Origin of the sequence: Streptomyces sp. AA1529 (genome assembly GCF_000280905.1) — a bacterium.
In the GTDB taxonomy this organism is placed as follows: Bacteria; Actinomycetota; Actinomycetes; order Streptomycetales; family Streptomycetaceae; genus Streptomyces.
Genome location: NZ_ALAP01000092.1, coordinates 228,814 through 284,914 on the forward strand (window position 1 = coordinate 228,814; position 56,101 = coordinate 284,914).

Here is a 56,101-nt window from a genome sequence, read left to right on the forward strand (position 1 = left end):
CCGAGTGGCGATAGCGGTACCGGGGGTCGGCGAGGAACTGCCCGATCGTCAGCCCCGCGAGGGCCAGCACGGGATCCCCCGTCATGGCCCGCCGCACCGGCACACCGGCCAGGGTGCTTCTGATCTGCGCCTGCCGGCCCTCCGCGGTCGCGGCGGTGACCAGGAACCAGCCGACCAGCGCCAGCCACAGCCCGTCGAAGGCACGCGCCGTGAGGAACAGCAGGACTCCCCCGACGACGAGCAGCCACCCGAAGGCGCGCCCCACCAGGGTTGCCCGGACGGCCGCCCGCAGCCGGTCCCCGCTGCGACGCCACAGCAGGGCGCGGAGCAGGCGCCCACCGTCCAGGGGGGCGGCGGGGATGGTGTTGAAGAGGGCGAGCAGCACGTTGATGACCGCCAGCCAGGCAGCCGCCTCCACCAGGAGCCGCGGGGCGCCCAGGAGGTGGACGAGCCAGGAGCCGAGCCCGAAGCCCACCCCGAGCAGCAGGCTGACCAAGGGGCCGACTCCGGCGATCCGCAGTTCCGCGCCCGGCTCGGACGCCTCGGACTTCAACCGGGCCAGCCCGCCGAGCAGCCACAGCGTGATGTCCTCGACGAGCACTCCGTTGCGTCGGGCGACGATCGCGTGCGCGAGTTCGTGCGCCAGCAGCGAGCCGAAGAACAGCAGCGCGGTGCCCAGTCCGGTCACCCAGTACAGCGCTTCCGCGCGCCCGGGCTCGACCTGCGGAAAGCGGCTCCGGGCCAGCACCCATGTGATGAGGGCGAAGATGAGCAGGACGCTCCAGTGGACGCCGATCCGCACTCCGGCGATCCGCCCCAGTGGGAACGTTGCACGCACGGTCGTCTCCCTGCCTCGGGGTGACCGGTGCGATGTCCGAGTCACCTGGGTGGCACGTGCCCCGCCTTACCGGTCCCGCGTGGCGCGCCCGGCGGCCACCGGAGGTCGCCCGACGGGCGCCGCACGGGGGATCCCGCCGAGGCGTCGCCTGCCCGGAGTGTGCGGCGGCGCTGCCGGCTCAGTGCGGCGAGGTACCGCTGCCGGTCCCGGAAGCCGTGTACGCCTCGTTGACCGCGGAGAAGGCCCGGGCGCCGTAGATGGTTGCGGGACCCCCGTTCATCAGGAAGGTGACGCCGATGGCCTCGGCGGCTTCTTTCGGGGTCGCTCCCTGCTGCACGGCCGCATGGGCGTGTGCGGCGATGCATCCGTCGCACTGCTTGCTCACCGCCAGCGCGAGGGCGATGAGCTCCTTGGTCTTCGCATCGAGTACGCCCGCCCGCAAGGCCGCGTCGTGCAGTTCCTTGTAGCCCTGGTAGACCCCGGGGATGGCGTGCCGCAGCTCTCTGGTGAGCGGGCGTAGCTCTTCCCGTACGGCTTCGCCGAAACTGCTGCTCATCAGGTGCTCCCTCTCCTGCTGGTGGGTGCAGCTTCGAGTGTGCGGCCCTGCGCGGTACCCGGCGCGGGAGACTGGTCCGTCCGGGTGTATCCGGCCGCGAGGCCACGTCCGCCACCCCCTGTCCGGCACCGTCCGGGCCGGGCCCCCGGCACTCGGCTCCGGACGGGCCGCGTGGGGGGATGCGGGGCTTATCGGGAGGAGGCGGCGTCTACGGGTTCGGCCGCTGCTCCGGCGCGGTCGGTGATCTCGATGCGCTGTGCAGCCCCTTCCCTGCCTTGGGGACGTTCACCGTGACGATGCCGTCCGCCGGCTCCGCGCCGGTGTGCTCGGCGTCGGAGTCGCGCGGCAGCGTCGTGCGATGGTCGGGGCCTCCGATGCGGCGCGTGTGCCTGCGCACCGTTCCGCTCCGTTCCCGCTCCCGGACATCGCCGGGGACATCGGGCTCCCCGACGGAGACCTCCACGGTGATCTGGTCCTCGTGGACGCCGACCGGGTCGCTCCTCCGCCACCGGTCACCTGGGCTGCCCGACCGTCGGACGGGACTCCGCACGGGGGATCTGCATGCCTTCGACGTCGTGTTCGGCGATGTTCAGCAGCCGCTGGGCGAGGTCCCGCATGGCTCTGCCCGCCGCCAGCTCGTCACCGATCTCCGGCACGTCCGTGTCCGCCGGGTGGCAGTGGGCCGTGCCGCGGCCGGTGACCTGCGCGACACCGGTGTCCAGCGTCGCGTGCGCCTTCGTCGCCCCCTCGTCGTCCTCGAAGAGGTCGAGGCGGACCTTCCATTCCATGGTGTGTGACATCGTGCTCTCCTCACCCGGGTACGGACCGGTGCGGCACCCGGTGCGTGATGTGCCGAGCAGGCAGGCACGCCAGCGCCTGCTGCTGGACGCCGGCACAGGGCGCCGAGGCGTTCGCGCGTGCCGCTCGCCCTCCGCGGAGCCGCGGGGTGCGCGGCGGGCTCCGACCGTGACGGCGGTCTGCCGCTTCCCGAGCTGTCCGACGGAGCGCCGGCGTTCCGCTCCCCCGCCACTCGATTCCCTTGTCAGGACCGGCAGCGCCTCCGGTCGCGGCCCGAGGATCGCAGCTGCGTCCTGCCGCCGATCCGTGTGCGGCGGAGTGTCGGTGCACCCGGGCCGTCCGAGCCACCTCATCCCCCGCATCTTCCACTCTCCTACGCGGAGGAAGCAGCCGCCATACGAAGCCGACACACCCTTCCCGGTGACTGAGCGTGGCACCCGCACACCGGCGCGTGGCGCTTCTGACCTGCCGGTCCGCCGGGGACGGGACCGGCATCGGTGCCCCGGCTGTTCCTCCGAACGGCGGATGCCGGTGGCCCGCTGCCCGGGCCTCTGCTCACCTGGAACAGGCGGTTGACGCATCCAGGGCCGATGGCCGCCGCACGACACGGCGCCAGAAGGCGACCGGAGGCGACTGGAGGCAGGGCGATGCACAACGGCGGGCTGCGGCCGGGCGCCGCAGCCGGAGAGCGCGGAGGGCCGCACAGGACTTGCGCGGATGCTCCCGCGACCGGCGGGAGGGTGCGCCGCTGCCCCCGCGGACCGTCCAGGCCCGGGGCCGTCTGCCGGGAGGACGGGCGGCGAGGACGCGGGGCCGGGTCCGAGGGCCGCAACGCGGCTGCCGGTACCGGGAGCCGTCCCTCCCCCAGCACCCCGCGTACCACCCCGCGTACCGTTTCCCGCCGGGCGCCGCTGCCGGGGGGATCGCGCGGGCCGGCCGTTCCGGCCGGGTGGCGGACCGGTGGCTGAGGCGTCGTCATGCAGCGTGCCGCAGCCTCGGGGACCGAGCAGTCGCAGCTCCCCGTGGAGGTCGACCCGCGGGAACCGCTGGCGCGCCTCCGCCAGGATCTGAGGACCGGTCCGGAGGGGCTCTCGCGGCGTGAGGCGGAGAGACGCACCGCCGTGTACGGCCCCAACGAGGTCCGCCGGGAGCATCGCGGACAACTGCGGCGGGAGCTGGCACGGCAACTGGTGCATCCGCTCGCGCTGCTGCTGTGGGGAGCCGCGGGACTGGCCTTCGTCGCCGGTACCCGGGTGCTGGGCGTGGCGATCGTCGCCGTCGTCCTCCTCAATGCCGGGTTCGCGCTGCTGCAGGAGCGGCAGGCGGAACGCGCTGTCGAAGCGCTGGCCGACTACCTGCCGGCACATTCCCGGGTGCTGCGGGACGGCCGGGAGCAGACCGTCGAGTCGACCCAGCTCGTTCCCGGAGATCTGATCCTGCTGGACGAGGGCGACAAGGTTCCCGCCGATGTGCGGCTGGTGGAGGGGGCCGTGGAGATCGACCTGTCGATGCTGACAGGCGAGTCCGCCCCGGTGGAGCGGGCCGCGGGGCAGGCAGCGGCCGACGCGCCGACCCTGCGCGAGCCGAATCTGGCCTTCAGCGGCACCACCTGCGTCGAGGGGCAGGCGAAAGCCATCGTCTTCGCGACCGGCCGGCACACCGAACTGGGCCGGATCGCCGCACTCAGCCAGCGCACCCGGCGCGAGGGCAGTCCGCTGGAACTCCAGGTCAAGCGGGTGGCCTGGCTGATCGCCGCGGTAGCCGTCGGCATGGGTGCGGTCTTCCTGCTGATCGGGACGGCGTCGGGCCTCCCGGTCCGGGACGCGCTGACGTTCGCGATCGGCCTGCTGGTCGCGAACGTCCCCGAGGGGCTGCTGCCGACCATCACCCTGGCGCTCGCCCTGGGAGTGCGGCTGCTGGCCCGGCAGGGCGCGGTCGTCAAACGCCTCAGCGCGGTCGAGACGCTGGGGTCGACGCATGTGATCTGCACCGACAAGACCGGGACCCTCACCCGCAATCGGATGCGCCTGCGGACGGTGTGGACACCGCTCGGCGGGGAGCGCGATGTCGAGCAGCCGGGCCCGGGCGACGACGTGGGCAGGCTCGCGGAGGCGATGGCCGAGTGCACGACCGTCACCCGCGGCGGGGACGGGGCGTTCAGCGGCGACCCCACGGAGGTCGCACTGGTCGAGGGGGCCGCGCGCCTGGGCCGGGATCCCGACCCCGGCGCACGGGACCTGCGCAGACGGGCCCTGTTCCGCTTCGACCCGCGGCTGCGGATGATGTCGGTCGTCAGCGACCTGCGGGACACTCCGACGGTCAGTGTCAAGGGCGCTCCGGAAGCGCTGCTGCCCCTCCTGGGCCGCACCGCCGACGCCGACGCGGTGCGCGCGGCCGTGGACGCCATGGCGCGGGAGGGGCTGCGCGTCCTCGCCGTCGCCACGCGGAGCCAGGCGAGTGCGGATGTGCCGGCGCGGCGCGAGGATGTCGAGTGCGACCTGGAGCTGCTGGGTCTGGTCGGTCTCCACGACCCGCCGCGCCCCGAGGTGGCCGGCGCGGTGCGCCGCTGCCATCAGGCCGGGCTTCGGGTGCACGTCGTCACCGGGGACAACGGCGCCACCGCCGCCGCCGTGGCGCGCGAGGTGGGCATCGGCGACCCCGAGTTGAGGGTCCTGGCGGATGCCGAGTCGGTGGGCGAACAGCGGCTGGACGAACTCCTCGCCTCCCCCGCCGAAGTGGTCTTCGCCCGGGCCTCCCCGGAGACGAAGCTGCGGGTGGCGGACGCGCTGCGCGACCAGGGCCAGATCGTGGCGATGACCGGCGACGGGGTCAACGACGCGCCCGCACTGCACCGGGCGCACATCGGGGTCGCGATGGGCCTGTCCGGCACCGACGTCGCCAGGGAAGCCGCCACGATGGTGCTCACGGACGACAACTTCGCCACCATCGTCAAAGCGGTGGAATCCGGACGCCGGGTCTACGACAACGTCCGCAAGTTCATCCTCTACATCTTCGCGCACGCCGTCCCGGAGATCGTGCCGTTCCTGGTGTACGCGCTCAGCGGAGGCACGATCCCGCTGCCTCTGACGGTCCTGCAGATCCTCGCGATCGACCTGGGCACCGAGACGCTGCCCGCACTGGCGCTGGGCCGGGAACCGGCCGAGCCCGGGCTGATGACCAGACCGCCCAGGCGCTCCGGACGGGGTTCCGGGGTGATCACCAAGGACATGCTGTTCCGGGCGTGGGCCTTTCTGGGACTGCTCTCCACCGTGCTGGTGATGGGCGCCTACTTCTCCGTACTGTGGCGCGCCGGGTGGACACCCGGTGCCTCCACCGCCGAGGGCAGTGCACTGCACCAGGACTATCTGACGGCCACCACCGCCACCTTCGCGGGCATCGTCATGTGCCAGGTCGGCACGGCGATGGCGGCCCGGACCGACCGGGCGTCCCTGCGCGAGGTCGGGTGGGCGTCCAATCCGCTGCTGCTGGCCGGCATCGTCTTCGAACTCGCCTTCACCGCAGTGCTGATCTGGGTGCCGCCCTTCCAGCGTGTCTTCGGCACCGCCCCGCTGCCCTGGGACGTGGTGGCGCTGCTGCTGACGTTCCCCGTACTGGTCTGGGGCGCCGACGAGCTCAGACGTTCGCTGCGGCGCCGCCGCGAACCGGTCCGGGGCGCCGCCGCCGGTCCGGCCGACCAGGGGTGACCGGGATCCGCGGGGGCCGGGGGAGGGAGAACCGACGGCGGCCTGCGCCGCGGCGAGAGGAGCGCCGGGAGGCCGCAGAGGGGGTTCCGGGCCGCCGTGCGGGCGCTGCTTCCGGTTGCCGGGCCCCGGGTGGTGCGGGACCGTGCGAGGAAGCGAACGTGATGTCGTCCCGGAGCCAGGGCGGTGCTTTCCCGTGCGGTTGCCGCAGACAGTAGTCGGAACGGACGGTTCGCCTCCGGCCGCGGTCGCGGTGGAGCATGCCGCCCGGGAGGCCGCATGCCGCGGAACCCGGCTGCGGATCGTGCACTCCGTCGACTGGGTACCGCCTCCCGGAATCGCCACCGCGCTGGACGAAGCCGGCCGGCGGGCGCTGCGGGAGAGCGGTGAGCACGTGCTCTCCGAGGCAGAGGCGCGGGCCCGGTCCGTCGCGCCGGACATCGATGTCCGCACCACGCTGGCCGGCGGTGATCCGCGGCCGGTGCTCGCGGAACTGTCCCGGGACGCGCTGATGACCGTCGTCGGCAGCAGCGGGAGCAGCGGCATCACCAGCGGCCTGCTCGGGTCCGTCTCCAGGCATCTGGCGACCCGGGCCGAGGGACCCGTGCTGGTGGTCCGGGAGACTCCGGCGCCCGGCGGACCCGTCGTCGTGGGTGTCGACGGCTCCTCCCCGGCGGAGGCCGCGACAGCTTTCGCCTTCGCCGAGGCCGCGGCCTGCGGCGGGCCCCTGGTGGCTCTGCACGCCTGGTCGGAGTGGAGCGTGCCGCCCGTGCCGCCACACGATCCGGCGCTGCGGTACGCGAAGGCCCCCGGAGAACTGCAGGCCGGGGAGGAACGTCTGCTGGCGGAGTTGCTGTCCGGGTGGGGCGAACGCTGTCCGGACGTGGCCGTCGAGCGCCGCGCGGTACGCGAACGACCGCGGCAGGCGCTGATCGAGGCGAGCCGTACGGCCCGGTTGCTCGTGGTCGGCAGCAGAGGCGAAGGGGGTTTCGCGGGACTGCGCCTGGGTTCGGTCAGCATGGCCGTCCTCCATCACGCGCACTGCTCGGTCGCTGTGGTGCGCGGACGGAGGGACGACTCTCAGTAGTCGGCGGGGTCGGCCGCGGTCCGGGTCTGTCGGAGGAGTGCCGTGCCGAGGGGGGTGGGACTGTGGAGTGCGGTGTTGCGGTACCGCACGGTGCGGATCAGCCCGGCGGTGCGCAGCACGGTCGCGTGCTCGCTGGCGCTGGGTGGTGCTGTCCCACTGCGCGCGGCCAGTTCCTTGGTGGAGCAGCCCGGGTGCTCCGCGATGGCACGCAGCACGGCGGCCCTGGTCCGGCCGAGGAGGGAGTCGACCGGTGAGCGGTGGTCCCGGGACGGAGGCTGCCGCGCGGGAGGGACGAACAGCGGGGTCGAGGGGGAGGCCTGCGAGTGGCTGAGGGGGTATCTCAGTACCGGTTGCGGCTCGGCGTCGATGTCGATGGCGGGCCCGTCGGCGAAGAGTGAGGGGACCAGAAGCATCCCGCGGCCCCCGAGGTGGAGGTCGCCGTCGTACCCGGAGACCATCCTGAACTCCAGTACGGGCGGGTTCCAGCGCACCCGCCGCGGCTCCACCGCGGTGAGGAGCGCTTCCACTCCTCCCGTGAGGACCTGTCGCATCCGCACGGCCCGGTCGTCCGCGACCGCCGCGGCGAGGTGCCCCCAGTACGGGGACAGCAGCACGGTCCAGACATGGTCCAGGCCGTCGCAGAGCCGCTGCAGCAGCTCCGTGTCGTCGGCCAGGTGCCGCGCCCATGACGGTGGTGCCTGCCACTCCGCCACATGGGCCAGGTCACCGCGCACCCGTGAGCGGGGAGTCGAGCGCACCTGCTCCAGCAGCTCCTCGGGGCTGCCCGCCTCGGCGGTGGTCAGGAACGTGGGGGCCCAGCCGCCGGGCGGCACGAGGTCGAGGACCATCCGGGCCTCGGGCCTCAAAGCGGCGCATGCGCTGCGCCGCCACGCCCCGAAGCGCACCGGGTGGCTGCGGCTCTGCAGGGTGCGTATGGCGGCGCTCAACTCCAGCAGCGGCGCAGGCCGCTCCACCCGGGTGCGCGCCAGATCCTCGACGGTGAAATGGATGCGGTAGACCACGCTCGCGCTCCTGCCCCCACGCGCTCGGTACGCCGGTGTACCGCAATCCTCCCGGTACGCCCTTCTTCGGTCCAGGCCGAATCACGTCGCGAAAGCCTCCCGGCACGCCCAGAGTTGGCGTCGAACCGAAGGAGGAGCAGAAATGCGAAAGCGTACATCGACCGCTGCGCTGGGCACGGTGCTGGTGCTGGGCGGGATCGCCGCAGGGACGGCACCGGCACAGGCGGCGACGTCCGGCGCCGCTCTGACCGGAACGGCACCTGTCTGCATCCACCGCAGCGTCTCCAACGACCCGGGCGGGGGCGTCTCCGGCTATCTGCGGAACACCTGCGGAAAGACGATGCGGGTCAAGGTCGTCGTGAAGTACTGGCGCGACACCTCCTGCATGACCATCAGGAACAACACGAGCAAGTACGTGCACACCGTCGGCGGTCGATACGACCGGACCGTGACCTGCTGACGCCGGCCCTGTTCACCCCACGTCGACAAAGGACATCATGAGACGGATCCTGACGACCCTCATCGCAGCGGCGGGCCTCATCGTCGCGGTACCGGGTTCGGCGAACGCAGCCGACGAGTGGTACACCTCGAGCACGTATCCGGGCAGCAAGGGGTACGGCTACGTGGGCTCCGCCAGCAGTACGGTCAGTGGCGTGTACCAGCACCTGTCGATGTACCGGACCAACAACTACGTCGCCCTGTGGACCGGCATCGGGGACGAAGCGACCGACGGATACTGCGCGGGGCAGGAGATCGCCTACCAGATCTACACGAACGGGACCTGGTCGGGCTACCGCTACCGGATGGCCCCGGTCCACGACTGCACGACCAACGGGGCGGACAACTCAGGCGGATACTTCTACAGCAGGTACAAGACGCGCAATGTCCACTCGCGCGCCTGCCACGTCGACTCCAGCGGCCGGAAGATCCACTGCGAGAGCAAGTGGCACGGCCCGATCTGATCCGCTGCCTCCGCGCAGCGACGGGCCCCGCTCACCACGAGCGGGGCCTTGCGGCGGTTACGTGTCGACGGACTGCTGCCGCGCACGGTCGCCCGCACCGAGAAAGCCCCTGAGACGGAGCCCGACGGGCCCGAAACCGTCCTGCGGACCGTGCTCGGGAGGACGAGGGCCGAGGGGCCCGGACGGAGGAGCGGCGTCAGCTCGGCGAGAACTTCGCGACGTACTCGTCGAAGGGCTCGATGCCGACTTCGGCGCGGAGTTCGTCCACGCGCTCCGGCTCCGCACAGGGCCACGGAACCGGCGCCCCGTCCCGCACACCGGCGATCTGGGTTCCGCAGATCTGCTTGCCGCCCTCGTTGACCAGCGTGCGGTCACGCAGGAACGCGAGTTCGCGCGGGCCGGCCGAACCTGCGGACACCGCTGCCTGCAGCAGTTTCAGGGCGCGGCGCCGGATGTCGAGCTGCCGGTCGGCGTGCTGGGCGATCAGCCACGCCGCGCGGGCGGCATCCTCGCCGACCAGCTCCGCCGTCGGCCAGCCGTACTCCTCCATGATCTCGCCGAGTCGGTCACCGTGCCGCGCGGTCAGCCTCCGCCACGCCAACTGCTCGGCGGGGTCGTCGCTGTTCGCATGGACCGAGGTCCGTTGATCGACAGCGGCCATGGCCGTGAGTTCCTCTGCCAGCGCGGCAATGTCGTGTGCCACTCTCGACTCCCCGTCCGGGTGGGTGCGTTGTGTTTGTCACCCGGAACCCCAGGGCGCACGACGGCCGCGGAGATCATTCCGGAGGACGGTGACAGCCGCCGTCCCGGACCGCGACAATGAGGGTGTTCCCGAAAGCAGGACGTTTCCCGGACCGCCGAGTCCGGTCGCCGTCAGCCTTCCGGAACTCTGGACGCCGTCCGGCCGTTCCCCTGCAGGGATCAGCGGGCTCCCGGCGCCGTCGCGGGTGTTGCGGAGCAGGGCCTCCGGATCGGATGCGCTGCTGCAGAACGATCGACGCTCCGACCCGTGCCAGGCGCCGCCGTCCCCGCCGTCCCCGCCGTGGTGCCGACGCGACGGCGCGGTGGCGCGGTGGCGCAGCATCCGTCCGGCGGCAGGGCGGTCGGCAGCGGTCGTAGGATTTCCGGGTGCGCGGACGCCGGTGGCCGGCAGCGACGTCCCGGGTGCCGATCGTGTCCCGTACGGTGGCTAGCGCCCACCGGCGATGCGGAGGTCTCGCCGTCGAGGCCGCACCCCGCGGCGACGCTCGTGGCGGTCCGCTCGCATCCGGCGGGAGGGGCCCGGTGCACCTCCGGCGGAGACGCCCGGTGGAGCCCGGCTCGCCCCGGTCCGGATGATCGCAGCGCACGTGCCCGCCGGTTCGTGTCCCTGCCGCCGCGGTCGGCACACGTTGCCGCGCGTGGCGCCGGACGGCGGCACGGCGCGAAGGCGTGCCGTGCACAAGCCCGGTATTGGAACGAAGCGAAGGTCCCAGGAGGTCCCGTGGCCGACTCAGCCGCCCCGAATCCGCCGCTCACCCAGGCGCGGTCCCTGCGACCCGTCGCTTTCGGCGCCGATCCCACCGGTGAGCGCTTGGCCCGGATCCGCCGCTCACCGCACTTCGCGGACGGGGTGTTCCAGAACCCCGACAATCCCGAGGGCCCCCGGGCCCGTCCTTCCGGCTCCAGGCTCGACTTCGCGAAGAGGTACTTCCAGAAGGAAGCGCGCAGGCGACGCCGGCCCGCCGGGCCCATACCCCTGCACCCCACCACGGCGGAGGACCTCGCTCGTCCGCCGGCCGGCGGACTGCGGCTCACCTGGATGGGCCACTCCAGCGTGCTCGCCGAGATCGACGGCCGACGGGTGTTGTTCGACCCGGTGTGGGGGCGGCGCTGCTCCCCGTTCTCGTTCGCGGGTCCGAAGCGGCTGCACGACGTCCCGCTGCCGCTGACCTCGCTCGGCACGGTGGACGTGGTCGTCATCTCCCACGACCACTACGACCACCTCGACCTGCCCACGATCCGCGCGCTGGCCTCGACGGACACGGTCTTCGCGGTACCGCTCGGCGTGGGTGCGCATCTGGAGCGCTGGGGCGTTCCGAGCGACCGGCTGCGCGAGCTGGACTGGTGGGAGTCGACGCGTGTGGGGGATCTGCGGCTGACCGCGACCCCGGCCCGGCACTTCTGCGGCCGGGGACTGCGCAATCAGCAGCACACCCTCTGGGCCTCCTGGGTGGCCGAGGGTCCCTCCGGGCACCGGGTGTTCCACAGCGGTGACACCGGCTACTTCCCCGGGTTCCGGGACATCGGCGCGGAGCACGGCCCCTTCGACGCGACCATGATCCAGATCGGGGCGTACAGCGAGTACTGGCCCGACATCCACATGACGCCGGCCGAGGGCGTGCGAGCCCATCTGGATCTGCAAGGGGGGAATCCGCACGGAGTGATGCTGCCGATCCACTGGGCGACCTTCACTCTGGCGCCGCACCCGTGGGACGAGCCCGGGGAAGGCACGCTCGCTGCCTGCGCGGAGGCCGGCGCCCGGGCCGCTCTCCCCCTTCCGGGGGAGCCGTTCGAGCCCACCGCGGACGAGGTCCCCTCAGCGCCGTGGTGGCGCACCGTCGCCCGGGCCCCCGTCCCCGGCTCCCCGGCGGCGGAGGCACAGGCAGGGGCACCGGCGGAGGCGCCGGATGCCGCGGCTCCGCAGGGGAGCGAGCCGTCCGGGAAGGCGGCCGAGTCCGCGGGGTGAGAGGCCGTACCCGCCGACCGGCTCCGTCGGCGCCGGCATCCGCGGGATCCGTCGGGCCGGTCTAGCGTTCGGCCGGCTGCGGGGTCGTCGGGACGGTGCCGGGGCGCAGCCCGGATCCGGTTCGTCCACCTGCGGAGGGACCGGCGCGCTGCCCCGGGGAAGGCGCCGCGCTGCGGTCGCACACCTGCCCGGCGAAACACCCCTCTCGTGCTAGTTTGTCCCATTCGATCACGTGATCGGCGAGGCGTGCGCCACCGGTCCGACCCCGGTCACCCCCGGTCCGGTGGCGCGGTCCGGTAGCGGCCCGGTGGCGATCCGCACCACGGTACCGATACTGACGGAGAGCGACAGTCGAGGACGGGCGGCGAGCCATGAGCGCCATCGAAGAGACGGTTGAAGTCCGGGTTCCGGTGCACACCGCCTACAACCAGTGGACCCAGTTCGCCGACTTCCCCCGGTTCATGTCGTCGGTGCGGGAGGTCGAGCAGGTCAAGCCCAACCTCACCCACTGGGTCGTCGGGGTCGGGCCGCTGCGCGGACGGTTCCAGGCGGAGGTCGTGGAGCAGCGGCCGGACGCGTATCTGGCCTGGCGGAGCACGGGACGCGGACACACGCACAGTGGTGAGGTGTGCTTCCGCTCCACTGCGGCGGACCGCAGCACGGTCACGGTACGGATGCGGATGCACCCGCCCGGATTCGCCTTCCGCCTCGCGGCCGCGTCCGGGCTGCTGCGCGGCGCGGTCCACCGCGAACTGGGCCGTTTCAAGGAGTTCATCGAGGCGGTCGGCGAGGAGTCCGGCGCCTGGCGCGGCACCATCGGCGACGGCCGGGTGAGTCCGGGCGAGCCGGAACCTCCCCGGAGCCGGGTGCCGCACTGGCCCGTCGGCTGATCGGGAACGGAATCGGCAGCGGAAGCGAGGGGCGAACCAGATGCACGAGCCACCCGAGGAAGAGCCCGAGGAGCAGCTGTCGGTGACGCCGCCCAAGGAGTGGGCGGCCGGGGTGCCCGCGGTCGCGCACGCGATCGAGTACTCCCTCCAGCAGACCTCGCCCCGCCGGGCCGGGCAGACGCTGCTGACCATGAACCAGGTGGACGGCATCGACTGCCCCGGCTGCGCCTGGGCCGACCCCTCCCCCGGCCACCGGCACCGGAACGAGTACTGCGAGAACGGCGCCAAGCACATCAACGACGAGGCGACCTCGCGGCGCATCACGGCCGACTTCTTCCGCAGGCACCCGGTCTCGGAGCTGGCCCACCGCTCGGACCTGTGGTTGAACCAGCAGGGCCGGCTGACCGAACCGATGGTCAAACGGCCGGACTCGGACCACTACGAACCGGTCAGCTGGCACGAGGCGCTGGGGCTGATCGCCGCCGAGCTGAAGTCGCTGGACTCCCCCGACGAGGCGGTGTTCTACACCTCGGGCCGGGTCAGCAACGAAGCGGCGTTCGTGCTGCAGCTCTTCGCCAGAGCGTTCGGGACGAACAACCTGCCCGACTGCAGCAACATGTGCCACGAGTCCAGCGGCTTCGCGCTGCACGAGACGCTGGGCACCGGCAAGGGCACCGTGACCCTGCACGACCTCCACCACGCGGACCTGATCTTCCTGGTGGGGCAGAATCCCGGAACCAACCATCCGCGCCAGCTCTCCGCCCTGGAGGAGGCCAAACGCAACGGCGCACGCATCGTCGCGGTGAACCCGCTGCCCGAAGCCGGGCTGCTGCGGTTCAAGAACCCGCAGCAGCCCGGCGGGGTCCTCGGCCGGGGCATCCGGATCGCCGACCGCTTCCTGCAGATCCGCACCGGTGGCGACCTCGCGCTGTTCCAGGGACTGAACAGGCTGCTGGTCGAGGCCGAGGAGGCGGCGCCCGGCACCGTGCTCGACCAGGACTTCATCGGCTCCCACACCAGCGGCTTCGAGGACTTCGCACGGCATGTGCGCGAGATCGGCTGGGACGACGTCCGCACCGCCACCGGACTCACGCGCGAGGAGATCGAAGCGGTCCGGGACGAGGTGCTGCGCAGCAAGCGGGTGATCGTCTGCTGGGCCATGGGGGTCACACAGCAGAAGCACGGGGTTCCGACCATCAGGGAGATCGTGAACTTCCTGCTGCTGCGCGGGAACCTGGGCAGAGCGGGTTCGGGGGCCTGCCCGGTACGCGGTCACAGCAACGTCCAGGGCGACCGCACCATGGGCATCTGGGAGCAGATGCCGGACGCGTTCCTGGACGCGCTGCAGCAGGAGTTCGGCTTCGCGCCCCCTCGTGCGCACGGGCTGGACTCGGTGAACTCGATCAGGGCCATGCGGGACGGGCGGATCAAGCTCTTCCTGGGCGTCGCGGGCAACTTCGTGCAGGCCGCTCCGGACACCTCGGTCACCGAGGAAGCGATGCGCAAGTGCCGGCTGACCGCTCACATCTCCACCAAGCTGAACAGATCCCACGCGATGTGCGGCCGGACCGCGCTCATCCTGCCGACCCTGGGGCGCACGGAGCGGGATCTGCAGTCGGGCGGCGAGCAGTTCGTCACCGTGGAGAACTCCATGAGCGAGGTGCACACCTCCCGCGGACGGCTGCGGCCGGCCTCGACGCTGCTGCTCAGCGAAGTCGCCATCCTCTGCCGGCTCGCCCGCGCCACTCTCGGCGACGACCCGGACATTCCCTGGCAGCAGTTCGAAGCGGACTACGGCACCCTTCGTGAACGGATCGCCCGCGTGGTGCCGGGGCTGCACGAGTTCAACCGGCGGGTGATCCGCCCCGGCGGCATCAGGCTGCCCAACCCGGTCAACGAGGGTGTCTTCCGCACCTCGACGGGCAAAGCCCTCTTCAGCCGCAACACCTGGCAGATGCCGCTGGCGCCCGAGGGGCATCTGCTGCTGCAGACCCTGCGCTCCCACGACCAGTGGAACACCATTCCCTACACGGCGGACGACCGCTACCGGGGGATCCACGGAAGCCGGCAGGTCGTGCTCGTCAATCCGGAGGACGTGGCCGGGCTCGGCCTCACCGCGGGGCAGCGGGTCGACCTGGTCAGCGTGTGGGCAAACGGCGAGGAGCGCCGGGCCGCGGGCTTCGAGGTGGTGCCCTATCCGAGCGCCCGGGGCTGCGCGGCCGCCTACTACCCGGAGACCAACGTCCTGGTACCGCTGGACAGCGTGGCCGAGGGCAGCAACCAGCCGACGTCGAAGGCGCTGGTCGTCCGACTGGAGCCGGTCGGCGCCACCTGACCGGGCCGGCATCCGGAAGCCGTCCGGCCGGGCGCGCAATCCGGCCAGGGTCCGCGCTCCACGGCTAGCATCCGCAGCCCACCGTGCGTAACTTCTCTGCACACCAGGCGTCACATGTCGTGCGGTGCCGTGGAGCTCTTGCGGGATGAGGGCTCGCGCAGGGCAGTCGCGGCCACGACCTGGGCTGTTACGGGGCTGGGGACTCGGGGGAGCTCAGCGCCGGGCAGCGAGGCCCCGAGCCGGCAGCACGCCGGCTCGGGGCCCTGCTCGTACGTGTTCCGCTCCGCGCCCTGTGCCGCGCCGCAAGGAGGACCTGTGCCCTACACGACCGTCAACCGCGTCGAGTTGTTCCACGAGGACCGCGGGTCCGGGCAGCCGCTGATCCTGCTGCACGGCTGGGGCACGAACGGTCAGGTGTGGAGCGCGCAGGCCGAGGAGTTCGCCGGCGCGTACCGGGTCGTCGTACCGGACTGGCGCGGGTGCGGGCGTTCGGCGCGGCCGGGCGGCGGGGACACGATCGCGGGCCACGCGCAGGACGTCCTGGCGCTGGCGGAGGCGCTGGAGCTGGACCGTCCGGTACTGGTGGGCGTCTCGGCCGGCGCCGCGATCGTGCTCGAGGCGGCGCGGCGGGCGCCGTCGTCCGTACGCGGGGTGGTCGCCGTGGACGGCCCCGGGTACTGGCCGGCGGAGCGGAAGGCGGAGCTGCTCGTCGAGCTGCGCCGGATGCTGCGTACGGACCGGGCGGCGACGGTCCGGCAATGGGTGGTGGACTGGTACGGCCCGCTGGCGGACCCGGCACTGCCGGAGTGGACGGTGCAGCAGATCCTGGCCGCCTCGGACTCCATCGACGAGATCCTCTCGGACGCGGTGCGGCACAATCCCCGGGAGACGATCGGCGAGTTGGAGGTTCCCGCGTTCTTCGTCCACGGGCGGCTCGACGCCGAGATCCCCGCCGAGGTGTCCGAGACACTCGCGGAACTCGCCCCGCACGGCGAGGCGCACATCATGGCGGAGTCGGGCCACATGCCGCACGTGGAGCAGCCCGCGGAGTTCAACGCGCTGCTGCACTCCATACTCGGGCGTCTCGCGGCGCCAGATGCGGCGCGGGACGCCCTGCAGGACTGACGGCTTCGACACCGCCGGAGCGACCAGCAGGGCCCCGAACCGGAGAACCGGCTCGGGGCCCTGCCGTACTGCGCCGGGTCCCCCGAACCCCGGACGCGGTACGGCTCCAGGACTTGGCCGATACTGATCTGTGTGGACTCCACTGCATCATTCGGCATTTGACTCCTGGGATGCAGAACGTTACTCACTGTGGAAAAGGCAGGCTAGCCGCGGAACGCGGTCCCTGGCCGGATAACGCGACGGTGAGTGAGGAAGCTCCATGAACGCGCCCGCTGCCGATGACAGCCGGATGCGGACGCTGGTCCGCAGTGATGATCTGGACGAGACACGCGAGATGATCAGCACCGCGTACAGCCCCTACGACCTGCGCGTTCTCAACAAACCGCAGGACTTCTCCGCGTGGTACGCGGAGGGCGGCTTCCCCGGGGTCACTCTCTCCGCGTTGAGCTACGGCACGGAGACGCTCGTGGCGCCCGAGCCGCTGACGACGTATCTGCTGATCTGCCAGGTGCACGCGGGCCGGGTGCGGGTGGAGTCGCCGGGGCGTGAGGAGCAGTTCGTCGACACCGGGGAGACCTACATCCTCGACCCGCACCGGAGGTTCAAGGTCTTCTGGGGCGCCGGGGCCCGGATGACCACGCTCCGGCTCTCCCGGGAGGCGGTGGACCGGGCGGCGGGCGAGGCGCTGGGGCACGAGGAGCCGGTCCGGGCCCGGTTCGCGCTGGGCGGCGCGGTCTCCGCTGCGGCGGCGGAGAGTTGGTCGGGAGTGTCCGCGGCGGTGCACCGGGAGGTGATGACCGGCGGTGTGGCCCGCAGCAACCCGCTCGTCGCGGAACAGCTCGCCCGGACGGCTGCCGCGACTCTGATGGCGACCCATCGTCTGCTGCCGGCCTCGGAACCGGTGCGGCACGTCGGGAACGTCGCCCACCCGGCCGTGCGCAGGGCGATCCAGCTCATGGAGGAGCGCAGCGACCAACCGCTGTCCCTGTCGGACCTCGCGGTGGCGGCCAGGCTCAGCCCCCGTGCCCTGCAGGAGGCGTTCCAGCGCTACGTGGGCCGGACACCACTGGCCCATCTGCGGGAGATCCGTCTGGAGCGCGCCCATCAGGATCTGCTCGCGGCCGACTCCGACGGCCCGGTCACGGTGGCGGAGATCGCCTTCCGTTGGGGCTTCTCCAACCTGGGCCGGTTCGCGGACTGGTACCGGCGCCGCTACGGGCACGCCCCGTCCCTCACGCTGCGCGCGTGACCAGCGGCGCCCGTGAGCGGGCGCGGGGCGGGGCGCGGGTGCGGCGGGACGGCGCGCCCACGGCTGGCGCAAAAGCACCGTAGCGGAAACTGCGTCCGAAAACGGGCCTGTCCAAGGCGTGCGCCGCCCTCTTTCATACCGGTCGGGGGGAGCGACCCGGAGCACAGGGGCCCCGGCTCCCTCCTGTCCCCCGAAACCGCACACGACGCAAGGGATGCCCATGTCGCGAAGATCCCTCAGGACCGCAGCGGTGGCTGCGGCGTTATCCGCCGGCGTGTTCTCCGCACAGCCCGCCCAGGGCGCCTCCACGGCCCTCGCCGACCCGCCCGACGACCGGATCGTCATCGACGTCGCCACCGTCAACGGTTCCGGCTGCCGCGAAGGAACCGCCAAGGTGGCGGTCGCCGAGGACAACACGGCCTTCACCGTCACCTACAGCGACTACCTGGCCGAGGTGGGGCCGGACTCGAAGCCCACCGACCGCCGCAAGAACTGCCAGCTGAACCTGGTCGTGCACGTGCCGCAGGGCTTCACCTACGCGATCGTCTCCGCGGACTACCGCGGCTACGCCTATCTGCAGCCCGGCGCGACCGGGCTGCAGAAGGCGTCGTACTACTTCCAGGGCTCCCCCGACACCGCGGCCACGAGCCACCCCTTCACCGGCCCGCAGGACGCCAACTGGCAGGCCACCGACTCCACGGACTGGGGGCAGGTGGTGTGGAAGCCCTGCGGTGAGCAGCGCAACTTCAACATCAACACCGAGGTGCGGGTAGATGTCGGCAGCTCCGATCCGACCACGACGAGCTTCATGACGATGGACTCCACCGACGGGGACATCAACACGACCTACCACTTCGCCTGGAAGCAGTGCCCGACCTCCTGAGCGCCCCGGGCAGCCGCTGACCGCCGAGGCCGGCACCGGTCAGCCGGTGCCGCGCCCAACCGGAGAGCGGGCCGTCCGGGACCCTCGGCCCGCCCCTTCGCCGCCGCGCAGCCGGGTGGCGGGGTGGCGGGGTGGCGGGGTTCCTGACGGCACGCCCCTTGCGTCCCGTCCGGCGGGGGCATAACCGGGCGCTAACAGAAAAATGCTATTACCCGAACTCCTCGAATTCCGGAAACCTGAAACCGGTACTTCCCTGGACGCCACGCGCGGGACATCGCGCGTCTTCGGAAACGAGGAACCTTGCGCATCACCAGATTACTCCCCACGCTCATAGCCGCCCTGCTGGCCACTCTCAGCCTCGGCACCGCCGCGGTGGCCCAGGACCACTCCCCCACCGGCCCGGCCGCCACCCGTGCCGCGTCCGCGGCCGGCACCCAGGACGACCGCCCCCAGCCCATCATCGGCGGCGGATACGCGCAGAGCGGGCCGTGGGCCGCCCGGCTGTTCTCCGGCGGAAGACAGACCTGCAGCTCGACGATCATCGCCCCCACCTGGATCCTCACCGCCAAGCACTGCGTCAGCGGCGGCCGGTTGTCCTTCCGCATCGGCAGCCTGGACCAGACGAGCGGCGGCACCACCGCCAACGGCGTCCAGGTCTCCACCCACCCCTCCGCCGACCTGGCACTGGTCCGCCTCGACCGGTCCGTCCAGGCGACCTACGCCCGACTCGGCCAGCCGGGCTCGGTGTCGGTCGGCCAGACCGTGCAGGTGTACGGGTGGGGCGCCACGTCCCGCTGCGGCCAGGAGATCAACTGCCAGTCCCGCTACCTGAAGTACGCGAACGTCGTGGTGACCGGCGGCTGCCAGGACGCCTACTACGGCTCGGCGATCTGCGCCCGGCGCGGTGACGGCATCACGGCGGGCGGCGACTCGGGCGGCCCGATGATGGCGAACGGCGCGCAGGTCGGCGTCGCCTCCACCAGCGACCGGCAGTCGAACACGGCGTACACCAACGTCACGCGGTACCGCTCCTGGATCCGGTCCGTCGCGGGCGTCTGAGCGGCCGGGACCGACCGGTGCGGCCGCCGGTTCCCCGTGCCGGACCACGCGCGGGGAACCGGCGGCAGAGCACCCGGGGACGGAACACGGCGTCCGCTGCGGTCAGGGACGGCCCGCCGCGGGGGGACCGGCGGTCATCATGGAGACCAGAGCCCCGGGGCTGTCCGGGCCGAAGAGCAGGTCGAGCCCGGCTGCGGACTCGGCGGCCCGCTCCGCGCTGCGCGGGAAGAGAGCCTCCTCGTAGACGGTGAGGGCCTTCTCCCGGTCGCCGGGGTGGGCGGCGAGGGCCTGTGCGAGCTCGGCGCCGTCCAGCATCGCGAGGTTGGCTCCCTCGCCCGCGAACGGGGACATCAGATGGGCGGCGTCGCCCAGCAGCGTGACGCCCGGCACCCGCTCCCAGCTGTGGCCTACGGGCAGCGCGTGGATCCGGCGCGGGACCAGGCGGCCGTCGGCCTCGGCGAGCAGCGCGCGCAGACTCGGGTGCCAGTCGGCGAAGCACTCCAGGACCGCCTCCTTGGCGGCCTGCGTGTCGGTGAAGTCGATGCTGTCGAGCCAGGATTCACGGGCCCGCACGGCGACATACACGTGCAGGCTGCCGTCGGGCTCCCGGTGCGCGAGGAAAGCCCGGCCGTCCTCCGGCGCGAAGAACATCCCCCCGCCCAGCAGCGCCGCCGCCGCGGGGTGGCGGACGTCGGCCTCGAACAGGTCGAGTTCGACGAAGGAGACACCGGTGTAGGCGGGCAGGGCGGGCGAGAGCAGCCGGCGGACCCGCGACCAGGCGCCGTCGGCACCGACCAGCAGGTCCGTCGTGACGGCACCGCCGTCGGCGAACGTCACCTCGTGGCGGCCGTCGTCCAGTGAACGGACGGTGTCGGCCTTGGCGTTCCAGCGGACGGTGCCCGCCGGCAGCGCGCCGAGCAGCAGGTCCCGCAGCCGGCCGCGGTCCACCTCGGGGCGGGCGCCGGTCCCGTCGTCCTCCTCGGCCAAGCGGAGGGCGGCGTCCTTGCCGACGATGCGCAGCTCCTGGCCGCCCGGATGGATGATGCGTTGGAACCCGGCGGTCAGACCGGCTGCCTCCAGGGCGACCTGTCCGTTCTCCTCGTGGATGTCGAGCATGCCCCCCTGCGCGCGGGCGTGCGGAGAGGCGTCGAGATCGAAGACGGCCGCCTCGATGCCGTGTACATGCAGGACGCGGGCGAGCACGAGTCCGCCGAGGCCGGCGCCGACGACGACTACGGGGTGATGCAGAGACATGGGAGTCACCTCACGGGTGGTGAGAACTGGGCCCCGGCCGGAGTCAGGCACGGGGAGTGTGGCGGATGCCGTCCAGAAGCACGCGGAAGGCCCATCCGAGCCGCTCCTCGGGAGTGCCGGTGAACAGCTCGGCGCCGAGAGCGGCGAGCCGCGGATGGGTGGTGCCCGAGATGTCGGCCAGTGCGGTACCGGCCGCCTGCGGCCATGCGGCTGCTCCGGCTCTCTCGGCCTCGTCCCGGGTGGCGTGCTCCGCGGCTGTGGCGGTGGCGGTCTGCAGCAGGAGATCGACTCCCCAGGCCGCCCGGTCGTCGGGGACGCCGCCCTCGTGGAGCAGCCTCAGCAGCGTCTCCAGCAGGGCGAGGTAGTGCGGCCCGGACGGCTGGACGGCGAGGGCGGCGCGGGCCAACTGCGGATGCGCGAAGAGGACGCGCGTGCAGGAGCCCAGGACGGCCACGGCGCGCTCCTGCCAGTCGCCGCCGGGCACGGCGGGATCGAGGTCGACCTCGGCCAGCAGCCCGTCCAGCACGGCCGCGTGCAGTGCGGCGGTGTTGTGCACATAGACGTAGAGCGAGGCGGGCCCGGTGTCGAGCTCCCGCGCCAGCCGTCGCATCGTCACCCGCTGCAGGCCTTCGGCGCGCATCAGCGCGACGGCGGTGGCGACGATGCCCTCTCTGCTGAGAGCGGGCTTGGCGGGCCGCTCCCGGCGGCTGCGGGGCGCGGCGGAGTGCTGTGCGGTCACTCCCACAGTATGACGAACATGTTCGTCACGAACAAGTTCGCCCCTCTGTCGCCGGGAACAGGCCGCCACGCGGCGCGGAGCCGACCGCCCGGTGGCATGTCGCTGCGGCCGGAGGGGGGAATCGGACATGCCCCCCGCACGGCCGCCCCGCCCCGATGGTCACGGCACGGCGCCGCCCCGCGCGGGAGCCACCGCGCCCACCGCGACACGGCGCGCTCACGGCTCCGCGCGCCAGACGAGGGTGTAGCGCCAGAAGAGGCGGCGGCGCAGGTGCACGCCGGGCAGGATGCGGCGGGCCTCCCGGGCGATCTCGGCGAAATCCTGCTCCGGCGGGCGGGCCGGGGCCGTCATCGAGAGCGGAGGCGGCGCAGTGCGCCCCCTGTTGCGGCACCAGCCCGCGGCGACGTTCAGCGGAACCGAGGCTGCGCCGAGTGCGTGGTCGCCGGCGCTCCGCGCCCGGGCGCAGCCGACGACCACCAGCGTGCCCCCGGGCGCCAGCCGGCGGCGGAACGCGCGGAGTGCCTCGCCGAGCGGCAGGTGGTGGAGGACCGCGACGCAGGTGAGGACGTCGTACGGTCCGGCGGGAAGCCCGGCGGGTGCGTCCGCGACCGCGAAGGCCACCGGAGCCGCCGCGGGGGTCGCCGCCGCTGCCCGGGCGGTGAGCACCGGGTCGGCGTCGACGGCGTGCACCTCCCGGGCGCGCGTCGCCAGCAGCCTGGCCAGGTCGCCGCTGCCGGAACCGACGTCCAGGGCGCGGTCGAAGCGCCGGGGGATTCGGCGCAGGATCCAGCGGTGGTAGTGCGCGTTGTGGTCCCAGGGGTGCGCCGCGTTGAAGCGGTCCAGTGCGGCCAGGATCCGGTGCGGCAGGGGCGTCATGGAGCAAGTCCACCACCTCGCCGGGCGGGTGGGCCCGGTCTCCGCCCGTCAGCGCGAGCGGGAGCGGGAGCGGGACCGAGGCCGGATGCCGCGGCGGACCCGGGCCGGAGCCGGTGCCGGGTCCGGGGGTGCGGACGGCCTGCGGTGCGCCCCGTACCGGAGGGCGCACCGCGCCTGCGGCTCAGGCCGGCGCCGGCACCTGGTCCTTCGGGGTCTGCTCGCCTTCGTCCGCGCCCCCGGCCGCCCGCACCGCCGGGATGACGGCGGCGATCACGGCGGCGACGAGGGCGACTCCGCAGCCGATCAGCAGACCGGTACGGAATCCGGTCTCCGAGGCGAGTCGGTGGCCGCCCATGGTGATGGTCAACTGCGCGAGCACCACACCGATCACGGCCGAGCCGATGGTGGTGCCGAGTGAGCGCATCAGCGTGTTGAACCCGTTGGCGGCGGCCGTCTCGGAGAGCGGTACCGAACTCATGATGAGGGCGGGCATGGCACCGTAGGCGAGGCCGACCCCGCTGTTGATCACGATGCCGACGACCATCAGCCCCCAGGCGGAGTCCATCAGCGCCAGGGACAGTCCGTACCCGGTGGAGATCACCAGGGCGCCGCAGACGAGGGCGAGTTTGGGACCACGCGCGTTGATCAGCTTCCCGCCGAGCGGCGAGACGATCATCATCATCACGCCGCCCGGGGCCATCCACAAGCCGGTGGCCAGCATCGACTGCCCCAGGCCGTACCCGGTGATCTCGGGGAACTGCAGGAGCTGGGGCGCGATCAGCATGAAGGCGTACATGCCGACGCCGACCAGGATCGACGCGACGTTGGTGAGCAGCACCCGCGGCCGGGCGGTGGTGCGCAGGTCGATCAGTGGATCCCGGGTGCGCAGCTCCCAGACCCCCCAGGCGGCGAGGGCCGCTGCGGCGACGATGAACAGGCCCAGCGTGGTTCCCGAACTCCAGCCCCAGTCGGCACCCTTGGAGATCGCCAGCAGCAGGCACACCAGGCCGACGGCGAGACCGAGTGCGCCGGGTGCGTCGAAGCGCTGCCCCTTGGCGCCGGCCGGGACATCCGGGACCAGGAACCAGATCAGTGTGCCGATCAGCAGAGCGAGCACGGCCGAGCCCCAGAACAGGGCCCGCCAGTCGGCGTACTCGGCCACTGCCGCGGCGACCGGCAGCCCGATGGCACCGCCGATCCCCATGGAGGCGCTGACCAGGGCGATGGAGCCGCTGAGTTTCTCGGCCGGCACCACGTCGCGCAGCAGCGCGATCCCCAGCGGCACCATGCCCATGCCCATGCCCTGCAGTCCCCGGCCGACGATCATCGGGAGGACGGAGGAGGAGAGGGCGCACACCACCGAGCCGGCCACGAGCGGAACGGCGCAGATCAGCAGCATCCGGCGTTTGCCGATGAGATCGCCGAGGCGGCCGGAGACCGGCACGCACACGCCCGCGACCAGCAGCGTGACGGTGATCACCCATGCCGCGTCGCCGGGTGTGGTGTGCAGGATCCGCGGCAGTTCGGCGATGAGGGGGGTCACCAGGGTCTGCATGACCGCGGCGACGGTGCCGGCCAGCGCGAGCGTGGCGACGACGCCGCCAGTGCGGGAGGTCGGCTGGGGACCGTCCATGACGGGACTCCTCTGCGGGTTCGGGGTTCCACCGGTACGGAGCGGTGGCGCACGGTCGGATTGGATGTGCATCATACATATGATGTGCATCAGCCATATCGCATGCGCCATGCACCCTGCGTGATACACAGGACCACTGGAGGCACGCTCGGCCGCCCGGCGCGCGGCCCCCGAGGGAGGCACATGGACGAGGCCACGCGCCAGGTCGAGTACGAGCAGATGCTGCTCAGCCGCTACCTCCACCTGCACAAGTCCAAGGGGCGGCGCAAGGACAGCACACTCGACCGCAGCGCCTACATCCTGCTCAGCCGGATCCGGATGCAGGGGCCGATGTCCATCGGCCAGCTCTGCGACGCCTTCGGCCTCGACGCCTCCACCCTCAACCGACAGACGGCCGCCGCCGTGCGCGCCGGACTCCTGGAGCGCATCCCCGACCCGGACGGCGGCATGGCCCGCAAGTTCCGCACCACCGCCGAAGGCGAGCAGCGGCTGGACGAGGAGCGCGAAGGCACCGTGCGCAGCCTGGAGCGGATCATGGCCGACTGGGACGACGCGGACATCGCCGCCTTCGCCGCCTACCTCAAACGCTTCAACACCGACATCGAACGCCTGGACGGCCGCCCCTGGCCCCGGCCGTAGCGCGGCCGCGCACGCGGCGCACCACCCGCCCGGGGCACCGGGCGGCACCGGCATCCGACCCTGGCCGTACCGAGGTGTCCGCCTGCGGTCCGCCCGGCGGCAGTGCCGTACGGCCGTGGGACCGGGGGGAGTTCGTCCTGCGGCCGGACTCCGGGGGCAGGACACCCGGAAGCATCGGCAGGGTCGGCCCGGACATCTTCCAGGAACCCGGGCACCCGGCATCATCATGTCCGCTGAACATCTCCCGGCCGCGTCCCCGACGGCGCAGGAGCGGTGCCCACGCGACGACGGTCCGGGGGGGGGCACGGTGCCGGGTGTCCCGGTGTGGGCTCGCCGTGCCGCGGTCGCCGTGGTGTGGGTCGCGCTCCCCTCGGGACGGCTCCCGGCGGCGCGGCGGAACGGTTCCCGGCGCTCCGGGCAGCCCCGGGACCGCATCCGGTTCGGCGCTATGCGACCGGGGGTTCGGAATCCGCCGGCTCCCGCGGCGGGTGGGGCGCGGGCTCCTGCTTCAGGGCCCGCGCCTCGCTCCGGAGGATCCGCAGGGACGTGCCGAGTGAACGCGCGGCGCCCGGCAGCCGTTTGGATCCGAAGACGAGCATCGCCACGAGTACCACGACCATCAGGTGCCACGGCTCCAGACCGTTGCGCAGCATCCGCCCCGCCTCCATCCTTCGTCACTTGCTACATTGCGCAACTGTACAACCCTGGAAGCGGTGCGGCCGTCTTCGCTGTCACAGAACGCCGCACGGACGAGGAGCGCGCATGTCGGACCGCCACGCGGGGAAGCCCGCGCACCACAACGGAGGCCGGACGGACCGCCGTCGGCGGCGCACCGGCAGAGCCCGGACGGCCGGACTGCTGACGCTCTCGCTGCTGGTACTGGCCGCCGCCGGAACCGGCTGGTTCCTGCTGCGGCTGAACAGCAACATCTCCACGTTCGATACGGACGGGCTGAGCAGGGAACGCCCGGCGGCCGGGGCCGGCGGCCAGAACGTCCTGGTGATCGGCTCGGACGCGCGCACCGACGGGAACGACCGGCTGGGCGGGGGCCGCAAGGACGACACGGGGCGCTCCGACACCGCGTTCCTGCTGCACGTCTTCCGGGACAGCGAGCACGCGGTGGCCGTCTCCTTCCCCCGGGACACGCTGGTGGAGATCCCCCCGTGCAAACTGCCCGACGGCAGCTGGACAGCGGCCCGCCGCAACACCATGTTCAACGCGGCGTTCTCCGTCGGAGGCAGCCGCGAGGGCAACCCGGCCTGCACCCAGAACACGGTCGAGAAGCTGACCGGGCTGCGCGTGGACCACACCGTCGTCGTCGACTTCCAGGGGTTCTCCGCGATGACCGAGGCGGTCGGCGGGGTGCCGGTGTGCGTGCCCGAAGACCTCTACCAGGGCGATCTGAACCCCAACCGGGGCTCCCGCGGCGCACGCGTCTTCCGGGCCGGCGAGCAGACCGTGTCCGGGCAGCGGGCCCTGGACTACGTCCGCATCCGGCACGGGATAGGCGACGGCTCCGACATCGGCCGGATCAAACGCCAGCAGGCATTCGTCGGCTCGCTGGTCAAGAAGATCAAGGAGAAGGGATTCGGCCCCACGACCCTGCTGCCGCTCGCCGACGCCGCCACCGAGTCCCTGACCGTGGACGAGGGCCTGGGAACCGCAAAGAAGATGGTCGACTTCGCGATGTCCCTCAAGGACATCGACCTGGAGAACACCGAGTTCGTCACCATCCCCTGGCGCTACCAGGGCAACCGCGTCGCCGTCCGCCACCCCCAGGCCGAAAGGCTGTGGGCTGATCTGAGGGCCGACCGGCCCCGGAAGGGGAGCGGCGCTCCCGAAGCGTCCCACGGGCCCGGCACGCCGAGTCCGTCGGCTCCGGCACCCCGGACGCCGGTCTCCGGCACCGGTATCAGCGTCTCCGTCCGCAACGGCACCACCACCCCCGGGCTGGCGGCTGCCGCCGCCGCGGAGCTGCGCGCCCACCACTTCACCGTGACCGGCGTCGGCAACGCGGAGGAGCGCGACCGCACCACCACCGTGCTCACCTACGGCCCCGGCGCCCGGTCGGACGCCGCGAAGCTCGCGCGGGTCCTTCCCGGTGCCCGCCTGGAGCCCGGTGATCCGCCCGGGCTGCGCGTGACGCTCGGCGCCGACTACCGGCCCCCGTCCTCGTCCGGCACCCCGGACCCGGACCCCGGGTCCGGGCGGGGCGAAGCGGAGGAGACCGGCCGCTCGGCCGCCGACGACCCCTGCTCCGACCTCTCCTACGGCTGAACCGCCCCGGCCGGCGGATCCGCGCCGGGGAACCGGCACCGGGGCCCGGCGCGGCCGGGCGAGTCGCTCCCGGCCGGGAAACTCCGCGGGCCGGGGCGGGACTCCGGCGGCCGCGGGGAACTAGGCTGCGGTCGCATGCTGTTCCGTGAGCCGAGACCAGGACGACCGGTGGACGGCACCACGAAGGTCGCACGGTGGCTGCTGGTGCTCTTCCTCGCACCGGTCTGCTGGGGCCTGTTCCAGCTGGCCGGAGCCCTGCCCTCCGCGCAGACGCCGAGATGCCCGGGCACCGTCCTGGACGAGGACGGCGAGGAACTCCCGCAGACGCAGCTGCGTCCCGGGCAGACCTGCCACACCCAGGACGGGCTGCGTCCGACGGGCAGCAGGACGTTCGAGGAGGCCGAGAACCTGCGAGCACAGAAGCAGCGGGAACTGCTCGCGGAGGGCGCGCTGTTCACCTTCTACGGAGCAGGCGGACTGGCGCTGGTACTCGGCCGCCTCGGACCCCCCTGGCGCCGGCCGGAGAGGGGGCAGCACACCCGGTCCGAGACCGACGGCGACACGGGCTGAACCGTCCGGCGGCGCCGATGCCCGGGAGGCGTCCGCGCTACCCGGCAGCGCGGCCGCCCCGCCGCCGGGCGGCGACCAGCGCGGCTCCGTACAGCGCGAGGACCAGGGCGAGCAGTGCGTACGACGCGGCGGTCAGTGCGGTGACCATGCCCAGCGCAGGCCCCAGCGGGGTGAGCGGCAGCACGATACCGACGACCGCGAGGACGGCGGCGGCCAGTTGCACGGGACCGGCCGGTCGCCACCGGCCGATACCGCGGCCGCTGCGCAGCAGCACCATCACCATCGCCTGGGTCAGCAGGTTCTCGGTGAACCACCCGGCGTGGAAGAGCCCCTGGCCCGCTTCGGTCGCCGCCTCCGCCACGGTCCAGGCCAGCACCCCGAAGGTGGCCAGGTCCGCCGCGGCGTTCAGCAGACCGAAGCCGGTGATGAACCGGAGGAGCGCCCCGGGACGCAGCGCGGCGGGCCGGCGCAGTTCGGCAGGCTCCCGGCGGTCGAAGGCGAAGGCGAGCTGCGCGGCGTCGAAGAACAGGTTCTGGACGAGGACCTGCGCGGGCAGCATCGGGACGAACGGGAACAGCAGAGCCGCGGCGAGCATCGCCACGGCGTTGCCCAGATTGGAGGAGAGCGCCACCCGCAGATAGGAGGTGAGGGTGACGCTGCTGTGCCGCCCCGCGGTGACGGCGGGCTCCACCGTGGCGAACGACTGCTCGCCCAGCACCACGTCGGCACTCTCCCGGACGGTGGGCACCGCATCGCGCGGGCACAGTCCCACATCGGCGGAGCGCAGCGCTGCGAGGTCGTTCACACCGTCGCCGAGAAAGCCGGTGGTGTGCCCGGCCGCGCGCAGGGCGGCGACCACCCGGGCCTTGTGCCGCGGAGTGCACCGGGCGAAGACGGTGACGTGCCCGACCGCCTCGGCGAGCGCACGGTCCTCCAGCCGGTCGATGCGGTCGGCCGTCAGCACGCCCTCCGCGCCGGGCTCCAGGCCGAGTTCGCGGCAGACGCGGGCCGCTGTGCCGGGGTGGTCACCGGTGAGGATCTTGACGCCGACGCCCTGGTCCCGCAGGCCCCGCAGTGCCTCGGGGGCATCGGGGGCGAGGGCGTCGCGCAGGGCGACCAGCCCGCGGAAGGAGAGCCCGCGTTCGTCCGCGGAACTGTACGCGTGCGCGCCCGCTCGGGAAGGGCGCTCGGCGGTGGCCACGGCCAGCAGCCGCAGGCCGTCGGCGGCGTGGCGCGCCGCCGATCTGCGCAGTTCCTCACGTTCGGGCTCGGCCAGCACACAACGCTCCAGTACCGCCTCGACGGCGCCCTTGACGACGAGGATGTGCGTTCCCGGACGGTCGGACGCGCGGAGCACCGCGGTCGACAGCCGGCGGACCGGGTCGAACGGCAGCACCGCCACTCCCTCGTACTCCTCCTCCAGGCAGGGGAGGCCGTAGCGCTCGGTGGCGGCGTGCAGGATGGCATCGTCCAGGGCGTCGGCCACCGGGGTCTCGGCGAGCTGGAGCGTCCACAGCGAGTTGCGGGCCGCCCAGCGCAGCACCGCCGCGTCCGGCGCACCGGCCCGATCCACCGCACGGTCGAGGACCGGACGGTCCTGGGTGAGGGTGCCGGTCTTGTCGAGGCAGAGCACGTCCATGGCGCCCAGGTCGTGCAGTGCGGGCAGCCGCCGGACGATCACCTCGCGCTCCCGGGCGAGCGAGGCCGCGCCGCGGGCGAGCACCGCGCCGACCACGACCGGGAGCATCTCGGGAGTGAGGCTGACGGCGACCGCTATGGCGAACGGCAGGATCGCCACGCCCCGGCCGCTGACGGCCGCGTCGGCAGCCAGCACGACCGGGGGTGTCAGCAGCATGAACCGGACCAGGATCCAGGCGGTGCCGTGCAGCGCCCGGTCGAAGGCGCTCTGCCGCGGACGGGTGTGCTGGTGCCCGGCGGCCAGTCCGGTCTCCGCGCCGGTGGCGAGCACCACCGCGCGCCCTCCTCCCGCGAGCACGGTACTGCCCTGGAAGCACAGATGCGGCTCGCCGAAGAGGGCGGTGCCGGTGTCCGGCTCCCCGGACGAGGGCGCGGCACCGGGTTGTCCCGTGCTGGTCCCGCCGCTTCCGGCGGACGCCTGGCGCTTGCCGAGCGGCCCCGACTCCCCGGTCAGCTGCGCCTGCCCGACGACCAGGCCGGTGGAGCTCAGCAGCAGCACGTCCGCGGGCACGAGGTCGCCGGGCCCGAGCCGGATGACGTCTCCGGGTACCAGGTCGGCGACCGGCAGCTCCCTTTCGTCCGGGCGGGCGGCGTAGGTGTCGCGGCGGCGCAGCACGGTGACGGTTCCGGCGACGAGCACACGCAGCCCGGCGACCGAGCGGTCGGCCCGCAGTTCCCCTCCCGCACGCAGCACGCAGCTGACCGTCACCAGGGCCAGGATCACGCACGCGGTCCCCACGGAACCGATCGCGGCCGAGACCAGCCCCAGCAGCAGCAGAACGGCGGTGAAAGGTTCACGCACCCGTTGGACGAGGCGCCGCGCCAGGGAGGGGGTGTGCCAGGCAGGCGGCGTGTTCTCCCCGTGCCGGGCCAGGCGTTCCTCGGCTTCCGCCTCGGTCAGTCCGCGCGGGCCGGTCTCCAGGTGCCGCAGTGCCGTGAGCGGTGCCTGCGCCGCGAGTGCGGTGCCGGCACCCGGCTGCGGGAGCGCCGCCCCCTCCGTGCGGTGGCCGGGTCCCGGAGGCTCAGGCACCGGACTCATACGACCGCAGTCCGTTCACCGGCGCACCCCGGCCGAGGGCCAACTGCCGGACCATCTCGTGCACCACGGTGACGACGGCCGGGTCGTCGACCAGATACACCTGCCGCCGCCCTTCCCGCCGGGACCGCACCAGTCCGGCCAGCTTCAGCTTGGCCAGGTGCTGGCTGACGGCCGGCAGCGTCCCGCCCACCCGTTCGGCGAGGTGGGAGACATCGCACTCGCCCTGGGACAGCGCCCAGACGATGTGCACCCGGGACGGCGAGGCCAACAGGCCGAAGGCGGTGGCGGCCTGCGTCAGCAACTCGGCGGAGGGGTCCTGCCCACCGCCTGCCTCCCGTGCCACCGCTCTCCTCCCGTCCACGCCGTGTCCCCCGTCCGGGCAGCCCGGACCCGCGGAGCACCACAGTGTAGAGCGCGTGCGGGCGGCAGCGATGCCGCGGCGAGCCGGGCGGCGCGCGACGGCAGCCGGGGGCGGTCGTCCGAGAGCCGCAGGCGGTCTGCAACGGTTCGACGGCGACCCGGTGAAACCGTCACCACGCACACGGTGACGGCGCATCCTTGCCTGGACGCCGGGCCGCACTCGGCCGTCGGCGGACCCCAGGAGCCAGAAGGGAAAGAGCCGATGCCCATACCCGTGTGCTCGCTGATCATGAACGAGAACCAGAGAGTCGCTTCCGACGGGGCCTACCACGTGGTGCGCTTCCCGTTCGGCGGAGGCGAGTCCTACGACGCCGAGGGCATGCACCAGGTACGGCAACCGGACGGCTACGACGTCTCCGACTGGCGCGCCGACGACCGATCCGGACTGATCTGGCCCGCCGTCGACGGATGGGGCGTCGTCACCGTCATGATCCAGTGGGAGCCCGGCGACTACAGCGAACTGCGCGACCAGGTCGTACGCGACCCGCTCGGCCTCACCGACGACCCGGTGGACACCACGGCCACGGACCACCGGCGCCCCTCCCCCGGCATGCAGTGCTTCACCAAGCACCATGAGCTCTTCGTGCACCCGGACGTCCCGCTGGCCATCCGCGTCGCCCACAACGACTCCCGGTCCCGGGACCTGGTGCACGCGCAGTTCAAGCTGGCGATCCACACCTGAGCTCCCCGCGCCCGGCCGGAGAACGACCACCGGCCCGGCCGCTCCGCACGTGCGGGGAGCGGGTGGGAGGTGTGTTCCTCCCACCCGCTCCCTGGTGGTTCTGCGGTGTGGTGTGTTGCGGGGTGTGTGTCAGTAGGCGGAGTCGACGTTGTCCATGCTGCCGTAGCGGTCGGCGGCGTAGTTGCAGGCGGCGGCGATGTTGGCGACGGGGTCGGTGAGGTCGTCGGGGGTGCCCTTGACGTGGTACTGGTCGAAGGTGGGCTGGATGACCTGGAGGAGTCCCTTGGAGGGGATGCCCTTCTGGGCGTTGATGTCCCAGTCGTTGACAGCGTTGGGGTCGCCTGCGGACTCGCGGATGATGTTGCGTTTGATGCCGTCGTAGCTGCCGGGGATGTCGTGCTTGGCCATGACGGCGCGTGCCTCGCGGATCCAGCCGTCCAGGTTGTCGGCGTACTCGGCCTTCGCGCCGCTCTTGCCGCTGCCCTTGGCGGCCTTGGCGGCCTTGTCCGCACTCTGCTTGGCGTGGTGGGCCTGGGTGGTCAGGTGCTGGGCGGTGGCGGCGGCCCGGTGGCCGGCCGGGCCGGCGGTGTCGGGGGTGTCGGGGGTGGCGGCGTGGGCGGTGCCGGTCAGGGCGGTGGCGGCGATACCGGCCGCGCCCAGGGCGGTCAGGCCGCCGACGGCCAGCCGGCGGGTGGGGCGGACGGTACTCAGAGCGGTGAGGGTGGTGCGCATGGGGGAGCGGAACCTTTCGCGGGGGGACGTGGCGCCGCACCCGGCACGGGGCTGCCGGTGGTCTGGCTGCGGCGTGGGGCCCACCGTGCGGGAGGCACCCCCCACCCCGGCAACCATGTGACCTACGACCCCGCCTCGTCCCCCGCACCCGCACCCGCACGCCACCCCCACCCCCACCCCGAACCCGGCATACCGGACATACGATGCCGGTTCGTACGTGACGTGGACCCTATGGGCGGCCTCACACCACCCACCCCGCAAAACCCCCGCCCCCGCACCCCCAGTACTCACCCCCACGCACACCGCAACCGGCCGGGAAACCACCGGGATCGCACGTCAAGCTGTCCGGGAGTCCGCCGTGTCCACTCGTCCGGCCAGCTCCAGAAGTTCGTCGACCGGGTCGCCCCGGAGGGCGGCACGGGCCGCCGCAGTCAGCCGAGCGCGGGCAGGGCCCGGAAACGCCAGCTCGTGCGCGCTGTGCGCCGGTTCGGCCGCACCGGCGGCGTACCGGGAGAGTCCGGCCTGCGCCATGGCCCGCACACCCGCTTCGGCATGTCCTGGCAGCGGACGATGGCCGACGACCGGCAGGCCCGCCGCGAGCGCTTGGGCGGCCGTCTGGCCCGCGGCGTTGTCGAGCAGCACATGGGTCGCCGCCATCAGGCCCGGCAGGTCGGTCACCCAGCCGAGCGGCAGCAGGCCGGGATGGCGGGTCGCGCGGTGCCGCAGCCGCGCGTCGTTCCCGCACAGCAGCACCGGGACACAGCCGTGGTCCGCGAGTTGCCGCGCGGTCTCCATCAGCCGGGTGCCGACGCCCCAGGCGCCCGTGGACATCAGTACGGCGGGCCGCTCCGCGGAGAGCGGGCGGGTGTGCTGCGCCGCCGCTGCCACATGCCGGTCCAGCAGGGCCCGCCAGCGGCCCTCGACGTCCCGGGCCCGGAAGAAGCGGGCGGGCACCACCGGTCCCGTGCTCCGCGCGGGGCCTCCCAGCGCGGAACGCACCTGGGCGGCGGCGGCCTCGGTGACGCACAGGTGGAGATCGTTCCCCGGGTGCAGCCAGCCGCGGTGGACGGCGAAGTCGACCACGACGACCGCGGCGGGCACCGCCAGCGCCCCCCTGGCCCGCAACCGCCCGGTCACCTGAGCGCTCAGATGGAAGGTGGGCACGACGACATCGGGGCGCAGCTCCGCGACGGTTCTCAGGAGCGGGCGCTCGGCGAGTGCCGCCAGCGGTGCGCTGCTGGGGCGGGCCCGGGCGCGGCGGCCGTGGCGAGGAAGCTCGCGTACACCGCGCCGTAGAGCTTCGGTGCGTGCCGCACGGTGCCCCGGTAGCCGGTCCGCAGCGCCCGGCCGCTGCCTGCCGGGAGCATGCCGAGGATGTCGCGTACGACCGCCGGGTGCCCGCGGGCCCGCAGCCGGTGCGCCAGTTCGTGCGCGACCGCGTCGTGGCCCGCGCCCATGCTGGCACTCAGCAGCAGGAAGCGGTGCGGCATGGGGCTCCAGGGTCGTCGGCGGGGCGGACCGGCGCGGTCCCGGACCCGCTCGGCCCGGGACAGCGCGCCGGGGCTCTGCGGGCGGCCGGACACGTCCGCAGCCCCTCGGCACGTCCGTAGACCCAGTGTGCTGTCCGCTCGTCGGCGGCGGCGTAGCGACACTCAGCCGTTCCGGCCCGGCGCCGCCGTCCCCCCGGCCTCCGCCGGGCGGCACGGCCCGTCGGCGCGGGGAGCCGAACAGGTGGTTCGGCGGACCCGGGCAGGGCTCCGGGCGGCTGCCGAGCGCGGTTGCCAGCATGCTGGAGCCGGGGCCGGTTGCGCCCCGGTACATGTTCCCGGCCCCGTCGGGGCCCGTACTGCTCACCGGAGGCGTCCGTGTTCGACAGGCTCGGCAGATCCGACGGCCGTCCGACGGATCCGCCGCTCCGGGCCCCTTCGCTGCGGCACCGCTACCGGCGGCATCCGGCCGGCCGGCTGTCGGTGCCCGCCCGCGCCCGGCCGCTCGGGCGCGCACCGTCCGGCACGGAGGCGGACAGCCGGGCGCACCGTCCGGTGGCCCTGGTGACCGGGGCGTCCTCGGGTATCGGCGCGGCCGTGGCCGAGGAACTCGCCGCCGACGGCTCCTGGCGGCTGCTGCTCAACGGCCGGGACGGGGGACGGCTGGAGCAGGTGGCGACCCGGACCGGCGGAGTGCCACTGGCGGCGGATCTGGCCGACGCGCGGTCCCGCACGCAGCTGGCCGAGGAGGCCCTGGTGCACAGCGGCAGGGTGGACGCGCTGGTGGCGGGTGCGGGCATCGGCTGGGCGGGGTCGTTCGCCGCGATGCCCCCGGAGGACATCGACGAGGTGCTGGCGCTGAACCTGAACGCGACGCTGCACCTGGTGCGGCTCCTGCTGCCCGGCATGGTGGACCGGCGCTGCGGACAGGTGGTGCTGATCGGTTCCATGGCGGGCAGTGTCGGGGTGCGGGGCGAGGCGGTGTACTCGGCGACGAAGGCCGGGCTCGCCGCGTTCGCCGACAGTCTGCGCTACGAGTTGGCTCCGAGCGGGGTGGGGGTCTCGATGGTGCTGCCCGGAGTGGTGGACACACCGTTCTTCCAGCGCCGCGGCGCCCCCTATCGGCGCGACCGGCCGCGGCCGGTACCCGCGGCGCGGGTGGCCGAGGCGGTGTGCCGGGCACTGCGCACGGGCCGCCCCAACGCGTATGTGCCGTCCTGGATGGCCATGCCCGCGTGGCTGCACGGGACGGCCCCGGGGGTGTTCCGCAGCCTGGCCCAGCGCTTCGGCTAGGCGCCCGCGTGCTGTGGACAGCTCTCTCGATCCTGCTGGCGGTACTCGCCGCCATGGGGAACGCGGCCGCTTCGGTGCTCCAGCGGCGGGCGGCGGCGGTGGAGCGGCCGGGCCCGTCCGGGCGGCGGTTGTCGTGGCTGCCGGGACTGCTGCGCCGTCCGGTGTGGCTGTGGGGGGCGGGAACACTGGTGCTGTCGGCGGTGTGCCAGGCGGGTGCGCTGGCGACGGGGCCGCTGGCGGTGGTGCAGCCGGTGATGACGACGGAGCTGCTGTTCACCCTGATGCTGGGCGGCCTGGTGTTCCGGCAGCGGCCCGGCGGGCGGGCATGGGTGGCCTTCGCGGCGATGGTGGTGGGGCTGGCGGCGTTCCTGTGGCTGGTGTGGCCTTCTGGCGGGGCGGCCGCTGTGCCCTCCGGCCGCTGGATGGTGATGGCGCCGCTGGTCGTCGCGCTGGTGGTGGTGCTGGTCGTGGTGGCCTTCCGGCTGCCCTCCGCGCCGCGGGCGACCGTACTGGGCTCGGCCACCGCCGTGCTGTTCGGGGTGACGGCCGCGCTGATGAAGGACGCCATCTCCTATCTGGCGGACGACGGACCGGTGGCGCTGCTGACCGCGTGGCAGACCTACGGGGTGGCCGTCGCGGGCGGAGCGGGGTTCCTGCTGCTGCAGATGACACTGCACGCGGGGACGCTGGTCGCCTCGCAGCCCGCGCTCACGCTGGGGGACGCGTTCTTCAGTGTGGTGCTGGGCGCCGCCCTGTTCGACGAGCGGCTGTCGCTCGGCTGGCGGGTGCTGCCGGAGCTGGCCGCGCTCGCGCTGATCAGTGCGGGAAGTGTGCAACTGGCCCGGTCGCCTGCGGTGGCGGGCACCTCCGGGAAGGAGATCTGGTGAACCGGCCGCGCCTGCTGACCGCGCTGGCGGCCGCGCCGGCAGCCGTCGCGGCCGCGAACATCGTGCCGGCCGCCACCTGGCTGCCGCCGGTGCGGGCCGCGTTCCGCCCGGAGCTGGACGGGCGCGGCCGGGCCGACCACATCGCGCTGACCTTCGACGACGGACCGGACCCCCGTTCCACCCCGGCCTTCCTGCGGGAGCTGGACCGGCTGGGGCTGCGGGCGACGTTCTTCCTCCAGGGCGCCGCCGTACTGCGCCACCCCGCTCTCGTACGGTGCATGGCCGCCGAGGGCCACGAGCTGGCGGTGCACTGCTGGGAGCACCAGCCCCCCTGGTTCCCGCGCCCGGCCGCCGACCGCCATGACCTGGAGCGGGCGCTGGCCGCCGTGCGGGAGACCGCCGGGACGGAGCCGCTGTGGTACCGGCCCCCCTACGGGGTGCTCACCGCGACCCGTTGGTGGGCCGCCCGGCGGCTGGGACTGCGGCCGGTGCTGTGGACCGCCTGGGGACGCGACTGGCAGGCGGGTGCCGGACCCGACAGCGTCCTCACCGCGCTGCGCGCGCGCCTGAGCGGCGGGGCGACCGTCCTCCTGCACGACAGCGACCGCAACAGCGCTCCCGGCTCCTGGCGGGTCACGCTGGCGGCCCTGCCCAGGCTGGTCGCCCTCTGCCGGGCCGCCTCCTGGCGTATCGGTCCGCTGGCGGAACACGGGCCGGTGGCGGTGACCGCGAGGAGGGCCGGGGGGACGGCCGGGGCGGAGCGGTCGCCGCTCACGGACTGACGGGCCCGCACCGCCGATCGGGGACACCGGGCCTCCGGCCCGGTGCCGGGGAGCGCGGCGGACGGTGCCACGGGTCAGCGGTCCTGCGCCGCCGCGAGGGCGTGGACCACGTCGGCCGACGCCGGGTAGAGCGCACGGTAGAGGGCGTAGAACTCCTCGTACCTGCCGGTGGTTCCGGAGTGCGGTGCGACGGTCCCGCGAACGGGGTTCCAGGTGTCGGCGGAGGCGTCGGTCACCAGTTGCGCGGCGAGCAGCGCGCCGCCGTAGCAGGCTCCGACGGAGGTGGTCCGCAACTCCTGGGACCTGCCGGTGACATCGGAGACGATCCGGGTCCACAGCCCGCCCTGGGTGCCGCCGCCGACGGCGACGATCCGGCGGATGTCCCCGCCCGCCCGCTCGATGGCCTCGATGTTGTGCCGGACGGCGTAGGCGGTCGCCTCGAGCGCGGCACGGTAGAGGTCGCCACGGGTGTGGCTCAGCGTCAGGCCGGCGAGGACGCCGCGGGCGTGCGGATCCATGACGGGGGTGCGCTCGCCGGCGAAGTAGGGCAGCATCAGCAGCCCGTTCGCGCCGGGAGGCGAGGCTTCGGCGAGCCGCAGCAGCTCCGCGTAGTCCGGGGTGCCGAACAGCTCCCGGAGCCAGCCGGTGACGGCACCGGAGGTGGCCGTGCCGCCGGCCAGACTGCGGGTGCCGGGCAGGGCTCCGACGGTGCTCCACAGCGCCGGGTCGGTGAGCAGGCCGGGCACGGTGTGGATGAGGAACATGGTGGTGCCGTACATCAGCATCAGGTCGCCGGGCCGGTGGGCGCCCACGCTCAGTGCCTCGGCCCAGGCGTCCACGGTGCCGGTGACGACGGGGATGCCCGGGGGCAGTCCGGTGCGGCGGGCGGCCTCGTCCGTGACGGCGCCCGCGGCCTCACCGGACCAGCGCAGCGGAGGCAGTTCGAGTCCGGGGGCGACGCGGTCGGCCCAGGGCGCGTACCACTGGTGCGCGACGGTGTCGTAGAGCGGGGTCGTCTGGCTCGCCGTGTGGTGGTCGAGCACGTAGCTGCCGGTCAGCTTGCGCACGAGCCAGGAACTGGAGGTGTAGAACCTCCTGGCGCGCGCGTACAGCTCCGGTTCCTCGTCCGCGATCCAGGCGATCTTGGCGCCGGCTGCCTGGCTGCTCAGGTCGGAGCCGCAGCGGCGCCGGATCTCCTCGGTGCCCAACTCCGCTCCGAGGCGGGCGATCTGGTCGACGGAGCGGGTGTCGACGCCGTAGAGGATCGCGGGGCGGAGGGGCACGTCGTCGGCATCGGTGAGCAGGACGCAGGGGCCCATGCCGCTGACTCCGACGGCGACGGGCCGGGCGTCGGCCGCGCCGGTCAGCTCCCGGGAGAGGGAGGCCAGTTCGTCCCACCAGACACCGGCGTCCATCTCCACCCGCCCCGGAGCCGGCCGGTCGACGGTGTGCTCGCGCACGGCGGAGGCCAGCAGCGTGCCGTCCAGCCCCACCAGTACGCCCTTGCTGCTGGAGGTGCCGATGTCCACACCCAGGACTGCGTTGAGCGCCATGGCGGCAGGCTTCCAGGGATCACCGGCAGGGTCAACGTTTTCCCTGCTCAGCGAAGCGTGACCGGTCGGGCGCGGCGGCCGGCGGGTTGGCGCGGCGGGTGACCCGCCGCGCGGGCGGCGGCACGGAGGAGGCCGGGCCGCGGCAGGTTCGGCCGATGCCGGGGACGGGCACCATGTCCCGGATGACGGCATTCCGCAGTTAGTTGACCAAGTGTCAAGGTATGCGCAGTTTTCCGGCCGTACGGCGGGGGAGGCAGCAGGCGAACCATTCGAAGGGCACCGCCCTCGGCCAAGGAGCACCACATGACACCGGTCACCGTACGGCCCCCCAGGGCCGCGGCCAGGCTCGCCGCTCTCACGCTCGCGGCGCTGACGCTGCTGTCCCTGCCCTCGGCTGCCACCGTGGCCGCCGTCGGCGCCGCCACCCCGCCGGGCCTGAGCTGCCACACCGGCAAGCACCACAACGACGAGTACACCGGCTACGCCCTGTGCAGGAACAACGGCAGGGCGACGCGGACCTTCTGGGTCCATCTGGTCTGCGGCTGGAGCCCTGACATCGACGGCGAACATGTCACGCTGCGGCCGGGGCAGTCCGGCCAGTCCACCGCACACTGCAGCGCCCTGGGCAGCGGCATCGGGCGGATCGAGGTGCGCCCCTGACCCCGGCGGTCAGTCGCGCCCCGGCTCCCGGGCGGCCCCCCGGACCGACGCCGCGAACCGGTGGGCCAGCTTCCGCCACACCGGCGTCGAGGTGACGGCGTCCTCGCTCGCCCGGCGGTGGAGCTCCGCGCGATCGAGGCCGCGCTCGGCACGGCCCGCCAGCTCCCAGGACAGGATCCGGTCGGGCGAGGTCTCCGGGTGGAACTGGACTCCCCAGGCCCGCTCCCCCACCCGGAACGCCTGGTAGGGGCAGCGCTCGCTCCGCGCGAGCCAGGCGGCGCCGGGCGGGAGCGCCGTGATGGCATCCACATGCCGCTCGACCGCCGTCACCGGGGAGGGCAGGTCGTGGAAGAGCGGATCGCTCCGCGCCTCGGCCCGCAGGGTGAGCGGGGTGCTGCCGATCTCGGGCTCACCGTGCTCCGCTGCGACCTCTCCCCCGGCGACGTGGGCCAGCATCTGCCCTCCGAGGCAGATGCCGAACACCGGCGCCCCCGTGTCGAGCGCCTCGGCCACCAGGGCGCGGGTGGGCGCCAGCCACGGGGCACGTGCGTCGTCGTCGGGCAAAAATCCGCCGCCGAGCACCACCAGGGCACCGCCCGCAAGCCGCGAGGGGAGCGGCGCCCCTTCGTGGGCCGGGACGGTCCGGACGGCGACGCCCGCTTCGGCGAGCCAGTCGCCGAACCGTCCCGGCCCGCCCTGCGGGGTGTTCTGCACCACCCATGCTGTCGCCGCCACCGCGCCCGCCTTCCGTTCGAAATCCGCACCGGCCGCCGCGTTCCGGTCCTGACCCGGACCCGGGTACCGGCCGGCCCGGCTTCCGCGCCATGGTGACACGGCCCCGCGGCCCGGTCACCGGCACTCCGTACGCCGGTCACTGCCGGGCGGCGGACTCCGCCGCGCCGTACATGCGGGGTGACCGCACGAGCGAGGGCCGGACAGGGTGCGTGCCCTGTCCGGCCCTCGCTCCGTGCACGGCGCCTTGCGCATTGCTCCGGTCGCCGGCGCGGCCGTTTCAGATACGGCCGCGGGTCCATCGCGTCACGGGGCCCGCGCTGCTGCGGGCGGTCCTCCGCCCCAGCGCGAACGCCCCCGCCAGCAGGGCGAGGAGGCCGCCGGCCGTGCCGGCGGTGAGGTTCCTGCGCTCCTTGACAGCAGTCGCACCGGCGGCAGCGGCCGCGCCGGCCTTGGCCCCCGCGGACACCAGGGTGTCCTTGGCGGCCTCGCCCTTCGTCCTCAGGTTCTCTCCCGCGGAGTGCGCGCCTTCGCCCGTGGCGGCGCCATGGGCGCCGGGTCCGGCTCCGTTCGCCGTCACGGTCTCGACCGCGCTCTCCGCGCCGCGTCCCTTGGAATTCTTCACCGGGTCAGCCATGCCGCTGCGGGTGACCGCACAACGCGGCCCCAAACCGTGCGATGTGCTTCCGCGTCCGTCGGTCAGCCGCCGTACATCCCGCGGAACACCACGAAGCCGAGCACCATGCCGATGACGAGCCCGGCGACGGACACCCCGATCGCGACCGGTGCGAGCCGCTCCTGTTTGGACTTGGCGACGAAGCCGCAGACCATGCCCGCTATGCCGAAGCCGGGCGGGCAGAATATGAAGGCCACGGCACCGAGCACGATCCCGACGATGCTCAGCGTGTTGGAATCGTTGGCAGGCGGCGGACCTGGCTGGTACGGCTGATTGGGCGGACCTGAGTACGACACTAATTCCCCCTCCAGGGTTCGGTTCCGCCACCCTATGGAGTGAGAGCTGTGCTGGGTAGCCTGTGTGACAGCTCTGCAACCCGGCCTTGATCAGGGCGTGGCTGGTGCAACCGGGTGCGAACAGCCGGGGGAGCCGTCCGCCGCGGCGTCGGCGAACCCCCGGAGGCCGGTGAGGAGCGCTTCGCGGTCCGCGGCGGGCATGGCGGCCAGGATGCCGAGCAGGGCCTCCTCGCGGCGCTCGCGCAGATCGTGCAGATGCGCCCTGCCCTGCGGAGTCAGCCGCAGTTCCAGCTCGCGTCCGCTGGTGGGACTGGGTGAGCGCGCGACGAAGCCGATCGCCTCCAGCCGGTCGCAGAGTCTGCTGACCGACGACGGCGCGGAGCCCAGCGCTTCCCCCAGCGCCCGCAGGTTCATCCCCTCGTCGCGGTCGACGCAGTACATGACGCGCAACTGAGACGGGGACACCGGCGCGCGGGCGGTCGCGTTCCGGCCCTGCTCCCAGAGCACTTCCAGCAGTTCGATGATCTCGCCCGCGCGCTGTCCGGCCTGCTGGGCGCAGCCGCCGGGCAGTGAGGGATCCCCGCCCATATCAGTACCACTCCCTAACGGCGGCACGGCCAGACCGGGATCGGCCCGCCGGCCCCGCGTCGGTGCCCGCTGCGCGGCGGGGCTGCTTCCACCGGCCCACTGCGGCGTCCGTCATCGGCAAGCCTCTCCCTGAGCACCCCGTATGCCCGGTCGGCGGCCATGTCATGCCCGGCACCGGCCGCGCCACGGCACCCGGCGGGCAGTACCGGCGCTGCGGCAGCGTCAGGGCACGTCCGGCCCCGTGCCGGGCGGCGGCTGCCGGTGGGCGGCGGCGAGCCCGCGGGACAGGCCGGGCCGGGTGGAGCGGTCCCGCTCGGCTCGGGCGCCGCTGGCGCGGGCGTTGAGAAGCGAGTCGAAGAGGGCACGCCCCTCCAGCAGCGCGGCGCGCATGTCCTCGGTCTCCGCCGCGTTCGGGCCCGACGCGCCCCCGGCCCGCCGCGCGTCGCGGAGTTGCCGGTATCCCTGGACCCGCCGGGCGTGGTGCACCGAGAGCGCGGCGAGGCGTTCCTCGAACGACAGCCCGGCGGGGTAGCCCCGCTCTTCGGCCAGGCGCTCCAGCAGCGTCTCGGCCGCACCGAGCGCCCGGGCCGGGGAGTCGACGAAGTCCTCCTGGACGGCTCTCCACTGCGCGAGGTGGCGCTCCCGCGCGCCGGAGGCGAGCGGGAGCACCGCGAGGGAGCCGTACCGGTCGAGCCTGCCGGCCAGCTCGCGCCGCGTGGTCCGGGTGTCGCCGTGCCGCCGGGCGAGGACACGCGTGTACTCGGGGCCGAAGCGGCGCTCCAGCAGCTGGGCGTCCACGGCGGCCGCCCGGCGCCGGAGGCGGACCGCGATGACGAAGGCGAGGCCCAGGATCACGGCGGTACCGGCGACGAGCAGGAGGATGAACATGTGGGCCTTCTCCCCGGCCCCGACGGGCGGCGCCCGGGAGCCGTACCGAGGGGCGGGCCGCGGAGGAGGGACCCGGCACCTGCCCGGCTTCCCGGACGACGCACCGGTAAACCACGAATCACGGCAGCGCGGGCCAAATCGGCGCCGTGGCCGTCGAGTTGCCGACAGGTCAGTCGATGGATGGTGCGGGCGTGGCGGAGGTGCGCCCCGTTGCCCGCCCTAACCGGTCGTCCGTGTCACGCTCGGGCTCCCCGCTCGCTAGGATCCGGAGCAGATGTCCGGGCACGGGGCCCGGGGAGTGCGGTTGGGGTGAATGGTGAACACAGTTGTCGGTCGAGTCGTCCGTTTCGACGGTGCGCGGGGGTACGGGTTCATCGCCCCCGACCACGGAGGCGAGGACGTCTTCCTGCACGCGAACGACCTGATGATGCCGGAATCGTTCGTGCACACCGGAGTCGCGGTGGAGTTCGAGATCGAGGACGGGGACCGGGGCCTGAAGGCCTCCTCCGTCCGGCTTCTGGACCACTCGGACGTGCCCGGGCCGGAGACCGCTCCGGCTGCCGGGGGCCGGGTCCCGCACGGCCCGGCGGCCTCCCGCGGCGAGGACGGGGAGGATCCGATGTGCGATGTGCTCGGTGTCGCCGAGTACACCAGGGCGGTGACGGAGCTGCTGCTGGAGGCGGCGCCGGACCTGACCGGCGCACAGATCCTCGACATCCGCCGCCGCCTGGTGCAGTTCGGGAAGAGCCACGGCTGGGCCGAGGACTGACCGGACGTGCGGGCCGCGACGGTCCGCCGCGGGCTTCGGCGGGATGTTCCCGGCGGACCCGGCGGCAGGGTCGCTGCAGGCGTGGCGGCACGCCGGGCGTGCCGCCACGGGTCCCGGCGGGGTCAGATGCCGAACGCGGCGGGGTAGCGGATGACCCCGGACGGCACCGGCCCCGCCTCCGCGTCCAGGAAGAGGGCCATCAGGGCCTCGTCCGGCACGTCGACAGTGGCACGGATCCCCAGGCGGGAGGCCGGAAGGAATCCGAACCGCGGGTAGTACTCCGGATGCCCGAGGACGAGCACCAGATTCTCACCGCGCCGCCGGGCCGCCCGCAACGCGGCCCGGATCGCTGCCGTTCCGGCACCGGTGCGCTGGTACGGGGGCAGCACCGCGCACGGGGCCAGCGCGAGCGCGGGATGTCCGTCCACGTGGCAGCGGGTGAGCAGGGCCTGCCCGACCGGGGTGCCGTCGGGCGCCTCGGCGAGCAGGGAGAGTCCGTCGAGCCACGCGGCGGGATCGGCGCGCAGCGCCTCGACGAGCCCGGCCTCCTCGGACGTCGGGAAGGCCGCGAGGAGGATCCTGCGGACCGCGGCGGCGTCGGCCGCGGAGTCGGGCCGCTCGGGTCGGGTGGTGAAGGAGCCTGCAGAAGGCTGGGGCAACGGGAACACCTTCGGTACGAGGGGTCCCGGTACTGCCGGCGCACTCACCGGGCGCCCGGCGTACGGCCGGAAGGCGCCAGGGGTCAGGCCGGAACCGGAACCGAGGGGAGGGAGACTGTCCGGACACCGCGCGAAGCGGTGGTCTGCACGGCAGCCATCAGCTCATCTCCCCCGATCTCGTCCGGATCGGCGACCCGGGCGGTCGCCGATCCGGAACGCTAGCACAGCTCCGGTACGGGGCTCCCGCCGGGCGGGGAGCCCGGGGAGCCCGCCCCCGGTCCGCCGTGACGGCGTGCGGACCGGGGACGGCGGACCGGATCGGCGGCGTCCCGGCGGGTCAGTACCAGCCGTGCTCGTCGTGGAAGGCGAGTGCCGCCTGCCAGGAGCCGTACCGCTCCTTGACGTAGCGCTCGGCGCCGGCATGCTGTTCGGCGACCGTGCCCTTGCCCCAGGGCTGGTCGGTCTGGAACAGGCCGTGGTACTTGCCGTTCTGCGCGTTCGGGTTGCCGCTGGACTCCCGGCGGATGATCTCCGCCTTGGCCGCGCTCTCCGCCGTCGAGGAGTGCGGCGCGGCGGGCGCGCTGCTGCGCGGTGCCTGCTGCTCAGGGACTGATTCCTGCTGCTCGGGGGCGGGTTGCTGGTCCTGCGGCGCCGACTGCTGTCCGGCGCTGGACCCGGTCGGGCTGCCCGGAGCCGCCGGGGCGGGCCGGGGTGCGGCCTCCCCGATGGTCAGCCGCTGCCCGGGGTAGATCCGGTCGGGATCGGGAAGCGCGTTCCGCTCCGCGAGTTCCTGCCATCTGGTGCCATGGCTCCGGGCCACCTCGGAGAGCGTGTCGCCGGGCCGCACCTGGTAGGTGGTGGTCGTGGGGTCCTGACGCTGCGCGGCCTCCGTGTGCGTGTGCGTGTCGGATGACTGCCCCTCCTGCGCGAAGGCAGGCGCGGCCGGAACGGCGACTGCGGCAGCCGTGAGGACGCCGAAGGTGGCGATCTTGGTCTTACGCATCTGAATCAAGTCCTTACCGTCGAGCCCGGAAGCTCTCTGTTGGGGTCAGAGGAAAGCCCGTCAGGGCCGTAGCAAACTCCGTCAGATGCCGTCCGGGCCGACGATCCGTTCTGCTTTGCCGATCTTTCACCCGTCCAGAGGTACCCGGCGTCCCCGATGGGCGGTACCTAGCCGGGGTTGGCACGCAGCCAGTCCAGAACCTGCGCGGCGTGCCGGTCCGGCGGGAAGACGGGGTGGAAGACGTGCTCGATCGCGCCGGCGCGGACGATCAGGGTGAGGCGCCGGTAGAACAGCCGCCCGCCCACTTCGAGAACGGGCATCCGCAGAGCTCCCGCGAGGGCCAGCACCGGGTCGGAGAGCAGTCCGAACGGCAGCCGCAGCCGCTGGGCGAGCTCGCGCTGGCAGGGGCTGTCCTGACCGGAGAGGCCGAACACGCGGGACGCCCCGGCGGTCAGCAGCTCCGCGTGCCGGTCCCGGAATCCGCAGGCTTCCTGGAGGCAACCCGCCGCACCGGGGACGGAGTCCCAGCCGACGGGCAGCTCGCGGGGGCGTGCGGCGCGCGGAAAGGCGTAGAGGACGGTGCGCCCGTCGCCCAGCCGGTCCAGGGCGACCAGCCGGCCTTCGATGTGCGGAAGTCCGAGGGAGGGCAGCCGCGTTCCGGGCAGGTGGTCGGCGGCACCGTCGTCCCCGGGTTCGGGAAGTCCAGCCGGCAGTCGCGTCAGGTCGTCCACGTGGTGTCCTTCCCCGTGCCGGGGTGCGTGCGGCGGAGTCTCCCGGAACGCTAGCCGCGCCCGCACCGCGCGGGCCGCACGACGCCGGGCCCGTGCGGCCCGCGGGACGGAACGGGCACCGAACGGGCGAGTGTTCGCCTCCAACGGTCGACATACCCTCGACCGCGAATGCGTCGTTCCTGCTCAGCGGCGTTTCCGCGGACGGTGCCGACGGGCAGAAACGGTCACGATCTTCTCCGCCGGGAGGCTGGTCGTACCGGACGGAGCCCGGTACAACTCTCCACACGGGCAGGAACGGGCATGTCCGTGACCGAACGGAGAGGGGCGACGGGGCCATGAGCGCGGCGGAGCGGCAGCGGCAGATCGTCGGCGCGGCGCGACGGCTGGGCTCTGTCGAGGTGGCCTCGCTGGCGGAGGAACTGGGCGTCGCCAAGGAGACGGTCCGCCGCGACCTGCGGGTGCTGGAGGAGCACGGGCTGCTGCGCCGGACCCACGGCGGGGCGTACCCGGTGGAGAGCGCCGGGTTCGAGACGACCCTGGCGTACCGCACCACCATGCACGTGCCCGAGAAGCGGCGGATCGCCTCGGCCGCCGTCGAACTGCTCGGGGACGCGGAGACGGTCTTCGTCGACGAGGGGTTCACCCCGCAGCTGATCGCCGAGGCGCTGCCCCGGGACCGGCGGCTGACCGTGGTGACGGCCTCGCTGCCGGTGGCCCGGGTGCTGGCGGCGGAGGAGGAGTTCACCGTGCTGCTGCTCGGCGGACGGGTTCGGGGCGGCACCCTGGCCACCGTCGAGCACTGGACGACGAAGATGCTCGCCGGCTTCGTCATCGATCTGGCCTTCGTGGGCGCCAACGGGATCTCCCGGGAGCACGGCCTGACCACTCCCGACCCGGCGGTCTCCGAGGTCAAGGCGCAGGCCATGCGGGCCGCTCGGCGGCGGATCTTCGCGGGGCTGCACACCAAGTTCGGCGCGGTGAGCTTCTGCCGCTTCGCCGAGGTCGCCGACTTCGAGGCGCTGGTCACCTCGGTGAACCTGCCCGCCCCGGAAGCACACCGCTACGCGCTGCGTGGGCCGCAGGTCATCAGGGTCTGATCCGGCCCGCTTCCCAGCTTCTGTACGGGCGGCGGTACCGCACGCCCGCGTTCAACCGGAATATCACGATTCGCCAGGAGTTCATATGCGCTGTCAGAGCAGGCCGCAGGGCCGGATACGCAGCCGACCACATCGGGCCAGGGCGGTCAGGGCAGCCACTGCCGCCGCCACGGCGAGTGCGCTGCTCGCGCTGTCCGGCTGCGCCGGCGCGGGCAGCCTCGGCTCCGGCGGCGACACGATCAGCGTGCTGATGGTGAACAACCCGCAGATGCTGGAGCTGCAGAAGCTGACCGCCGAGCACTTCACCGCGGAGACGGGCATCAAGGTCCAGTTCACGGTGCTCCCGGAGAACGACGTACGGGACAAGATCAGCCAGGACTTCGCCAACCAGGCCGGGCAGTACGACGTGGCGACGCTCAGCAACTACGAGACGCCGATCTTCGCCAAGAACGACTGGCTGCGCTCCCTGACCCCCTACACCCGCAAGGACAAGCACTTCGACCAGCAGGACATCCTGCCTCCGGTGCGCGACTCGCTCAGCGGCGAGGACGGCCAGGTCTACGCCGAGCCGTTCTACGGCGAGTCGTCCTTCCTGATGTACCGCAAGGATGTCTTCGCCCAGGAGGGCCTGAAGATGCCCGCGCACCCCACCTGGCCGCAGGTGGCGAAGCTCGCCGCACAGGTCGACGGTGCGCAGCACGGCATGAAGGGCATCTGCCTGCGCGGGCTGCCGGGCTGGGGCGAACTCGTCGCACCGCTGACGACGGTGGTGAACACCTTCGGCGGGACCTGGTTCGACAAGGACTGGAACGCGCGGCTGAAGGACCCCGCCTTCCGGAAGGCGACCAAGTTCTACGTGGACCTGGTGCGCAAGCACGGCGAGTCCGGGGCCTCCCAGTCCGGGTACGCGGAGTGCCTGAACAACATGACCCAGGGCAAGACCGCCATGTGGTACGACGCCACCGCCGGGGCCGGTTCCCTGGAGGGCGCCAAGTCCAAGGTGAAAGGCAAGATCGGCTACGTCCCCGCGCCGGTGGTGAAGACCCGCAGCTCGGGCTGGCTCTACAGCTGGGCCTGGGGGATCCAGAAGGCGAGCCGGAACCCGGACAAGGCCTGGAAGTTCATCTCCTGGGCCTCCGGCAAGGAGTACGAGAAGCTGGTCGGTGAGAAGTTCGGCTGGGCCAACGTCCCGGCGGGCAAGCGGGCCTCCACCTACGAGCTGCCGGAGTACAAGAAGGCGGCCGGCGCCTTCCACGAGGTCACCCGGGAGGCCATCACCAAGGCCAGGCCCCGCGATCCGGGCGTGCAGAAACGGCCCACGATCGGCATCCAGTTCGTCGACATCCCCGAGTTCGCCGATCTGGGGACGAAGGTCTCGCACGAGATCAGCGCCGCCATCGCGGGCCGCCAGTCGGTGGACGAGGCGCTGCGCAAGGCCCAGAAGCTGGCACAGGAGGTCTCCGACGACTACGAGGGGCGAGGGCAATGAGCACTCCGACCACCACTGCCCCGGACGCGCACGACGAGAAGCGTCCGCCGGCCGCCCGGCCCGCCGCGCCGAAGGGGCCGCCCAACCGGCTGCGCGGCTGGGTCACCCGCGCGCCGCTGCTGCCCGCCCTGGTCTTCCTGATCATCGTCACCCAGTTGCCGTTCGCGGCCACCCTGGTGGTCTCGTTCTTCGACTGGAACGCGCTCTACCCCGAAGCCCGGTCCTTCGGCGGCTTCGCGAACTACCAGGAGGTGCTCAGCGATCCCGAGCTGCGCGACTCCGTGGTCACCACGGCGGTGCTGACCGCGGTCGTCGTCCTGGTCAGCCTGGTGCTCGGGCTGCTGCTGGCGCTGCTGCTCGACCGCAGCTTCCGCGGCCGCGGCGTGGTGCGCACGCTGCTGATCGCGCCGTTCCTGCTGGTGCCGGTGGCCGCGGCGCTGCTGTGGAAGCACGTGCTGTACAACCCCGAGTACGGGCTCTTCAACGGTGTGCTGAGCTGGCTGTTCGGGGACGACGCGCCGCAACCGGAATGGGTGGCCGAGATGCCGCTCGGCGCCGTGGAGATGGCGCTGATCTGGCAGTGGACGCCGTTCATGATGCTGATCCTGCTCGCCGGGCTGCAGAGCCGGCCCGCCGACTCGATCGAGGCCGCCCGGATCGACGGGGCCGGGGCCTGGCAGATCTTCCGCTATCTGACACTGCCGCACCTGCGCCGGTATCTGGAGCTGGGGGCGCTGCTGGGATCGATCTACATCGTGCAGAACTTCGACGCCGTCTTCACCATCACCTCCGGCGGGCTGGGCACCGCCAACCTGCCGTACACCATCTACCAGACCTTCTACCAGGGCCATGAGTACGGCCTCGCCTCGGCCGCCGGCGTGCTCGTCGTCATCGGCTCCCTGATCATCGCCACCCTCGCGCTGCGGGTGGTCTCGTCCCTCTTCCGCGAGGAGGTCCGCGCATGAGCGCCCTGACCGCAGACGCACCCGAGGCGGCGTCGTCCACCGCCGGGCCGAAGGCCGCCTCCGCCCCGCCCGGAAGCATCCGCCGCAAGAACACCGCGCTGGGCCTGCTGGCCTGGGTGTGCGGGCTGCTCTTCGTGCTGCCGATCGCCTGGATGGTGCTGACCTCGCTGCACTCGGAGTCGGACGCCGCCACCAACCCGCCGTCGCTGGCCGCCCCGCTGACTCTCGACGGCTACCGCGCCTTCTTCGACGCGGGCGGCGGGGCCGGACCCTGGCCCGCGCTCGCCAACTCGCTGATGGCCTCGGTCTTCTCCACCCTGCTGGTACTGGTGCTGGCGCTGCCCGCCGCGTACGCGCTGTCCATCCGGCCGGTGCGCAAGTGGCGTGACGTGCTGTTCTTCTTCCTGTCGACGAAGATGCTGCCGATCGTCGCCGGACTGCTGCCGATCTACCTGTTCGCGAAGAACACGTCGTTCCTCGACAACATCTGGCTGCTGGTCATCCTCTACACCTCGATGAACCTGCCGATCGCGGTGTGGATGATGCAGTCCTTCCTCGCCGAGGTGCCGCCCGCCCTGATCGAGGCGGCGCAGATCGACGGGGCCCGGCTGCCGACCGTCCTCGCCCGGGTGGTCGCGCCCGTCGCCGCGCCCGGAATCGCCGCCACCGCGCTCATCTGCTTCATCTTCTCCTGGAACGAGATGCTGTTCGCGCGGGTCCTGACGGGGGTCGTGGCGCAGACCGCGCCCGTCTTCCTGACCGGTTTCATCACCAGCCAGGGCCTGTTCCTGGCCAAGGTGTGCGCCGCGTCTCTCGTGATCTCCCTGCCGGTGCTCGCCGCGGGGTTCGCCGCCCAGGACAAGCTGGTCCAGGGCCTGTCGCTAGGAGCTGTCAAATGAAGGCCGCACTCGTCGAGTCGGTGGGCAAGGTGTCCCTGACGGAGGTTCCCGACCCGACCCCCGGTCCCCGCGAGGTGGTGGTGAAGGTCGCGGCGTGCGGGCTGTGCGGAACGGATCTGCACATCAAGCAGGGCGAGTTCGCCCCCTCGCTGCCGCTGGTGCCCGGTCACGAGTTCGCCGGGGAGGTGGTGGCACTGGGCAGCGAGGTCGACGAGCTGGCCGAGGGGGACCAGGTGGCCGTCGACCCCTCCCTGTACTGCCACGAGTGCCGCTACTGCCGCCGCGGCCACAACAACCTGTGCGACCGGTGGGCCGCGATCGGCGTGTCCACGGCCGGCGGTGCCGCCGAGTACGCGGTAGCGCCCGTGGCCAACTGCGTGCGGCTGCCCGAACATGTGCGGACCCAGGACGCGGCGCTCATCGAACCGCTCTCCTGCGCGGTGCGCGGCTACGACGTGCTCAAGAGCCAGCTCGGGTCCCATGTACTGATCTACGGTTCGGGGACGATGGGACTGATGATGCTGGAGCTGGCCAAACGAACCGGTGCGGCGAGCGTGGAGGTCCTCGACCTGAACCCCGAACGGCTGGCCACGGCCCGCGGTCTGGGGTGCAGCGGCGCGGCGGCGACCGCCGAGGAACTGGACCGGCCCGGCGGCTGGGACCTGGTGGTGGACGCCACGGGCAACGCGGCCGCCATCCAGGACGGCCTCGGCCGGGTGGCGAAGGCGGGCACCTTCCTCCAGTTCGGTGTCTCCGACTACGCGACCCGGGCCACGATCGAGCCGTACCGCATCTACAACCAGGAGATCACCATCACCGGCTCGATGGCCGTCCTGCACAGCTACGAGCGGGCCGCCGAACTGTTCGCCGGCGGGATCCTGGACCCGGAGGTGTTCATCTCCGACCGGATGCCGCTGGACTCCTACCCGGAGGCGCTGGACCGGTTCGCCGAGGGCAAGGGCCGCAAGATCGTGGTGGTGCCCTGAGGCGGTGCCGCTCCCGCCCGTCCGGGGTCTCACGGCCACCGGGCGGGTGCCGGGCCCGGGACGCTCGGCCGGGACCGGTGCCGCCGGTGCGATCACCGCCTTGACGTACCGAAAGGTCGTCGTGGCGGAACGCTCCGCCGAACGCGGGGCCGGCGCCGCGGCTCGTTGCCGATCACGGATGCGCTCGTTGAGTCAGGGCATCCGGGGCATCGGGCTCCGGGGTGAGAGAGGAGGACTCGTGCCACGGAAGGGTATCGCCCTGGCGGCGGCCGCCGCGGTGAGCAGCGTGCTGTTCGCGGCGGTTCCGGCCACCGCCGTGTCCCCCGCGCAGACGCGTGCCGGTGGACCTCCCTACCCGTACGCCGACTGCGTGAAGGAGGCGAAGCGGCAGACGAAGGGCACCGACCACGCGGCCAGGTCCCTGTGCGACAAGCTGGTGAAGAAGGGGTGGATCAAGCCGCCCCGCGCCTGATCCGGCCCGCGGGCCCCGCCGGACGGTCCACGCACCGTCCGGCGGGGCTCTCTGCTGTCGTCGCCCGCTGCTCCGGCCGGGCACGGTGCACGACCGGGCCCGGCCGGCGGTCGCCTGACCTGGGTGCCAGGAGGAGAGTTCCGTGACCGGTTCGGGGCCCCGCCCCGTCCCCGATCCGCGCAGCCGCCCTGTTCTGCCGGACCATGTGCGCGAGTGTGTCCCGCTCGAGCACGGCGAGGTCTTTCTGCGCGGCGGCAACCACACCCGGTTCGAGGAACAGTTGTACGAGAATCGGGCTGCCGGTCGGCACCGGCGGCAGCCAGGTGGCGGCCCGCGGACTCAACCGCTTCCAGCCCGGCTGCACGCTGTGGGTCGTCCCGCTCGGCAGGGCGCAGAAGCAACTCGCGCTCGCGGGCCCGAGCCGGCTGCACGGGGTGGCCCAACGTTCGAAGCCCTGTCTGCCCGGCTGCGCCCTGCGGGCGGGCGACGCTCCTCCAGGACACTCCCCAGGACCGGCGCAGGGCCGCTCCCGGGCCGCTGCCGGCGGGAGCGTCCCGTCGGCCGGCGCCTTCCGTTCCGGTCCGACAGTCGGCCGGTCCGGCGGCGGCCGGTCCGGCAGTCGGCCGGTCCGGCGGCGGCCGGTCCGGCGGCGGATCGCCGGGCACGCCGCGGCCACCGGTTGGGAGCGTCTCAGCCGGCGGTTCCGTTCTGCCGGGCGGCGCGGGCGGCGCGCGCGCAGGAGGCCGACACGGCGCTGCGCAGCCATTCCGGCAGCGGCTCCTGGTGGGTCGCCCGGGTCAGCAGGCGGGCGACCTCCCGGAGTTTGGTGTTGGTCCGCTGCGAGGTGTCGACCAGCACCCGCCATGCCGTCTCGGGGCCGCAGCGCCCCGAAGCCATGATCACCCCGCGCGCCTGGTCGATCAGGGGACGGCTGTCCAGCGCCTGCCGGAGTTGGGCCACCTCCTCCCGGAGTCGGTGCAGCTCGGCGGGCGGACATGCCTCGTGCGCCGGGCCGGCGGCCCCGGACTCCGCACCGGCGGCCGACGGTTCTCGGCCGACGGCCCGGGGCTCTTCACGGGAGTCCCCGGGCCTCTCGTCAGGAGGAGGAGAATCGGAGGTGTAGAAGGTCCCCTCGCTGGTCACCCGTAGCTCCATCCGAGCTGGTTCGGCCCAGGAGCCGGCGCGGTAGCGCCCCGGACCCGGCCTAGGCGGAGCCGGGCGCGCGCCCTGCCGCCCCAGGGCGAGTGGACAAGCGATCCCACTGCCCGGGGCGGCGCCACGGCAGGATTCATCGTGCCTCCGGAGACAACTGTTGTCGCATGACACATGTCTGCCCGTCCGGGCGGGACGGTACGCCCACCTGTGAGATAGCGAACACCGGCGCACCCGTACCGTGGCGGGACGCCCTCCCGCCCGGGAGGGCCACCCCATGACCGAGGAGCGCCGCCGTGACCCCGCCCCAACCGCCCGTGCTGGTCGAAAGGGACGGCCGCGCCGGCCGTCTCGTGCTCAACCGCCCGCGCACGCTCAACGCACTCGACCGGGAGATGGTCGACCGGCTCACCGGAGCGCTGGACACCTGGGAGCGGGACGACGCGGTCGCCGCCGTCGTCCTCAGCGGCGCGGGCGAGCGGGGGCTGTGCGCGGGCGGAGACATCCGCGGGATCCACGAGGACGTGCGACAGGGCGGCGGCGCGGACTCCGCACGGTTCTGGGCGGCGGAGTACCGCCTCAACGCCCGGATCGCCCGCTACCCCAAGCCGTACGTGGCGCTCATGGACGGGGTCGTGATGGGCGGCGGTGTCGGAGTCTCGGCACACGGCAGCGTCCGCGTCGTCACCGAGCGGTCGCGAGTCGCCATGCCGGAGACGGGCATCGGCTTCGTCCCGGACGTGGGCGGCACCTGGCTGCTGTCGCGGGCGCCGGGCGAGCTGGGCACACACCTGGCACTGACCGCCGGAGCGGTGGGTGCGGCGGACGCCCTGCTGTGCGGACTGGCGGACCACTTCGTCCCCGCGGACCGGCTCGCGGACTTCGCCGCCGCGCTGTCCCACACCCCGCCCGCGGACGCGGTGGCGCGGTACGCGACCGTCCCGCCGGAGTCCGAACTGGCCGGGCAGCGGGCCTGGATCGACACCTGCTACGACTCCGACAGCGTTCCGGAGATCCTGGCCCGGCTGCGCGACCACGGCGGGACCGCGGCCAAGGAGGCGGCCGCGGCCGTCGAGTCGAAGTCCCCCACCTCCCTCAAGGTCACCCTCGCCGCGCTGCGCCGGGCACGGGACCTCACCTCGCTGGAGGCGGCTCTGGAACAGGAGTACCGCACCTCCGTCGCCGCGCTCTCCTCACCCGACTTCGCCGAGGGCGTGCGGGCCCGGATCATCGACAAGGACCGCAGCCCGCGCTGGTCGCCCGGCGCACTCGAGGAGGTCTCCGAGGAGGAGGTGGCACGGCACTTCGCGCCGCCGGACAGCGGCGACCTGAGGCTCGACGTGCGAATCTGACGCTTTCTGCGGGCATATTCTGATGGCCCATGAGCTACCCGTGCGTTCCTCACATCACGTTCGTGACAGAACTGACTACACATTCCCCTCACACATGCTGCACGCTTGATCCGTGCTTCCGAGGGGAGGGGAACGATGGACAAGCGGTACGAGATCTTCTGTCTCGCGGACCCGTATTTCTACGAAACACCCGACCGCTTGTCGGACTCCGCGTCACGCACCGCCACGGACGACACGGGAAGACGGTCCGACGAGTCGGCCGCCGACCGTTCCGCTGATCCGGGCGCATTCCCGGTAGCGAGCCGACCCGTCCCCGCCGGCTGGCGGCAGACCCGGTCCGGCGACTGGCTGGAGCTGCGCCCGGTGGCGGGAGAATTCCCGCTGCAGGGCTGGAAGATTCACGCCTCGGCGACTCTCGACAACGCGGACGAAATCGGCACGGCGATCTGGGACCACTGCGTACCCCGCGGAATTCCCTTCAAATTCGTGCCGCACCGCACCCTCCTGTACCTGCGCAACGCCAAATATGCCGGGCGCGGCACGAGCGGTAAATTCGCCACGATATACCCGGCCGACGAGACACAGCTCGAGAGCATTCTGCGCGAGCTGGACGAGAGCCTGTCGGGCCGGCCGGGGCCGTACATCCTGACGGATCTGCGCTGGCGCACCGGACCGCTGTACGTACGCTACGGCGGCTTCGCGCCGCGATTCTGCGTCGACGGCCAGGGCAGGCTCGTACCGGCGGTGGAGGACGCCGGCGGCCGGCTCGTCCCGGACCGCAAGGACCCCGCGTTCCGGGTGCCCGACGGGGTGACGCTGCCCGCCTTCCTCCGGCCGGAGCTGGCGGCGCGCGACGCGGCCACCGTCCAGGAGCTGCCCTACCGGATCGAGCGGGCGCTGCACTTCTCCAACGGCGGTGGTGTCTACGGCGGCGTCGACACCCGGGACGGGAGCCGGGTCGTGCTCAAGGAGGCACGGCCGCACGCCGGACTCGCGGCCGACGGCGCCGACGCGGTGGCCCGGCTGGAACGCGAGAAGGCCGCACTCGACCGGCTCGCCGGACTGCCGGTGGTACCGGCCGTCCGGGACTGGTTCGAACTGGACGGGCACCGGTTCCTGGTGATGGAGGAGCTCGCGGGGCAGACCCTCAACTCCTTCTTCGCCAGACGCCATCCGCTGCTGAGCTCCGATCCCGACCCGGAAGCACTCACCCGGCACACCGAGTGGGCGCTGCGCATGCACCGGCTGGTGGAGGACGCCGTCGCGGCGGTGCACGAGCGGGGCATCGTCTTCAACGACCTGCACATGTTCAACATCATGGTGGCGCCCGACGAGCAGTCCGTCGCGCTGCTGGACTTCGAGGCGGCCGCACCCGCCGAGGACGACCCGCGCCAGATCGTCGCGCACCCCGGATTCATCGCCCCGGCCGACCGCACCCGCTACGAGATCGACCGCTACGCACTGGCATGCCTGCGGCTCGCGCTGTTCGTCCCGATGACGACGCTGCTGGCGGTCGACCGGGCCAAGGCGGCGCACCTGGCCGAGATCGCCGCCGAGCAGTTCCCCGGCATCCCGCCGGAGTTCCTGGCCGAGGCCGTCGCCACCATCGAGGGCACGGCCGCCGGTACCGCCGCGGTCCGTGGCACCCGGGTCGCCGCGGCTCCCGCGCCCGGCGACTGGCCGTCGGCCCGGGACGCGATGGTGCGGGCGATTCTCGCCTCGGCCACTCCCGAGCGCGACGACCGGCTCTTCCCGGGCGACGTGGCGCAGTTCAACGACGGCGGAGGGCTCGGGCTGGCGCACGGCGCCGCCGGAGTGCTGCACGCGCTCGCCGAGACGGGCGCCGCCCGCTTCCCGGAGGGCGAGGAGTGGCTGCTGCGGCACACCGACCCCCCGCCGCGCGGCACCCCGCTGGGGCTCTACGACGGCCTGCCCGGAGTCGCCTGCGTACTGGCCCGCTTCGGCCACACCAAGCGGGCGCTGGAGCTGACCGAGCGGGTGCTGGACGAGAAGTGGCAGCGGCTGGGCAGTTCCCTGCACGGCGGTCTCGCCGGTCTCGGTCTCGCGCTGGAGCAACTCGCGGACGACACCGGTGAGCAGCGGCTGCACTCGGCCGCCCTGGAGGCCGCCCGGCTGCTGGCGCGGCGGCTGGACGAACCCGACGACGGCACCCGGGGAGTCAACCGGGCCGGGCTGCTGCACGGTGCCACCGGATCCGCGCTGCTGTTCCTGCGGCTGTACGAACGGCACGGCGACCCCGCGCTGCTCGACCTGGCCGACCGCGCGCTCGCCCGCGACCTGGCGCACTGCGTCCGGGACAGCGCGGGGACCTGGCAGGTCGACGAGGGCAGCCGGGTGATGCCCTACCTGGGTGCGGGCAGCGTGGGCATCGGCATGGTGCTCGACGACTTCCTGGGCCACCGGCCGGACCACGAGGGCTTCGCGACCGCGCGGGAGGGCATCCTGCCCGCCGCACGGATGCGCTACTACGCGCAGCCCGGGCTCTTCCAGGGCCGGGCCGGGATGCTGCTGCACCTCAGCCGGACCACCGCGCCCGGTGTCACCGAGGCCGACCGGCAGGCGCAGCTCACCGGGCTCGGCTGGTACGGGATGACGTACCAGGAGGGCCTCGCCTTCCCCGGCGACCAGATGATGCGGCTGTCGATGGATCTGGCGACCGGCACCGCGGGCTGCCTGCTCGCCACGGGTGCCGCCGTCGGCACCGCGGCCGGCGGGACCCCGCCGAGCCTGCCGTTCCTGGCACCACCGGCGCAGCGCAGCGCCACACCGCCGCCCGGGCCGGCCGCGCGCCACAGCAGCGCGCCGGCACCCGGCGGCCCACAGACCGGCCTCCGGGGCGGGGGCCGTACCGAAGCACAACCGTCCCTGTAAC

At 73.1% G+C, this 56,101-nt stretch carries 54 protein-coding genes (1 of these 54 cut by a window edge); 28 read left to right on the forward strand and 26 right to left on the reverse strand.

Features of this window, described 5'->3' with window-relative positions; all coding sequences use genetic code 11:
• The 4 genes from A949_RS0126845 to A949_RS0126860 form a co-directional block, all read right to left on the reverse strand.
• Window positions 1–838 carry the 5' portion of a site-2 protease family protein gene (locus A949_RS0126845; RefSeq protein WP_026005074.1) on the reverse strand. Its footprint begins 305 nt before the window's first position, so the window shows 838 of its 1,143 coding nt (coding positions 1–838); it begins with the start codon at window positions 836–838; the stop codon falls past the left edge of the window.
• Between the two features lie 178 nt (window positions 839–1,016).
• On the reverse strand, window positions 1,017–1,394 hold the full coding sequence (locus A949_RS0126850) for a carboxymuconolactone decarboxylase family protein (protein ID WP_019359145.1): 378 nt from the start codon (window positions 1,392–1,394) through the stop codon (window positions 1,017–1,019).
• Between the two features lie 208 nt (window positions 1,395–1,602).
• Entirely contained in the window at window positions 1,603–1,944 is a 342-nt protein-coding gene (locus A949_RS34710) for an Hsp20/alpha crystallin family protein (RefSeq protein WP_106964716.1), read from the reverse strand.
• Window positions 1,907–2,194 (reverse strand): DUF1876 domain-containing protein, encoded by a 288-nt coding sequence (locus A949_RS0126860; protein ID WP_019359146.1) that lies wholly within the window; start codon window positions 2,192–2,194, stop codon window positions 1,907–1,909. The genes A949_RS34710 and A949_RS0126860 overlap by 38 nt, the downstream gene beginning before the upstream one ends.
• A gap of 975 nt (window positions 2,195–3,169) precedes the next feature.
• Here A949_RS0126860 and A949_RS0126865 point away from each other — a divergent pair.
• A complete protein-coding gene (locus A949_RS0126865) occupies window positions 3,170–5,896 on the forward strand; it encodes a cation-translocating P-type ATPase (RefSeq protein ID WP_019359147.1) in 2,727 nt (908 codons plus the stop codon).
• A 193-nt stretch (window positions 5,897–6,089) separates the two neighbouring features.
• On the forward strand, window positions 6,090–6,980 hold the full coding sequence (locus A949_RS0126870) for a universal stress protein (protein ID WP_026005075.1): 891 nt from the start codon (window positions 6,090–6,092) through the stop codon (window positions 6,978–6,980).
• On the opposite strand, the gene A949_RS0126875 is transcribed toward A949_RS0126870, so the two are convergent.
• Window positions 6,974–8,002 (reverse strand): winged helix-turn-helix domain-containing protein, encoded by a 1,029-nt coding sequence (locus tag A949_RS0126875; protein ID WP_019359149.1) that lies wholly within the window; start codon window positions 8,000–8,002, stop codon window positions 6,974–6,976. The two genes, A949_RS0126870 and A949_RS0126875, sit on opposite strands and share 7 nt — an antisense overlap.
• A 142-nt stretch (window positions 8,003–8,144) precedes the next feature.
• On the opposite strand from A949_RS0126875, the gene A949_RS0126880 reads away from it, so the two are divergent.
• Complete coding sequence (locus A949_RS0126880) at window positions 8,145–8,462, forward strand: hypothetical protein (protein WP_019359150.1); 318 nt, start codon at window positions 8,145–8,147, stop codon at window positions 8,460–8,462.
• 37 nt (window positions 8,463–8,499) lie between these two features.
• The gene (locus tag A949_RS34715; protein ID WP_019359151.1) at window positions 8,500–8,964 is read left to right on the forward strand and encodes a hypothetical protein; all 465 of its coding nucleotides are present in this window, start codon (window positions 8,500–8,502) and stop codon (window positions 8,962–8,964) included.
• A gap of 196 nt (window positions 8,965–9,160) precedes the next feature.
• On the opposite strand, the gene A949_RS0126890 is transcribed toward A949_RS34715, so the two are convergent.
• Window positions 9,161–9,667: a DUF6624 domain-containing protein gene (locus A949_RS0126890; RefSeq protein WP_019359152.1), complete on the reverse strand. Its 507-nt coding sequence runs from the start codon at window positions 9,665–9,667 to the stop codon at window positions 9,161–9,163.
• 780 nt (window positions 9,668–10,447) lie between these two features.
• Here A949_RS0126890 and A949_RS0126895 point away from each other — a divergent pair.
• From A949_RS0126895 to A949_RS0126925, 7 genes are all read left to right on the forward strand, one after another.
• Entirely contained in the window at window positions 10,448–11,692 is a 1,245-nt protein-coding gene (locus A949_RS0126895; RefSeq protein WP_019359153.1) for an MBL fold metallo-hydrolase, read from the forward strand.
• A 371-nt stretch (window positions 11,693–12,063) separates the two neighbouring features.
• Window positions 12,064–12,582, forward strand: coding sequence for an SRPBCC family protein (locus A949_RS0126900; protein ID WP_019359154.1), 519 nt, complete (start codon window positions 12,064–12,066; stop codon window positions 12,580–12,582).
• Window positions 12,583–12,622: 40 nt separating this feature from the next.
• The gene (locus tag A949_RS0126905) at window positions 12,623–14,917 is read left to right on the forward strand and encodes an FdhF/YdeP family oxidoreductase (RefSeq protein ID WP_019359155.1); all 2,295 of its coding nucleotides are present in this window, start codon (window positions 12,623–12,625) and stop codon (window positions 14,915–14,917) included.
• Between the two features lie 315 nt (window positions 14,918–15,232).
• The gene (locus A949_RS0126910) at window positions 15,233–16,042 is read left to right on the forward strand and encodes an alpha/beta fold hydrolase (protein ID WP_019359156.1); all 810 of its coding nucleotides are present in this window, start codon (window positions 15,233–15,235) and stop codon (window positions 16,040–16,042) included.
• 259 nt (window positions 16,043–16,301) lie between these two features.
• Window positions 16,302–17,291 (forward strand): AraC family transcriptional regulator, encoded by a 990-nt coding sequence (locus A949_RS0126915; RefSeq protein WP_019359157.1) that lies wholly within the window; start codon window positions 16,302–16,304, stop codon window positions 17,289–17,291.
• 220 nt (window positions 17,292–17,511) lie between these two features.
• Complete coding sequence (locus A949_RS0126920; RefSeq protein WP_026005076.1) at window positions 17,512–18,174, forward strand: DUF4360 domain-containing protein; 663 nt, start codon at window positions 17,512–17,514, stop codon at window positions 18,172–18,174.
• A 300-nt stretch (window positions 18,175–18,474) separates the two neighbouring features.
• Complete coding sequence (locus tag A949_RS0126925) at window positions 18,475–19,233, forward strand: S1 family peptidase (protein WP_019359159.1); 759 nt, start codon at window positions 18,475–18,477, stop codon at window positions 19,231–19,233.
• 102 nt (window positions 19,234–19,335) lie between these two features.
• Here A949_RS0126925 and A949_RS0126930 read toward each other — a convergent pair whose 3' ends face one another.
• From A949_RS0126930 to A949_RS0126945, 4 genes are all read right to left on the reverse strand, one after another.
• The gene (locus A949_RS0126930) at window positions 19,336–20,487 is read right to left on the reverse strand and encodes an FAD-dependent oxidoreductase (protein ID WP_019359160.1); all 1,152 of its coding nucleotides are present in this window, start codon (window positions 20,485–20,487) and stop codon (window positions 19,336–19,338) included.
• A 43-nt stretch (window positions 20,488–20,530) separates the two neighbouring features.
• Window positions 20,531–21,226 (reverse strand): TetR/AcrR family transcriptional regulator, encoded by a 696-nt coding sequence (locus A949_RS0126935; RefSeq protein ID WP_019359161.1) that lies wholly within the window; start codon window positions 21,224–21,226, stop codon window positions 20,531–20,533.
• Between the two features lie 216 nt (window positions 21,227–21,442).
• The gene (locus A949_RS0126940) at window positions 21,443–22,102 is read right to left on the reverse strand and encodes a class I SAM-dependent methyltransferase (RefSeq protein WP_019359162.1); all 660 of its coding nucleotides are present in this window, start codon (window positions 22,100–22,102) and stop codon (window positions 21,443–21,445) included.
• A gap of 181 nt (window positions 22,103–22,283) precedes the next feature.
• Entirely contained in the window at window positions 22,284–23,735 is a 1,452-nt protein-coding gene (locus tag A949_RS0126945; RefSeq protein ID WP_019359163.1) for an MFS transporter, read from the reverse strand.
• 183 nt (window positions 23,736–23,918) lie between these two features.
• Between A949_RS0126945 and A949_RS0126950 the strand changes: the two genes are divergently transcribed.
• Window positions 23,919–24,374: a MarR family winged helix-turn-helix transcriptional regulator gene (locus A949_RS0126950; protein ID WP_019359164.1), complete on the forward strand. Its 456-nt coding sequence runs from the start codon at window positions 23,919–23,921 to the stop codon at window positions 24,372–24,374.
• Between the two features lie 446 nt (window positions 24,375–24,820).
• Here A949_RS0126950 and A949_RS34720 read toward each other — a convergent pair whose 3' ends face one another.
• Complete coding sequence (locus tag A949_RS34720; RefSeq protein WP_019359165.1) at window positions 24,821–25,027, reverse strand: twin-arginine translocase TatA/TatE family subunit; 207 nt, start codon at window positions 25,025–25,027, stop codon at window positions 24,821–24,823.
• Between the two features lie 109 nt (window positions 25,028–25,136).
• On the opposite strand from A949_RS34720, the gene A949_RS0126960 reads away from it, so the two are divergent.
• Both A949_RS0126960 and A949_RS0126965 read left to right on the forward strand, forming a co-directional pair.
• Window positions 25,137–26,651, forward strand: a complete 1,515-nt coding sequence (locus A949_RS0126960; protein WP_019359166.1) for an LCP family protein — start codon at window positions 25,137–25,139, stop codon at window positions 26,649–26,651.
• A gap of 168 nt (window positions 26,652–26,819) precedes the next feature.
• On the forward strand, window positions 26,820–27,221 hold the full coding sequence (locus A949_RS0126965) for a hypothetical protein (protein WP_019359167.1): 402 nt from the start codon (window positions 26,820–26,822) through the stop codon (window positions 27,219–27,221).
• A 37-nt stretch (window positions 27,222–27,258) separates the two neighbouring features.
• Here the strand turns inward: A949_RS0126965 and mgtA are convergent, their stop codons facing one another.
• Both mgtA and A949_RS0126975 read right to left on the reverse strand, forming a co-directional pair.
• The gene (gene mgtA / locus A949_RS0126970) at window positions 27,259–29,958 is read right to left on the reverse strand and encodes a magnesium-translocating P-type ATPase (protein ID WP_019359168.1); all 2,700 of its coding nucleotides are present in this window, start codon (window positions 29,956–29,958) and stop codon (window positions 27,259–27,261) included.
• Window positions 29,942–30,301: an ArsR/SmtB family transcription factor gene (locus tag A949_RS0126975; protein WP_019359169.1), complete on the reverse strand. Its 360-nt coding sequence runs from the start codon at window positions 30,299–30,301 to the stop codon at window positions 29,942–29,944. Before A949_RS0126975 ends, mgtA begins: the two co-directional genes overlap by 17 nt.
• A gap of 279 nt (window positions 30,302–30,580) precedes the next feature.
• On the opposite strand from A949_RS0126975, the gene A949_RS0126980 reads away from it, so the two are divergent.
• The gene (locus tag A949_RS0126980) at window positions 30,581–31,060 is read left to right on the forward strand and encodes a hypothetical protein (RefSeq protein ID WP_019359170.1); all 480 of its coding nucleotides are present in this window, start codon (window positions 30,581–30,583) and stop codon (window positions 31,058–31,060) included.
• Between the two features lie 129 nt (window positions 31,061–31,189).
• Here the strand turns inward: A949_RS0126980 and A949_RS0126985 are convergent, their stop codons facing one another.
• The 3 genes from A949_RS0126985 to A949_RS39325 all read right to left on the reverse strand — a co-directional run bounded on the left by A949_RS0126985 (window position 31,190) and on the right by A949_RS39325 (window position 33,282).
• Window positions 31,190–31,792, reverse strand: coding sequence for a transglycosylase SLT domain-containing protein (locus tag A949_RS0126985; protein WP_019359171.1), 603 nt, complete (start codon window positions 31,790–31,792; stop codon window positions 31,190–31,192).
• A gap of 336 nt (window positions 31,793–32,128) precedes the next feature.
• Window positions 32,129–33,019 (reverse strand): MGDG synthase family glycosyltransferase, encoded by an 891-nt coding sequence (locus A949_RS34725; RefSeq protein ID WP_237735918.1) that lies wholly within the window; start codon window positions 33,017–33,019, stop codon window positions 32,129–32,131.
• Entirely contained in the window at window positions 32,989–33,282 is a 294-nt protein-coding gene (locus A949_RS39325; protein WP_237735920.1) for a hypothetical protein, read from the reverse strand. Before A949_RS39325 ends, A949_RS34725 begins: the two co-directional genes overlap by 31 nt.
• A 375-nt stretch (window positions 33,283–33,657) precedes the next feature.
• Between A949_RS39325 and A949_RS0126995 the strand changes: the two genes are divergently transcribed.
• Genes A949_RS0126995 through A949_RS38615 form a run of 3 tightly spaced genes read left to right on the forward strand, consistent with a single transcriptional unit; the run spans window position 33,658 to window position 36,241 of the window.
• Window positions 33,658–34,572, forward strand: a complete 915-nt coding sequence (locus A949_RS0126995; protein ID WP_019359172.1) for an SDR family NAD(P)-dependent oxidoreductase — start codon at window positions 33,658–33,660, stop codon at window positions 34,570–34,572.
• 8 nt (window positions 34,573–34,580) lie between these two features.
• Complete coding sequence (locus A949_RS38610; protein WP_019359173.1) at window positions 34,581–35,459, forward strand: DMT family transporter; 879 nt, start codon at window positions 34,581–34,583, stop codon at window positions 35,457–35,459.
• Window positions 35,456–36,241, forward strand: coding sequence for a polysaccharide deacetylase family protein (locus A949_RS38615; RefSeq protein ID WP_019359174.1), 786 nt, complete (start codon window positions 35,456–35,458; stop codon window positions 36,239–36,241). The genes A949_RS38610 and A949_RS38615 overlap by 4 nt, the downstream gene beginning before the upstream one ends.
• A gap of 74 nt (window positions 36,242–36,315) precedes the next feature.
• On the opposite strand, the gene A949_RS0127010 is transcribed toward A949_RS38615, so the two are convergent.
• Window positions 36,316–37,794, reverse strand: coding sequence for an FGGY-family carbohydrate kinase (locus A949_RS0127010; RefSeq protein WP_019359175.1), 1,479 nt, complete (start codon window positions 37,792–37,794; stop codon window positions 36,316–36,318).
• A 303-nt stretch (window positions 37,795–38,097) separates the two neighbouring features.
• Here A949_RS0127010 and A949_RS0127015 point away from each other — a divergent pair, with 303 nt between their 5' ends.
• On the forward strand, window positions 38,098–38,454 hold the full coding sequence (locus A949_RS0127015; RefSeq protein WP_019359176.1) for a hypothetical protein: 357 nt from the start codon (window positions 38,098–38,100) through the stop codon (window positions 38,452–38,454).
• Window positions 38,455–38,463: 9 nt separating this feature from the next.
• Here the strand turns inward: A949_RS0127015 and A949_RS0127020 are convergent, their stop codons facing one another.
• The 5 genes from A949_RS0127020 to A949_RS0127040 all read right to left on the reverse strand — a co-directional run bounded on the left by A949_RS0127020 (window position 38,464) and on the right by A949_RS0127040 (window position 41,634).
• On the reverse strand, window positions 38,464–39,189 hold the full coding sequence (locus A949_RS0127020) for a type 1 glutamine amidotransferase (RefSeq protein ID WP_106428919.1): 726 nt from the start codon (window positions 39,187–39,189) through the stop codon (window positions 38,464–38,466).
• Window positions 39,190–39,466: 277 nt separating this feature from the next.
• Entirely contained in the window at window positions 39,467–39,823 is a 357-nt protein-coding gene (locus A949_RS38295) for a hypothetical protein (RefSeq protein ID WP_019359178.1), read from the reverse strand.
• Between the two features lie 62 nt (window positions 39,824–39,885).
• Entirely contained in the window at window positions 39,886–40,158 is a 273-nt protein-coding gene (locus tag A949_RS0127030; RefSeq protein ID WP_026005078.1) for a hypothetical protein, read from the reverse strand.
• Between the two features lie 90 nt (window positions 40,159–40,248).
• Entirely contained in the window at window positions 40,249–40,746 is a 498-nt protein-coding gene (locus A949_RS0127035) for a MarR family winged helix-turn-helix transcriptional regulator (protein ID WP_019359180.1), read from the reverse strand.
• Window positions 40,747–40,968: 222 nt separating this feature from the next.
• Window positions 40,969–41,634, reverse strand: a complete 666-nt coding sequence (locus A949_RS0127040; protein ID WP_019359181.1) for a hypothetical protein — start codon at window positions 41,632–41,634, stop codon at window positions 40,969–40,971.
• Window positions 41,635–41,947: 313 nt separating this feature from the next.
• Between A949_RS0127040 and A949_RS0127045 the strand changes: the two genes are divergently transcribed.
• Window positions 41,948–42,403, forward strand: coding sequence for a cold-shock protein (locus A949_RS0127045; RefSeq protein ID WP_019359182.1), 456 nt, complete (start codon window positions 41,948–41,950; stop codon window positions 42,401–42,403).
• A 122-nt stretch (window positions 42,404–42,525) separates the two neighbouring features.
• On the opposite strand, the gene A949_RS0127050 is transcribed toward A949_RS0127045, so the two are convergent.
• From A949_RS0127050 to A949_RS0127060, 3 genes are all read right to left on the reverse strand, one after another.
• Window positions 42,526–43,062: a GNAT family N-acetyltransferase gene (locus A949_RS0127050; RefSeq protein ID WP_019359183.1), complete on the reverse strand. Its 537-nt coding sequence runs from the start codon at window positions 43,060–43,062 to the stop codon at window positions 42,526–42,528.
• Between the two features lie 337 nt (window positions 43,063–43,399).
• Entirely contained in the window at window positions 43,400–44,065 is a 666-nt protein-coding gene (locus A949_RS0127055; RefSeq protein ID WP_019359184.1) for a LysM peptidoglycan-binding domain-containing protein, read from the reverse strand.
• 167 nt (window positions 44,066–44,232) lie between these two features.
• On the reverse strand, window positions 44,233–44,796 hold the full coding sequence (locus A949_RS0127060; protein WP_019359185.1) for a peroxiredoxin: 564 nt from the start codon (window positions 44,794–44,796) through the stop codon (window positions 44,233–44,235).
• Window positions 44,797–45,131: 335 nt separating this feature from the next.
• Here A949_RS0127060 and A949_RS0127065 point away from each other — a divergent pair, with 335 nt between their 5' ends.
• The 6 genes from A949_RS0127065 to A949_RS0127090 all read left to right on the forward strand — a co-directional run bounded on the left by A949_RS0127065 (window position 45,132) and on the right by A949_RS0127090 (window position 50,704).
• The gene (locus A949_RS0127065; RefSeq protein WP_019359186.1) at window positions 45,132–45,893 is read left to right on the forward strand and encodes a DeoR/GlpR family DNA-binding transcription regulator; all 762 of its coding nucleotides are present in this window, start codon (window positions 45,132–45,134) and stop codon (window positions 45,891–45,893) included.
• 85 nt (window positions 45,894–45,978) lie between these two features.
• Window positions 45,979–47,382, forward strand: coding sequence for an ABC transporter substrate-binding protein (locus A949_RS0127070; RefSeq protein WP_019359187.1), 1,404 nt, complete (start codon window positions 45,979–45,981; stop codon window positions 47,380–47,382).
• Window positions 47,379–48,347 (forward strand): carbohydrate ABC transporter permease, encoded by a 969-nt coding sequence (locus A949_RS0127075; protein WP_019359188.1) that lies wholly within the window; start codon window positions 47,379–47,381, stop codon window positions 48,345–48,347. Before A949_RS0127070 ends, A949_RS0127075 begins: the two co-directional genes overlap by 4 nt.
• Window positions 48,344–49,246, forward strand: coding sequence for a carbohydrate ABC transporter permease (locus A949_RS0127080; protein ID WP_019359189.1), 903 nt, complete (start codon window positions 48,344–48,346; stop codon window positions 49,244–49,246). Before A949_RS0127075 ends, A949_RS0127080 begins: the two co-directional genes overlap by 4 nt.
• Window positions 49,243–50,232: a zinc-dependent alcohol dehydrogenase family protein gene (locus A949_RS0127085; protein WP_019359190.1), complete on the forward strand. Its 990-nt coding sequence runs from the start codon at window positions 49,243–49,245 to the stop codon at window positions 50,230–50,232. Before A949_RS0127080 ends, A949_RS0127085 begins: the two co-directional genes overlap by 4 nt.
• A gap of 238 nt (window positions 50,233–50,470) precedes the next feature.
• The gene (locus A949_RS0127090) at window positions 50,471–50,704 is read left to right on the forward strand and encodes a hypothetical protein (RefSeq protein WP_019359191.1); all 234 of its coding nucleotides are present in this window, start codon (window positions 50,471–50,473) and stop codon (window positions 50,702–50,704) included.
• 690 nt (window positions 50,705–51,394) lie between these two features.
• On the opposite strand, the gene A949_RS38300 is transcribed toward A949_RS0127090, so the two are convergent.
• Window positions 51,395–51,847, reverse strand: coding sequence for an ANTAR domain-containing protein (locus tag A949_RS38300; protein WP_019359192.1), 453 nt, complete (start codon window positions 51,845–51,847; stop codon window positions 51,395–51,397).
• 305 nt (window positions 51,848–52,152) lie between these two features.
• Between A949_RS38300 and A949_RS0127100 the strand changes: the two genes are divergently transcribed.
• Together A949_RS0127100 and lanKC are read left to right on the forward strand one after the other, a co-directional pair.
• Window positions 52,153–53,208, forward strand: a complete 1,056-nt coding sequence (locus A949_RS0127100) for an enoyl-CoA hydratase/isomerase family protein (protein WP_019359193.1) — start codon at window positions 52,153–52,155, stop codon at window positions 53,206–53,208.
• A 135-nt stretch (window positions 53,209–53,343) separates the two neighbouring features.
• Window positions 53,344–56,100 (forward strand): class III lanthionine synthetase LanKC, encoded by a 2,757-nt coding sequence (lanKC, locus tag A949_RS0127105; RefSeq protein ID WP_019359194.1) that lies wholly within the window; start codon window positions 53,344–53,346, stop codon window positions 56,098–56,100.
• Window position 56,101: the final 1 nt, after the last annotated feature.

What these genes read in the sequence shown, in the direction of transcription:
- A949_RS38295 (WP_019359178.1), bottom strand. Translation starts at nt 39,823, where the DNA reads ATGGCTGACCCGGTGAAGAATTCCAAGGGACGCGGCGCGGAGAGCGCG.
- A949_RS0127045 (WP_019359182.1), top strand. Translation starts at nt 41,948, where the DNA reads ATGGTGAACACAGTTGTCGGTCGAGTCGTCCGTTTCGACGGTGCGCGG.
- A949_RS0126980 (WP_019359170.1), top strand. Translation starts at nt 30,581, where the DNA reads ATGCCCATACCCGTGTGCTCGCTGATCATGAACGAGAACCAGAGAGTC.
- A949_RS0126945 (WP_019359163.1), bottom strand. Translation starts at nt 23,735, where the DNA reads ATGGACGGTCCCCAGCCGACCTCCCGCACTGGCGGCGTCGTCGCCACG.
- A949_RS0127080 (WP_019359189.1), top strand. Translation starts at nt 48,344, where the DNA reads ATGAGCGCCCTGACCGCAGACGCACCCGAGGCGGCGTCGTCCACCGCC.
- A949_RS0126920 (WP_026005076.1), top strand. Translation starts at nt 17,512, where the DNA reads ATGTCGCGAAGATCCCTCAGGACCGCAGCGGTGGCTGCGGCGTTATCC.
- A949_RS0126960 (WP_019359166.1), top strand. Translation starts at nt 25,137, where the DNA reads ATGTCGGACCGCCACGCGGGGAAGCCCGCGCACCACAACGGAGGCCGG.
- A949_RS0127015 (WP_019359176.1), top strand. Translation starts at nt 38,098, where the DNA reads ATGACACCGGTCACCGTACGGCCCCCCAGGGCCGCGGCCAGGCTCGCC.
- A949_RS34720 (WP_019359165.1), bottom strand. Translation starts at nt 25,027, where the DNA reads ATGCTGCGCAACGGTCTGGAGCCGTGGCACCTGATGGTCGTGGTACTC.
- A949_RS0127075 (WP_019359188.1), top strand. Translation starts at nt 47,379, where the DNA reads ATGAGCACTCCGACCACCACTGCCCCGGACGCGCACGACGAGAAGCGT.
- A949_RS0126865 (WP_019359147.1), top strand. Translation starts at nt 3,170, where the DNA reads ATGCAGCGTGCCGCAGCCTCGGGGACCGAGCAGTCGCAGCTCCCCGTG.
- A949_RS0127055 (WP_019359184.1), bottom strand. Translation starts at nt 44,065, where the DNA reads ATGCGTAAGACCAAGATCGCCACCTTCGGCGTCCTCACGGCTGCCGCA.
- A949_RS34715 (WP_019359151.1), top strand. Translation starts at nt 8,500, where the DNA reads ATGAGACGGATCCTGACGACCCTCATCGCAGCGGCGGGCCTCATCGTC.
- A949_RS0126905 (WP_019359155.1), top strand. Translation starts at nt 12,623, where the DNA reads ATGCACGAGCCACCCGAGGAAGAGCCCGAGGAGCAGCTGTCGGTGACG.
- A949_RS0126930 (WP_019359160.1), bottom strand. Translation starts at nt 20,487, where the DNA reads ATGTCTCTGCATCACCCCGTAGTCGTCGTCGGCGCCGGCCTCGGCGGA.
- A949_RS0127070 (WP_019359187.1), top strand. Translation starts at nt 45,979, where the DNA reads ATGCGCTGTCAGAGCAGGCCGCAGGGCCGGATACGCAGCCGACCACAT.
- A949_RS0126860 (WP_019359146.1), bottom strand. Translation starts at nt 2,194, where the DNA reads ATGTCACACACCATGGAATGGAAGGTCCGCCTCGACCTCTTCGAGGAC.
- A949_RS0126880 (WP_019359150.1), top strand. Translation starts at nt 8,145, where the DNA reads ATGCGAAAGCGTACATCGACCGCTGCGCTGGGCACGGTGCTGGTGCTG.
- A949_RS0127035 (WP_019359180.1), bottom strand. Translation starts at nt 40,746, where the DNA reads ATGGGCGGGGATCCCTCACTGCCCGGCGGCTGCGCCCAGCAGGCCGGA.
- A949_RS0126900 (WP_019359154.1), top strand. Translation starts at nt 12,064, where the DNA reads ATGAGCGCCATCGAAGAGACGGTTGAAGTCCGGGTTCCGGTGCACACC.
- A949_RS0126915 (WP_019359157.1), top strand. Translation starts at nt 16,302, where the DNA reads ATGAACGCGCCCGCTGCCGATGACAGCCGGATGCGGACGCTGGTCCGC.
- A949_RS0127040 (WP_019359181.1), bottom strand. Translation starts at nt 41,634, where the DNA reads ATGTTCATCCTCCTGCTCGTCGCCGGTACCGCCGTGATCCTGGGCCTC.
- mgtA (WP_019359168.1), bottom strand. Translation starts at nt 29,958, where the DNA reads ATGAGTCCGGTGCCTGAGCCTCCGGGACCCGGCCACCGCACGGAGGGG.
- A949_RS0127085 (WP_019359190.1), top strand. Translation starts at nt 49,243, where the DNA reads ATGAAGGCCGCACTCGTCGAGTCGGTGGGCAAGGTGTCCCTGACGGAG.
- A949_RS0126950 (WP_019359164.1), top strand. Translation starts at nt 23,919, where the DNA reads ATGGACGAGGCCACGCGCCAGGTCGAGTACGAGCAGATGCTGCTCAGC.
- A949_RS0126850 (WP_019359145.1), bottom strand. Translation starts at nt 1,394, where the DNA reads ATGAGCAGCAGTTTCGGCGAAGCCGTACGGGAAGAGCTACGCCCGCTC.
- A949_RS39325 (WP_237735920.1), bottom strand. Translation starts at nt 33,282, where the DNA reads ATGCCGCACCGCTTCCTGCTGCTGAGTGCCAGCATGGGCGCGGGCCAC.
- A949_RS0126985 (WP_019359171.1), bottom strand. Translation starts at nt 31,792, where the DNA reads ATGCGCACCACCCTCACCGCTCTGAGTACCGTCCGCCCCACCCGCCGG.
- A949_RS0126940 (WP_019359162.1), bottom strand. Translation starts at nt 22,102, where the DNA reads ATGACGCCCCTGCCGCACCGGATCCTGGCCGCACTGGACCGCTTCAAC.
- A949_RS0127010 (WP_019359175.1), bottom strand. Translation starts at nt 37,794, where the DNA reads ATGGCGCTCAACGCAGTCCTGGGTGTGGACATCGGCACCTCCAGCAGC.
- A949_RS0127065 (WP_019359186.1), top strand. Translation starts at nt 45,132, where the DNA reads ATGAGCGCGGCGGAGCGGCAGCGGCAGATCGTCGGCGCGGCGCGACGG.
- lanKC (WP_019359194.1), top strand. Translation starts at nt 53,344, where the DNA reads ATGGACAAGCGGTACGAGATCTTCTGTCTCGCGGACCCGTATTTCTAC.